At 63.4% G+C, this 56,147-nt stretch carries 50 protein-coding genes, 1 tRNA gene and 1 pseudogene (2 of these 52 only partly in view); 33 read left to right on the forward strand and 19 right to left on the reverse strand.

Translation table 11 applies throughout. The features are described 5' to 3' along the window. The 4 genes in view from ROSMUC_RS11820 to ROSMUC_RS11835 are tightly spaced (at most 17 nt apart) and all read left to right on the forward strand, a layout consistent with a single transcriptional unit that may run on beyond the window. Positions 1 to 707, forward strand: the final stretch of a protein-coding gene (locus ROSMUC_RS11820) for an extracellular solute-binding protein (protein ID WP_425442797.1). Its footprint begins 1,228 nt before the window's first position; 707 of the gene's 1,935 nt are visible here — the last part of the coding sequence; its start codon lies off the left edge, out of view; the stop codon is at positions 705 to 707. A gap of 17 nt (positions 708 to 724) precedes the next feature. Further along, positions 725 to 1,819, forward strand: a complete 1,095-nt coding sequence (locus ROSMUC_RS11825) for a microcin C ABC transporter permease YejB (protein WP_037273273.1) — start codon at positions 725 to 727, stop codon at positions 1,817 to 1,819. 7 nt (positions 1,820 to 1,826) lie between these two features. Further along, a complete protein-coding gene (locus ROSMUC_RS11830; RefSeq protein ID WP_037274039.1) occupies positions 1,827 to 2,933 on the forward strand; it encodes an ABC transporter permease in 1,107 nt (368 codons plus the stop codon). Next, the gene (locus ROSMUC_RS11835) at positions 2,930 to 4,525 is read left to right on the forward strand and encodes an ABC transporter ATP-binding protein (RefSeq protein WP_037273276.1); all 1,596 of its coding nucleotides are present in this window, start codon (positions 2,930 to 2,932) and stop codon (positions 4,523 to 4,525) included. Before ROSMUC_RS11830 ends, ROSMUC_RS11835 begins: the two co-directional genes overlap by 4 nt. Positions 4,526 to 4,530: 5 nt before the next feature. On the opposite strand, the gene hemN is transcribed toward ROSMUC_RS11835, so the two are convergent. After that, on the reverse strand, positions 4,531 to 5,886 hold the full coding sequence (gene hemN / locus ROSMUC_RS11840; protein WP_037273278.1) for an oxygen-independent coproporphyrinogen III oxidase: 1,356 nt from the start codon (positions 5,884 to 5,886) through the stop codon (positions 4,531 to 4,533). Between the two features lie 84 nt (positions 5,887 to 5,970). On the opposite strand from hemN, the gene fnrL reads away from it, so the two are divergent. Continuing rightward, entirely contained in the window at positions 5,971 to 6,717 is a 747-nt protein-coding gene (gene fnrL, locus ROSMUC_RS11845; protein ID WP_037273281.1) for a transcriptional regulator FnrL, read from the forward strand. A gap of 85 nt (positions 6,718 to 6,802) precedes the next feature. Here fnrL and ROSMUC_RS11850 read toward each other — a convergent pair whose 3' ends face one another. Next, entirely contained in the window at positions 6,803 to 7,642 is an 840-nt protein-coding gene (locus ROSMUC_RS11850; protein ID WP_037273283.1) for a universal stress protein, read from the reverse strand. A 202-nt stretch (positions 7,643 to 7,844) separates the two neighbouring features. Between ROSMUC_RS11850 and ccoN the strand changes: the two genes are divergently transcribed. Genes ccoN through ccoP form a run of 4 tightly spaced genes read left to right on the forward strand, consistent with a single transcriptional unit; the run spans position 7,845 to position 11,266 of the window. Continuing rightward, entirely contained in the window at positions 7,845 to 9,449 is a 1,605-nt protein-coding gene (ccoN, locus tag ROSMUC_RS11855) for a cytochrome-c oxidase, cbb3-type subunit I (RefSeq protein ID WP_037273286.1), read from the forward strand. A 14-nt stretch (positions 9,450 to 9,463) separates the two neighbouring features. Beyond that, positions 9,464 to 10,189 carry a cytochrome-c oxidase, cbb3-type subunit II gene (gene ccoO / locus ROSMUC_RS11860; RefSeq protein WP_037273289.1) on the forward strand — a complete coding sequence of 242 codons (726 nt, stop codon included), beginning with the start codon at positions 9,464 to 9,466 and terminating at the stop codon, positions 10,187 to 10,189. Positions 10,190 to 10,201: 12 nt separating this feature from the next. Further along, positions 10,202 to 10,396 (forward strand): cbb3-type cytochrome c oxidase subunit 3, encoded by a 195-nt coding sequence (locus ROSMUC_RS11865; protein WP_037273291.1) that lies wholly within the window; start codon positions 10,202 to 10,204, stop codon positions 10,394 to 10,396. Between the two features lie 3 nt (positions 10,397 to 10,399). Beyond that, a complete protein-coding gene (gene ccoP / locus ROSMUC_RS11870) occupies positions 10,400 to 11,266 on the forward strand; it encodes a cytochrome-c oxidase, cbb3-type subunit III (protein ID WP_037273293.1) in 867 nt (288 codons plus the stop codon). Between the two features lie 216 nt (positions 11,267 to 11,482). Here the strand turns inward: ccoP and ROSMUC_RS21025 are convergent, their stop codons facing one another. Next, a complete protein-coding gene (locus ROSMUC_RS21025; protein WP_170062565.1) occupies positions 11,483 to 11,650 on the reverse strand; it encodes a hypothetical protein in 168 nt (55 codons plus the stop codon). Positions 11,651 to 11,752: 102 nt separating this feature from the next. Between ROSMUC_RS21025 and ROSMUC_RS11875 the strand changes: the two genes are divergently transcribed. From ROSMUC_RS11875 to ccoS, 5 genes are all read left to right on the forward strand, one after another. Continuing rightward, positions 11,753 to 12,637, forward strand: a complete 885-nt coding sequence (locus tag ROSMUC_RS11875; protein WP_037273295.1) for a LysR family transcriptional regulator — start codon at positions 11,753 to 11,755, stop codon at positions 12,635 to 12,637. A 93-nt stretch (positions 12,638 to 12,730) separates the two neighbouring features. After that, on the forward strand, positions 12,731 to 14,173 hold the full coding sequence (gene ccoG, locus ROSMUC_RS11880; RefSeq protein WP_425442798.1) for a cytochrome c oxidase accessory protein CcoG: 1,443 nt from the start codon (positions 12,731 to 12,733) through the stop codon (positions 14,171 to 14,173). After that, positions 14,173 to 14,628 (forward strand): FixH family protein, encoded by a 456-nt coding sequence (locus ROSMUC_RS11885; RefSeq protein WP_206018449.1) that lies wholly within the window; start codon positions 14,173 to 14,175, stop codon positions 14,626 to 14,628. The genes ccoG and ROSMUC_RS11885 overlap by 1 nt, the downstream gene beginning before the upstream one ends. 3 nt (positions 14,629 to 14,631) lie before the next feature. Next, positions 14,632 to 16,815, forward strand: coding sequence for a heavy metal translocating P-type ATPase (locus ROSMUC_RS11890; RefSeq protein WP_037273302.1), 2,184 nt, complete (start codon positions 14,632 to 14,634; stop codon positions 16,813 to 16,815). A 3-nt stretch (positions 16,816 to 16,818) separates the two neighbouring features. After that, positions 16,819 to 16,977 (forward strand): cbb3-type cytochrome oxidase assembly protein CcoS, encoded by a 159-nt coding sequence (gene ccoS / locus ROSMUC_RS11895; protein WP_037273304.1) that lies wholly within the window; start codon positions 16,819 to 16,821, stop codon positions 16,975 to 16,977. Between the two features lie 66 nt (positions 16,978 to 17,043). Here ccoS and ROSMUC_RS11900 read toward each other — a convergent pair whose 3' ends face one another. The 7 genes from ROSMUC_RS11900 to ROSMUC_RS11930 all read right to left on the reverse strand — a co-directional run bounded on the left by ROSMUC_RS11900 (position 17,044) and on the right by ROSMUC_RS11930 (position 22,326). Next, positions 17,044 to 18,501: a D-alanyl-D-alanine carboxypeptidase family protein gene (locus tag ROSMUC_RS11900; RefSeq protein WP_037273306.1), complete on the reverse strand. Its 1,458-nt coding sequence runs from the start codon at positions 18,499 to 18,501 to the stop codon at positions 17,044 to 17,046. 692 nt (positions 18,502 to 19,193) lie between these two features. Beyond that, positions 19,194 to 19,268, reverse strand: a tRNA-Phe gene (locus ROSMUC_RS11905). 77 nt (positions 19,269 to 19,345) lie between these two features. Beyond that, positions 19,346 to 19,528 carry a DNA gyrase inhibitor YacG gene (locus ROSMUC_RS11910; RefSeq protein WP_037273309.1) on the reverse strand — a complete coding sequence of 61 codons (183 nt, stop codon included), beginning with the start codon at positions 19,526 to 19,528 and terminating at the stop codon, positions 19,346 to 19,348. Next, on the reverse strand, positions 19,525 to 20,550 hold the full coding sequence (locus ROSMUC_RS11915) for a ribonuclease E/G (protein ID WP_037273311.1): 1,026 nt from the start codon (positions 20,548 to 20,550) through the stop codon (positions 19,525 to 19,527). Before ROSMUC_RS11915 ends, ROSMUC_RS11910 begins: the two co-directional genes overlap by 4 nt. Further along, positions 20,547 to 21,125, reverse strand: a complete 579-nt coding sequence (locus tag ROSMUC_RS11920; RefSeq protein ID WP_037273312.1) for a Maf family protein — start codon at positions 21,123 to 21,125, stop codon at positions 20,547 to 20,549. Before ROSMUC_RS11920 ends, ROSMUC_RS11915 begins: the two co-directional genes overlap by 4 nt. A gap of 14 nt (positions 21,126 to 21,139) precedes the next feature. Next, positions 21,140 to 21,358, reverse strand: a complete 219-nt coding sequence (gene infA / locus ROSMUC_RS11925; RefSeq protein WP_005978431.1) for a translation initiation factor IF-1 — start codon at positions 21,356 to 21,358, stop codon at positions 21,140 to 21,142. 83 nt (positions 21,359 to 21,441) lie between these two features. Next, positions 21,442 to 22,326 carry a carbon-nitrogen hydrolase family protein gene (locus tag ROSMUC_RS11930; RefSeq protein ID WP_037273314.1) on the reverse strand — a complete coding sequence of 295 codons (885 nt, stop codon included), beginning with the start codon at positions 22,324 to 22,326 and terminating at the stop codon, positions 21,442 to 21,444. Positions 22,327 to 22,486: 160 nt separating this feature from the next. Here ROSMUC_RS11930 and ROSMUC_RS11935 point away from each other — a divergent pair, with 160 nt between their 5' ends. Continuing rightward, complete coding sequence (locus ROSMUC_RS11935) at positions 22,487 to 22,777, forward strand: type II toxin-antitoxin system Phd/YefM family antitoxin (protein WP_037273317.1); 291 nt, start codon at positions 22,487 to 22,489, stop codon at positions 22,775 to 22,777. Here the strand turns inward: ROSMUC_RS11935 and ROSMUC_RS11940 are convergent. Next, positions 22,740 to 23,975: a urate hydroxylase PuuD gene (locus tag ROSMUC_RS11940; protein WP_037273319.1), complete on the reverse strand. Its 1,236-nt coding sequence runs from the start codon at positions 23,973 to 23,975 to the stop codon at positions 22,740 to 22,742. The genes ROSMUC_RS11935 and ROSMUC_RS11940 overlap by 38 nt on opposite strands. 148 nt (positions 23,976 to 24,123) lie before the next feature. Between ROSMUC_RS11940 and ROSMUC_RS11945 the strand changes: the two genes are divergently transcribed. Next, positions 24,124 to 25,521: a helix-turn-helix domain-containing protein gene (locus tag ROSMUC_RS11945; RefSeq protein ID WP_037273322.1), complete on the forward strand. Its 1,398-nt coding sequence runs from the start codon at positions 24,124 to 24,126 to the stop codon at positions 25,519 to 25,521. Positions 25,522 to 25,526: 5 nt separating this feature from the next. Here ROSMUC_RS11945 and ROSMUC_RS11950 read toward each other — a convergent pair whose 3' ends face one another. Together ROSMUC_RS11950 and torT are read right to left on the reverse strand one after the other, a co-directional pair. Further along, positions 25,527 to 27,554: a glycosyltransferase gene (locus ROSMUC_RS11950; protein ID WP_037273324.1), complete on the reverse strand. Its 2,028-nt coding sequence runs from the start codon at positions 27,552 to 27,554 to the stop codon at positions 25,527 to 25,529. Between the two features lie 162 nt (positions 27,555 to 27,716). Further along, positions 27,717 to 28,763, reverse strand: a complete 1,047-nt coding sequence (torT, locus tag ROSMUC_RS11955) for a TMAO reductase system periplasmic protein TorT (RefSeq protein WP_037273326.1) — start codon at positions 28,761 to 28,763, stop codon at positions 27,717 to 27,719. Positions 28,764 to 28,841: 78 nt separating this feature from the next. Between torT and ROSMUC_RS21370 the strand changes: the two genes are divergently transcribed. Both ROSMUC_RS21370 and ROSMUC_RS21375 read left to right on the forward strand, forming a co-directional pair. Then, entirely contained in the window at positions 28,842 to 29,993 is a 1,152-nt protein-coding gene (locus ROSMUC_RS21370) for a hypothetical protein (RefSeq protein ID WP_245875170.1), read from the forward strand. Beyond that, positions 29,965 to 31,758, forward strand: a complete 1,794-nt coding sequence (locus ROSMUC_RS21375) for an ATP-binding protein (RefSeq protein ID WP_245875183.1) — start codon at positions 29,965 to 29,967, stop codon at positions 31,756 to 31,758. Before ROSMUC_RS21370 ends, ROSMUC_RS21375 begins: the two co-directional genes overlap by 29 nt. Here the strand turns inward: ROSMUC_RS21375 and ROSMUC_RS11965 are convergent. Next, the gene (locus ROSMUC_RS11965) at positions 31,731 to 32,432 is read right to left on the reverse strand and encodes a response regulator (RefSeq protein ID WP_037273327.1); all 702 of its coding nucleotides are present in this window, start codon (positions 32,430 to 32,432) and stop codon (positions 31,731 to 31,733) included. The two genes, ROSMUC_RS21375 and ROSMUC_RS11965, sit on opposite strands and share 28 nt — an antisense overlap. A 160-nt stretch (positions 32,433 to 32,592) precedes the next feature. On the opposite strand from ROSMUC_RS11965, the gene ROSMUC_RS11970 reads away from it, so the two are divergent. The 4 genes from ROSMUC_RS11970 (at position 32,593) to ROSMUC_RS11985 (ending at position 39,058) form a co-directional block, all read left to right on the forward strand. Continuing rightward, positions 32,593 to 33,534, forward strand: coding sequence for an ABC transporter substrate-binding protein (locus ROSMUC_RS11970; RefSeq protein ID WP_037273329.1), 942 nt, complete (start codon positions 32,593 to 32,595; stop codon positions 33,532 to 33,534). Positions 33,535 to 33,607: 73 nt separating this feature from the next. Further along, positions 33,608 to 34,639 carry a quaternary amine ABC transporter ATP-binding protein gene (locus ROSMUC_RS11975; protein ID WP_037273332.1) on the forward strand — a complete coding sequence of 344 codons (1,032 nt, stop codon included), beginning with the start codon at positions 33,608 to 33,610 and terminating at the stop codon, positions 34,637 to 34,639. Then, positions 34,636 to 36,591: an ABC transporter permease gene (locus tag ROSMUC_RS11980; RefSeq protein WP_037273333.1), complete on the forward strand. Its 1,956-nt coding sequence runs from the start codon at positions 34,636 to 34,638 to the stop codon at positions 36,589 to 36,591. Before ROSMUC_RS11975 ends, ROSMUC_RS11980 begins: the two co-directional genes overlap by 4 nt. Before the next feature lie 175 nt (positions 36,592 to 36,766). Then, positions 36,767 to 39,058, forward strand: a complete 2,292-nt coding sequence (locus tag ROSMUC_RS11985; protein ID WP_037273336.1) for an arginine/lysine/ornithine decarboxylase — start codon at positions 36,767 to 36,769, stop codon at positions 39,056 to 39,058. 9 nt (positions 39,059 to 39,067) lie between these two features. Here ROSMUC_RS11985 and ROSMUC_RS11990 read toward each other — a convergent pair whose 3' ends face one another. Continuing rightward, entirely contained in the window at positions 39,068 to 40,414 is a 1,347-nt protein-coding gene (locus ROSMUC_RS11990; protein WP_037273337.1) for a glutamine synthetase family protein, read from the reverse strand. Between the two features lie 195 nt (positions 40,415 to 40,609). On the opposite strand from ROSMUC_RS11990, the gene murJ reads away from it, so the two are divergent. Then, on the forward strand, positions 40,610 to 42,148 hold the full coding sequence (gene murJ / locus ROSMUC_RS11995; RefSeq protein ID WP_037273339.1) for a murein biosynthesis integral membrane protein MurJ: 1,539 nt from the start codon (positions 40,610 to 40,612) through the stop codon (positions 42,146 to 42,148). A gap of 194 nt (positions 42,149 to 42,342) precedes the next feature. Here murJ and ROSMUC_RS12000 read toward each other — a convergent pair whose 3' ends face one another. Continuing rightward, positions 42,343 to 43,029 (reverse strand): rhomboid family intramembrane serine protease, encoded by a 687-nt coding sequence (locus ROSMUC_RS12000; protein ID WP_037273341.1) that lies wholly within the window; start codon positions 43,027 to 43,029, stop codon positions 42,343 to 42,345. 74 nt (positions 43,030 to 43,103) lie between these two features. On the opposite strand from ROSMUC_RS12000, the gene trpS reads away from it, so the two are divergent. After that, complete coding sequence (gene trpS, locus ROSMUC_RS12005; RefSeq protein ID WP_037273343.1) at positions 43,104 to 44,132, forward strand: tryptophan--tRNA ligase; 1,029 nt, start codon at positions 43,104 to 43,106, stop codon at positions 44,130 to 44,132. A 56-nt stretch (positions 44,133 to 44,188) separates the two neighbouring features. Here the strand turns inward: trpS and ROSMUC_RS12010 are convergent, their stop codons facing one another. Next, positions 44,189 to 44,824, reverse strand: a complete 636-nt coding sequence (locus tag ROSMUC_RS12010; RefSeq protein ID WP_037273345.1) for a glutathione S-transferase family protein — start codon at positions 44,822 to 44,824, stop codon at positions 44,189 to 44,191. A 137-nt stretch (positions 44,825 to 44,961) separates the two neighbouring features. On the opposite strand from ROSMUC_RS12010, the gene ROSMUC_RS12015 reads away from it, so the two are divergent. From ROSMUC_RS12015 to ROSMUC_RS21570, 3 genes and pseudogenes are all read left to right on the forward strand, one after another. Next, positions 44,962 to 45,444 (forward strand): RNA pyrophosphohydrolase, encoded by a 483-nt coding sequence (locus tag ROSMUC_RS12015; protein WP_037274044.1) that lies wholly within the window; start codon positions 44,962 to 44,964, stop codon positions 45,442 to 45,444. Next, entirely contained in the window at positions 45,441 to 45,926 is a 486-nt protein-coding gene (locus ROSMUC_RS12020; protein ID WP_037273346.1) for a hypothetical protein, read from the forward strand. The genes ROSMUC_RS12015 and ROSMUC_RS12020 overlap by 4 nt, the downstream gene beginning before the upstream one ends. A 73-nt stretch (positions 45,927 to 45,999) precedes the next feature. Further along, positions 46,000 to 48,871, forward strand: a pseudogene (locus ROSMUC_RS21570) (error-prone DNA polymerase). Positions 48,872 to 48,937: 66 nt separating this feature from the next. On the opposite strand, the gene ROSMUC_RS12030 reads toward ROSMUC_RS21570, so the two are convergent. Beyond that, positions 48,938 to 49,426 carry a peroxiredoxin gene (locus ROSMUC_RS12030; RefSeq protein WP_037273348.1) on the reverse strand — a complete coding sequence of 163 codons (489 nt, stop codon included), beginning with the start codon at positions 49,424 to 49,426 and terminating at the stop codon, positions 48,938 to 48,940. Between the two features lie 90 nt (positions 49,427 to 49,516). Between ROSMUC_RS12030 and ROSMUC_RS12035 the strand changes: the two genes are divergently transcribed. Both ROSMUC_RS12035 and rsmD read left to right on the forward strand, forming a co-directional pair. Continuing rightward, a complete protein-coding gene (locus tag ROSMUC_RS12035) occupies positions 49,517 to 50,719 on the forward strand; it encodes an NAD(P)/FAD-dependent oxidoreductase (protein WP_037273351.1) in 1,203 nt (400 codons plus the stop codon). After that, positions 50,716 to 51,273: a 16S rRNA (guanine(966)-N(2))-methyltransferase RsmD gene (gene rsmD, locus ROSMUC_RS12040; RefSeq protein ID WP_037273354.1), complete on the forward strand. Its 558-nt coding sequence runs from the start codon at positions 50,716 to 50,718 to the stop codon at positions 51,271 to 51,273. Before ROSMUC_RS12035 ends, rsmD begins: the two co-directional genes overlap by 4 nt. Before the next feature lie 227 nt (positions 51,274 to 51,500). On the opposite strand, the gene ROSMUC_RS12045 is transcribed toward rsmD, so the two are convergent. Next, positions 51,501 to 52,718 carry an FAD-dependent monooxygenase gene (locus ROSMUC_RS12045; protein WP_037273357.1) on the reverse strand — a complete coding sequence of 406 codons (1,218 nt, stop codon included), beginning with the start codon at positions 52,716 to 52,718 and terminating at the stop codon, positions 51,501 to 51,503. 84 nt (positions 52,719 to 52,802) lie between these two features. Here ROSMUC_RS12045 and ROSMUC_RS12050 point away from each other — a divergent pair, with 84 nt between their 5' ends. The 4 genes from ROSMUC_RS12050 to petA all read left to right on the forward strand — a co-directional run. Continuing rightward, complete coding sequence (locus tag ROSMUC_RS12050; protein ID WP_037273359.1) at positions 52,803 to 54,146, forward strand: amidase; 1,344 nt, start codon at positions 52,803 to 52,805, stop codon at positions 54,144 to 54,146. A 4-nt stretch (positions 54,147 to 54,150) separates the two neighbouring features. Beyond that, positions 54,151 to 54,771, forward strand: coding sequence for an FMN-binding negative transcriptional regulator (locus ROSMUC_RS12055; protein ID WP_037273361.1), 621 nt, complete (start codon positions 54,151 to 54,153; stop codon positions 54,769 to 54,771). Positions 54,772 to 54,831: 60 nt separating this feature from the next. Beyond that, positions 54,832 to 55,434, forward strand: a complete 603-nt coding sequence (locus ROSMUC_RS12060; protein WP_037273363.1) for a glutathione S-transferase — start codon at positions 54,832 to 54,834, stop codon at positions 55,432 to 55,434. A gap of 220 nt (positions 55,435 to 55,654) precedes the next feature. Then, a protein-coding gene (gene petA / locus ROSMUC_RS12065) for a ubiquinol-cytochrome c reductase iron-sulfur subunit (RefSeq protein ID WP_037273366.1) crosses the window boundary here: on the forward strand, positions 55,655 to 56,147 show its 5' portion. Its footprint extends 71 nt past the window's final position; only the first 493 of its 564 coding nucleotides appear in the window; the start codon lies at positions 55,655 to 55,657; the stop codon falls past the right edge of the window.

Below are 56,147 nucleotides of genomic sequence, written 5' to 3' on the forward strand. Positions count from 1 at the left end.
CCTTGGGGGATGTGGTGCCCGAAGAGATGCTGACGGCACCTGCGGTGATGGCGCATTCGTCCAATGGCGAGCGCCTGAATGATCGGCGCAATCTGCGCGCGGCGATGAAGCTGTTGGATGAGGCGGGTTGGGCCGTGGGAGACGACGGCAAGCGGCGCAACGCCGCCGGAGAGGTTCTCAAGATTGAGATCCCGATTTCCGCCTCTGGCTCTGCCACCATGTCGGCAGTGGTCGAAAGCTTTGTCAGCAATCTGCAACTGATGGGCATTGATGCCAAGTTCGACAAGATCGACGCCGCGCAATACACGGCGCGCGAGCGGGATCGCGATTATGACCTGATCTTTGACAGCTACGTGTCGTTTCTGGAGGCGGGCACCGGCCTGCATCAGCGTTATGGCAGCAAGGAGGCGGCCTTTAGCCTGTTCAACCCGGCGGGACTGGCAAGTCCGATGGTCGACGCGATCATCGACCGCGCGTTGGAATCCGGCAGCAAGGAGGAACAGGATGTGGCATTGACCGCGCTCGACCGTGCCTTGCGCTATGAGTTTTTCATGATCCCGACCTGGTATCTCGACAAGAGCTGGGTCGCCTACTGGGATATGTATGCCCATCCCGAGCCGCTGCCGCCCTATGCAACCGGCGTGCTGGATTTCTGGTGGTATGACGCCGACAAGGCTCAGGCGTTGAAAGACGCGGGCGCGCTGTGATCCGGGGGAGCCGCTAAATGGGCGCCTATATCCTGCGGCGGCTTTTGCTGATCGTGCCCACGCTCTTTGGGATCATGGTCATCAACTTCGCTCTGGTCCAGTTCGTGCCCGGTGGGCCGGTCGAGCAGATGATTGCCAACATGCAGGGGCAGGGTAACGTGTTCGAGAGCTTTTCCGGCTCTGGCTCGGATACCGGGCAAGAGATGGTTGGGGCCGCAGGGGGCAGTGATCAGTATCTCGGGGCGCGGGGCCTGCCGCCGGAGCTGATCAAGGAGCTGGAAGAGCAATTCGGTCTGGACAAGCCGCCGCTCGAGCGGTTCTTCAACATGATGTGGAATTACATGCGGTTCGACTTCGGTGAGAGTTATTTCCGCAAGATCGAGGTGCTGGATCTGGTTCTGGAAAAGATGCCTGTTTCGATCACGCTCGGCCTTTGGTCGACGCTCATTGCCTATATCGTGTCGATCCCGTTGGGGGTGGCCAAGGCGGTGCGCGATGGCACCAAGTTCGACACATGGACCAGCGGTATCATCATCGTGGCCTATGCGATCCCGGCGTTTCTCTTTGCGATCATGCTGTTGGTCCTGTTCGCGGGGGGCAGTTATTTCCAGATATTCCCGTTGCGCGGCCTCACCTCGGACAATTTCGAGCAGCTGAGCCTCTTGGGCAAGATCGGCGATTACCTCTGGCATATCGCCTTGCCGGTCATCGCCTCGACCATTTCGGCCTTTGCCACGCTGACGCTGCTGACCAAGAACAGCTTTCTGGACGAGATCAAGAAACACTATGTGATGACCGCGCGGGCCAAGGGGCTGAGCGAGCGGAGGGTGCTTTATGGGCATGTGTTCCGCAATGCGATGCTTATTGTCATCGCGGGCTTTCCGGCGGTGTTCATTGGCGTGTTCTTTGGTGGATCGGTGCTGATCGAGACGATTTTCAGCCTCGATGGGCTGGGGCGTCTGGGCTTTGAGGCTGCGGTGGGGCGCGACTATCCGGTGATGTTCGGAACGCTCTTTTTGTTCGGCCTCATCGGTCTTGTGGTCGGCATCCTGTCGGACCTGATGTATGTGCTGGTCGATCCACGGATTGATTTTGAAAAGCGGGAGGGGTGAGACTGTGATCCGCCTCTCGCCGCTCAATCAACGCCGCTGGCGCAATTTTCGGCGCAATAACAGGGCCTACTGGTCGCTTATTCTGTTCTCGGTGATCTTTACGATCACGCTCTTTGCCGAGTTCGTGGCCAATGACAAACCGATCCTCGTGCAATATCGCGGCGATTTCTACATGCCGATTTTTCGGTTTTACCCGGAAACCGCCTTTGGTGGCGATTTCGAGACCGAGGCGATTTATCGCGACCCCGAAGTGCGTTGCCTGATCGCGTCGGGGGGGCTCGACATCTGTTTTGACGACCCTGAAGGCGTGATTGCGGATGCCGAGGACGGTGTGGTTGAGGGCGAAGACATTGCCAAGGGTTGGGCCATCTGGCCGCCCATTCCCTATAGCTACAACACCACCGTGGACCGCCCCGGTGCCGCCCCCCTGCCGCCGAATGGGCAGAACCTGTTGGGCACGGATGACACCAAGCGCGACGTGCTGGCGCGGGTGATCTATGGCTTCCGGCTCTCGGTTCTGTTTACGCTGATCGTGACGGCGCTATCGTCCGTGATCGGAATCGCGGCGGGGGCGGTGCAGGGCTATTTCGGCGGGCGCACCGATCTGATTTTCCAGCGGATCATCGAAATCTGGGCTTCGACCCCGCAACTCTATGTGATCATCATTCTCTTTGCGATCCTGCCGCGCAGTTTCTGGCTGCTGGTCGTGATCACGGTGCTCTTTGGCTGGATGGCCCTGGTTGGCGTGGTGCGGGCCGAATTCCTGCGGGCGCGCAATCTTGAATACGTGCGGGCCGCCAAGGCCTTGGGCGTATCGAACCTGACGATCATGTTCCGCCACATGCTGCCCAATGCGATGGTGGCGACGCTGACGATGCTGCCCTTTGTCATCACCGGGACGATCTCGCTCCTGGCGGGGCTCGATTTCCTCGGTTTCGGCCTGCCGTCCTCGGCGCCCAGCCTCGGAGAGCTGACATTGCAGGCCAAACAGAACCTGCAAGCGCCGTGGCTCGCGTTTACGGCCTTCTTTGCTTTTGCCATCATGCTGTCGCTGCTTGTGTTCATTTTTGAAGGTGTGCGCGACGCCTTTGACCCCAGAAAGACCTTTGAATGAGTGTGCTGGAGGTCAAGGACCTGCGGATCAGTTTCCGGCAGGACGGGCAGGTGATCCCGGCGGTCAAGGGCGTGAGCTTTAGCGTTGACCGGGGCGAGACCGTGGCGCTGGTGGGTGAATCCGGCTCGGGCAAGTCGGTGACCGCGCTCTCGACCGTGTCTCTGTTGGGATCGTCGGCGCAGGTCACGGGCTCTGTCACCTATGCGGGTCAGGAGATGATCGGCGCGGACGAACGGCGGCTACGGCAGGTGCGCGGCAATGACATCAGCTTTATCTTTCAAGAGCCGATGACATCGCTCAACCCGCTGCATACGCTGGAAAAGCAATTGCGCGAGAGCCTCGAACTGCATCAGGGGCTGACGGGGGATGCCGCGCGCGCGCGCATCGTGGAGCTCTTGGAGCGGGTGGGCATTCGTGACGCGGCCAGCCGTCTGGGGGCCTATCCGCATCAGTTGTCGGGCGGGCAGCGGCAGCGGGTGATGATCGCGATGGCCTTGGCCAACAAGCCCGACATCCTGATTGCCGATGAGCCGACGACCGCGCTCGACGTGACCATTCAGGCGCAGATTCTGGAACTCCTGGCGGAGTTGAAGCGCGAAGAGGGGATGGGTCTCTTGTTCATCACGCATGATCTGGGGATCGTGCAGCGCATCGCCGACCGTGTCTACGTGATGAAGGATGGTGAGATTGTCGAGGCTGGGCCGGTGGCCGATGTCTTTGCCGCACCCCGGCATGAATATACCCGCAAGCTGCTGAGCGCGCGGGCGGTGGGCCTACCGTCGCCGGTGCCAGAGGGCGCGCCGATGGTGGCCGAGACCGAAGGCTTACGTGTGTGGTTCCCGATCCAGAAAGGATTCCTGAAACGTACCGTGGGGCATGTGAAGGCGGTCAATGCCGCCACGCTCCGCGTGCGCGCAGGCGAGACGTTGGGCATCGTGGGCGAGAGCGGGTCGGGCAAGACCACGCTGGCGCTGGCAATCATGCGGCTGATTGCGTCTGAAGGCGGCATCCGCTTTGCGGGTGAAGATGTGAATGGTTGGTCCACGCGGGAGTTGCGGCGGCGACGGGCGGAGATGCAGATCGTCTTTCAAGACCCGTTCGGAAGCCTGAGCCCGCGCATGACCTGCGCACAGATCATCGCCGAGGGGCTGGGCGTGCATGGCAATCCGGGTGGCCGACCAGAGCGTGATCTGGTGGCCGAGGTGATGGACGAGGTGGGGCTGAACCCCGCCATGATGGACCGCTATCCGCATGAATTCTCTGGCGGGCAACGGCAGCGTATCGCAATCGCCCGCGCCATGATCCTGCGTCCCAAGCTGGTGGTGCTGGACGAGCCGACAAGCGCCCTGGATATGACGGTGCAGGTGCAGATCGTCGATCTCTTGCGCGAATTGCAGCGGAAATATGCGCTGGCCTATCTTTTCATCAGCCACGATCTGCATGTGGTGCGCGCCATGAGCCATCGGGTGATGGTGATGAAGGATGGCGATGTGGTCGAGGCGGGCGACGCCGAGACGATCTTTTCCGCGCCGCAGACGGCCTATGCGCGCAAGCTCTTGGCGGCGGCGCTCGAGGGGCGGGCCGAGGTCTGATCCCCTCAGATTGCAGAGGAATGGCCGTCGGCGTTCATCTCGTAGGCGTCGAACTGACGCGCGATCATGCGGGTCAGCGGTCGCGCCTCAAGCGGGATCGAAAGGCCGGTGGCGTCAAGCGCCAGATGCCCGTCAAAGCGGCGTTCCACGGCAGAGAGCATCGCCTGCAATTCTGCGGCGGGAATGTCGAACTCGCGGAATATCTCGGCGCTATCAATGCGGAAATCGCACATCAGCATCTCGATCATGCGGCCGCGCAGCTTGTCTTCAGCGGAAAAGACATGGCCGCGTGAGGTTGAAAACCGCCCTTCACGGATGGCGCCGGTATGGGCCCCGGTGGCAGGGGCATTCTGCGCATAGCCTTGTGGAAAGCGCGAGATGGACGAGGCGCCCAGACCGATCAGCACCTCGGCGGTGTCGTCGGTGTAACCTTGAAAATTGCGGCGCAGTAGCCCGGTTTTTTGCGCCACGCTCAGCCCGTCAGAGGCGGTTGCGAAATGGTCGATGCCGATCTCATCGTAGTTGTCCCAGAGAAACAGGCGGCGCGCGGTCTCGAAGAGCGCCAGACGTTCCTGCGGTGTGGGCAGGGCATCCGAGGGAATCATCTGTTGGCGTTTTGCCATCCATGGCACATGCGCATAGCCATAGAGCGCGACCCGGTCGGGATTGAGCGAGAGAAGTTTCTGCACGCTTTCGGTAATGCGGGCGCGGTTCTGATGCGGAAGGCCATAGAGGATATCGGCATTGAGGCTCTTGACCCCGCGGGCGCGGATTTCATCGACCGCGTCGCGGGTGATGTCATAGCCCTGCATCCGGCCGATGCTTTTCTGAATTTGCTCGTCAAAATCTTGCACGCCAATCGAGGCGCGGTTCATGCCGACACCAGCAAGCGCATCAAGGCGCGCGGCGTCGATTTCATTGGGGTCGATCTCGACCGAAAATTCAGTGGTGTCGGTAAAGGGGGCAATGGCGCGAATGGCACCCGCCAATTCGCTCATCATGCCGGGCGAAAGCAGCGTGGGCGTGCCGCCACCCCAATGCAGGCGCGATAGGCGCACCCCACGTGGCAGATTCTGACCTAGCATCGCGATTTCGGTCTTGAGAGTCTCGAGATAGGCCGCTACGGGGGCATCCGTCTGGGTTCCTTGGGTCCGGCAGGCGCAGAACCAGCAGAGCCGTCGACAGAACGGCACATGCACATAGAGAGAAATCTCTGCACCCTCTGGTATCGCGTTGATCCAACTGGTAAATTGGGCCTGTCCCACATCGCGGTTGAAGTGGGGTGCGGTCGGGTAGCTGGTGTAGCGCGGCACTTTGGCGTCAAAGAGACCCAGTTTGCCTAGTTGAGTTTTTGTGTCCATAGCCCTAGGATTGTGCAGAACTGGCCGACCCGCATTGATTTAAATCAACCAACCCTGACAGCGCCCTCGAATAGTGGATAATCCATGCTGAAAGAGAAAGCCTCGATCATACCTCACGAGTGTGGGGATTGTCCGATCCGGCATCGGGCTGTCTGTGCGCGGTGCGAATCCGACGAGTTGGAGGTGCTTGATCAGATCAAATACTACCGCAGCTACGAATCCGGGCAGACCTTGATCTGGTCCGGCGATCCGATGGATTTCGTGGGCTCGGTCGTCTCTGGGATTGCGACGCTGACGCAGACGATGGAGGACGGGCGCACGCAGATGGTGGGGCTGCTCTTGCCCAGCGATTTCGTGGGCCGCCCCGGGCGCAACAGCGCCGCCTATGACGTTGTGGCGGTGACGGATATGGTGATGTGCTGTTTCCGCAAGAAGCCGTTTGAAGAGATGATGGCGCGGACCCCTCATATCGCGCAACGCCTGCTTGAAATGACGCTGGACGAGCTTGATGCCGCGCGCGAATGGATGCTGGTTCTTGGCCGCAAGACCGCACGCGAAAAAATCGCCTCGTTGATGGCGATCATTGCGCGGCGCGATGCCACGCTGAACATGAACGGCACGCGCGGGCCGCTGGTCTTTGATCTGCCACTGACGCGTGAGGCGATGGCGGATTATCTCGGCCTGACGCTTGAAACGGTAAGCCGTCAGGTTTCTGCGCTGAAAAAAGACGGGGTGATCGAGCTTGAGGGCAAGCGTCGCGTCACCGTGCCGGATTTCAACCGGCTGCTGGAAGAGGCGGGCGATGACAGCGACGGCGGGATGCTGATCTGATTCATCCCGCCCCAGGGTTCATCTGGTCATAAATACCTCGGGGGTTTGGGGGCTGGCCCCCAATCCGCCCGAGAGGCCACCGGTCTCAATGCGCCATGAAGACCGGCACGCTGGCCTGTTCCAGCATGTAGCGGGTGGCGCCGCCAAAGATCGCCTCGCGGAAGCGCGAGTGGCCGTAGGCCCCCATCACGACCATATCGGCATCCATGTCGCGCACATGCCGCAAGAGCACGTCCGAAACCCGCGGCAGTGTCTTGGACAGGACGTCAATCTCGACCTTGACGCCGTGGCGGGAGAGGTATTGCGACAAGAGCCCGCCAGGGTCGGAGCGGTTGGGCCCATGGGTGGGCGGGTCGATCACCACCACATGCACCACCTCCGCGCCCTTCAGCAAAGGCAGGGCCGCGCGCACCGCGCCCAGCGCCTCGCTGCTTTCGTTCCAGCCGATCATTATCCGGCCCGGATTGGGTACCGGGGCGACAGCGGCGGGGGCGATGATGACCGGGGTTCGCGCCTCGAAAAGGGCCGATTCGGTTGCTGGCTCCAATTCAGAACCGCGTCCCTTTCCGTAGGGCTGCGGGAGAATCACCAGATCCGAGAACCGCGCCCGCGCAGCGACATGGCGCCCCAGATCAGCCAATTGGCTGACACCTGCCTCGATCCCCCAGCGAAGCGATGAATTCTTGAGCAGGCTGCGTGCCTTGGCTTCGATGGCGGTGGCCTCTTCTTGGGCGCGGGCGATGGTTTCCTGAAGCACGATGGCGCTGGCACCGGAATAGTAATAGCCCGATTGGCTACGATCCACGCCCAGGCAGAGCACATCAAGATGGGCGTCATGGCGGGCGGCCATGCTGATGGCGTGGGTCAGGGTTTCCTCAACAAGGGACTCATCGGTCAAAACGGAAAACAGGCTGTTGTATGTCATGTCGCATTCCTTTGACTGTGTCGCACGTTATGTCACCCTAAGAGTGTATTGCCGGGGCTGCCTTGACGCGGATCAATTGATCAAAGTCAGTGTTTTGACACAGATCAAGGATAGTTGAGTCCGACCCTAGCATTACGGTCACAGTCTAACGCGCCTGCGCGGGTCACGGCGACTCGGGCAGAAAGAGACGAAGGGACGCAACATGACGAATTATATCAAGCTGATCGTGCTTGGTCTGGTCACGCTTCTGGCGTTGATCGCGGCCAATTATGCGCGCGATCTGGCCTATCTGGTCAACGCGCTGACAGTGGCGCTTGTGGGCGGTGGGCTTTTCCTGTGGACCCTGCGCCACACGGACGAACCGAGATCCCGAGTGGACATGTCGGGGGAATACATGGACGGCGTCGTGCGCGCCGGGGTGATCGCAACCTGCTTGTGGGGTGTTGTCGGTTTCCTCGCGGGCACGTTCATCGCCTTTCAACTTGCCTTTCCGGGGCTCAATTTCGATTGGGCGCAGGGATATGCGAATTTTGGTCGGCTGCGTCCGCTGCATACCTCGGCGGTGATTTTCGCCTTTGGTGGCAACGCGTTGATCGCCACGTCCTTTTACGTCGTGCAGCGCACGTCTGCGGCGCGGCTCTGGGGCGGGAACCTCGCGTGGTTCGTGTTCTGGGGCTATCAGCTTGTGATCGTGCTGGCCGCCACTGGCTATTTGCTGGGGGCCACGCAGTCCAAGGAATATGCAGAGCCCGAGTGGTATGTTGACCTGTGGCTGACGGTGGTCTGGCTGGCCTATCTGGCGGTGTTTCTGGGAACCATCGTCAAGCGTAAAGAGCCGCATATCTACGTAGCCAACTGGTTTTACCTGTCCTTCATCATCACGGTGGCGATGCTGCATGTGGTCAACAACCTGAGCATTCCGGTATCGATCTTCGGTTCCAAGTCGGTGCAGGTCTTTTCCGGCGTGCAGGACGCAATGACACAGTGGTGGTATGGCCATAACGCCGTGGGTTTCTTCCTCACTGCCGGGTTTCTGGGCATGATGTATTACTTTGTGCCGAAACAGGCGGAGCGTCCGGTCTATTCCTACAAGCTGTCGATCATCCACTTCTGGGCGCTGATCTTCATCTACATCTGGGCCGGTCCGCACCACCTGCACTACACGGCGCTGCCCGACTGGGCCTCGACGTTGGGCATGGTGTTCTCGATCATCCTCTGGATGCCGTCCTGGGGTGGGATGATCAACGGTCTGATGACGCTCTCGGGCGCGTGGGACAAGCTGCGCACCGATCCGGTGATCCGGATGATGGTGATTTCCATCGGGTTCTACGGCATGTCGACCTTTGAAGGGCCGATGATGTCGATCCGCGCGGTCAACTCGTTGAGCCACTATACCGACTGGACCATTGGGCACGTGCATTCGGGCGCTCTGGGCTGGAACGGCATGATCACCTTTGGCGCGCTCTACTTCCTTGTGCCGAAGCTGTGGAACCGTGAGCGGCTTTACTCGCTGAGCCTTGTGAGCTGGCATTTCTGGCTCGCCACCATCGGCATCATTCTCTACGCCGCCGCCATGTGGGTGACGGGGATCATGGAGGGGCTGATGTGGCGCGAAGTCGATGCAAACGGTTTCCTGGTGAACTCGTTCGCCGATACCGTCGCCGCAAAATTCCCGATGTATGTGGTGCGGGGGCTTGGTGGGGTCATGTATGTCACCGGCGCGCTGATCATGTGCTACAACCTCTGGATGACTGTGAAGCGTTCGCCGGCTGTCGAAGCCACGAATTCCGCAGTCCCGGCTGAATAAGGAGGGCCGGAGAGATGGCAATTCTGGACAAACACGCAATCCTGGAAAAGAACGTCACGCTTTTGGCGATCTTTGCCTTCCTTGTGGTCACGGTCGGGGGGATCGTGCAGATCGCCCCGCTGTTCTGGCTTGAGAACACCATCGAGGATGTAGAGGGCATGCGCCCCTACTCCCCGCTGGAACTGACCGGGCGCGACATTTACATCCGCGAGGGCTGTTACGTCTGTCATAGCCAGATGATCCGCCCGATGCGCGATGAGGTAGAGCGCTATGGGCATTACTCGCTGGCCGCGGAGTCGAAATACGACCATCCGTTCCAGTGGGGGTCCAAACGGACCGGACCGGATCTGGCCCGCGTCGGTGGCCGCTATTCGGATGACTGGCACGTGGACCACCTGCGCAATCCGCAGTCGGTGGTGCCGGAATCGGTGATGCCCAAGTATGGCTTTCTCGAAAACCGGATGATCGAGCCCAAGCATATCGAGGATCTGCTCAAGACACATCGTCTGGTAGGTGTGCCCTATTCCGACGAGATGATCGAGAACGCCAAGGCCGATTTCACGGTTCAGGTTGATCCGGATGGCGATACCGAGGGGCTCTTGGCGCGGTATCCCAAGGCACAGGTGCGTAATTTCGACGGGCAGCCGGGAATTTCCGAGGCAGATGCGCTGATTGCTTATCTGCAGATGCTGGGGACGCTGGTCGATTTCTCGACCTTCACCCCGGTGGCAAGCCGGTAAGGGAGTGGAGTGATGGAAACCTATTCCCTGTTGCGAGAATTTGCCGATAGCTGGATGTTGCTGGCACTCTTTGCATTCTTCGTTGGCGTCGTGTTCTGGGTGTTCCGCCCCGGCGCCACCAAGAGCTATGAGAACCCGTCAACCATCCCGTTCCGGCACGAAGACAAACCGGCCCGCGCCCATGGCGCCCGGCACGAGGAGGCATGAGACATGGCCAAACAACCGATTAAGAAGAACCAAGAGGTCGAAACCACCGGCCATCAATGGGACGGGATTGAAGAGTTTAACAATCCCCTGCCGCGCTGGTGGCTGTGGACCTTCTATGCCTGTATCGTCTGGGGCTTGTGGTATGTGATCGCCTACCCGGCGTGGCCGCTGGTTCAGGGGGCGACAGCCGGTTACAAAGGCTGGTCGACCCGCGCCAACGTCGCGGTCGAACTGGCCGAGGCCGAGGCCGCCAATGCCGCAATCAACGCCAAGCTGGAAACGGTCGAACTGACCGAGATTGCAGGCGATCCCGAATTGCAGGGCTATGCCACATCGGCGGGCAATGCCGTGTTCAAGACATGGTGCGCGCAGTGCCATGGTTCGGGGGCGGCGGGGGCCAAAGGCTATCCCAACTTGCTGGACAATGACTGGCTCTGGGGGGGGACGATCGAGGATATTCACACCACGATCGCCCATGGTATCCGCAACACCGAAGATCCAGATGCGCGCTATTCGCAGATGCCGGCCTTTGGGGATATTCTGGAAACCGCGCAGATTGATCAGGTGGTCAACTACGTGATGTCGATGTCGGGTGAGCCGCAGGATGCCTCGATGGTGGCCGAAGGTCAGACCGTGTTCATGGACAATTGCGCCGCTTGCCATGGCGAGGCCGGAGAGGGTGACATCTATCAAGGGGCGCCCAACCTCGCCGATGCCATCTGGCTCTATGGTGGATCGTTCGACACGATCAAGGAAACGGTCACGTATTCGCGCTTTGGCGTGATGCCGCCGATGGGCGGGGCCGATCTGAGCGAGGCCGAGATTCGCGCCGTGGCGATCTATGTCCACCAGCTTGGCGGGGGCGAGTAAGCCCTAAACGAATACCCCGAGCCGCAAGGCTCGGGGTCAGGTGCCGGTCCTTCCGTTCTGTTCGCGCGTTTCCTGGAGGGGCCGGCACCGATTACCGCATTGATCAAGGTGATCTGTCAATCCGAAGGTCCCAAGGCGGGGCCTTTTCTCATTCCGCCGGATGACCCGGCCCACCGACCGCCGCGCCATGGCCAGCGGGTGTGAGGGGCGCGGAGCCTAGAAGCGGCGGCGGGCATGGAGATGCGCCTCGATTTCCGCACCTGTGCGCGCGTCAAAGCGCTCGGCGGGCTGCCAATGGGCGCGGCCGCGGTGCCGCACCGTTCTGTCCTCGGGCGCGCCGAGCCGAGTAGCGGTTCTGAAAGTACTGGCTAAAATTCCAAACATCGGTCAATCCTTTCCTGTTCGGGGATCATGCTCTCAGGATGGCGTTTCTCGCCGCGAAAGACGACTCTGGAAAAATCACGACTTGTAAGATAGGCTTACGTCATGGATTGGTTGTCACTCCCTCCTCTGACCGCTTTGCGGGCCTTTGCAGCCTTGGCCGAAACTGGCGGCACGGCGGCAGCGGGTGCGCGGCTCAACGTCAGTCATGCGGCGGTCAGCCAACAGATCAAGCAGCTTGAGGCGCATATGGGCCTTGTGCTGGTGGATCGTTCGGGGCGGAACTTGCGCCTGACGGCGGAAGGGCAGGAGCTGGCGGACGCTCTGGCGTTGGGCTTTGGTGCGATTGCGCGTGCGGTTGATACCTTGTCCCAGCAGAGTTCCGAGCGCCCCTTGCAGATCTCGACTACGCCGAGCTTTGCGGCGCACTGGCTGATGCCTTGCTTGGGGGATTTCCGTCACCGACATCCCGAGATTGACCTGATGATCGACCCGACCCCCCGCTTGGTGTCACTCGAGCCGGGCGGTATCGACATTGCGGTCCGTTACGGGGCCGGAGATTGGCCGGGGCTTGAGGCAGAGTTGCTGTTCTCCTCACCCATCGTTGCCGTGGCCGCCCCGCGCCTGGTCGAGGGGCGCCGGATCGAAAGCCCCGCTGATCTGGCAGATCTGCCTTGGCTTCAGGAATTCGGCACCAATGAAGCGAGTGACTGGTTGCGCCGTCGAGGTGTGACCCGAGAGCGGGGAGCCGGGCAAATTCAGGTGCCGGGCAACCTGTTGCTAGACGGATTGCGCGACGGCCAAGGGGTTGCCGTGACGGTTCTGGATTGGGTGCGTCAGGATATCGCGGCGGGCCGTCTACGGCTCTTGTTTCAGGACCATGAGGACAGCGGCTATCATGTGGTGACGCGTCCGGGAGTGCTACGCCCCGCAGCGCGGACCTTTTTGGTCTGGCTGCGTCGCATGGCTCGACAACATGGCGCTTCGTAATAGATCGATTCAAAAGTCAGAATTTGATGCAGGTCAAAGCTGTGACACCTGCATCCTGACAGAAGACGATCAAGAAAATGATCATACCGGAGTATGTCCGTGGCCGATTCCCATCCAACCGAACCGCAATCCCTCTATGCTGCGCGCGAACCGGTCTTTCCCAAGAAGGTTTATGGCAAGTTTCGCAACCTGAAATGGGTGATCATGATTGTCACCTTGGGCATCTACTATATCACGCCCTGGATTCGCTGGGACCGGGGCGCAGCGCTGCCGGATCAGGCGGTTTTGCTCGATCTGGCGAACCGGCGATTTTTCTTTTTCTGGATCGAGATTTGGCCGCACGAGTTCTATTTCGTGGCCGGTTTGTTGGTCATGGCGGGCTTGGGTCTATTTCTGTTCACCTCGGCGTTGGGTCGCGTGTGGTGCGGCTATGCCTGTCCGCAGACGGTGTGGACCGATCTTTTCATTCTTGTTGAGCGTTGGATCGAGGGGGATCGCAATGCGCGGCTGCGCCTGCATCGGCAAAAGAAATGGGATCTGCGCAAGGCGCGGCTGCGTCTGACCAAGTGGATCACTTGGGCTTTGATCGCGGTGGCCACCGGCGGGGCTTGGGTATTCTATTTCACCGATGCACCGACCCTGTTGGTCGATCTCTTTACCCTCAATGCCCATCCCATCGCCTATACGACGATTGCGGTGTTGACCGGCACGACGTTCTTCTTCGGCGGCTTTGCCCGCGAGCAGATCTGTATTTATGCCTGCCCTTGGCCGCGTATTCAGGCGGCGATGATGGATGAGGATACGCTGACCGTCGGCTATCGTGAATGGCGGGGCGAGCCGCGAAAGAATTCAGAAGCGGTCAAGGCGGGTGAGCCGCAAGGCGATTGCATCGACTGCATGGCTTGCGTCAATGTTTGCCCGGTGGGGATCGACATTCGCGATGGTCAACAACTGGAGTGCATCACCTGCGCGCTCTGTATCGACGCGTGCGACGACATCATGGCCAAGATCGGCAAGCCGCGCGGCCTGATCGACTATATGGCCTTTACCGATGAAGAGGCAGAGCGGGCGGGCGGCAAGCCAAAGCCGATCTTTAAACATATCCTGCGCCCACGCACGATTCTTTATACCGCACTCTGGTCCCTGGTTGGGATCGGGCTTGTCTTTGCGCTGTTCATCCGGTCGGATATCGACCTGACCGTGGCACCGGTGCGCAACCCGACCTATGTCACTCTGTCTGATGGTTCGATCCGCAATACCTATGAGGTGCGCATCCGGAACATGCAGCACGAGACGCGCGAATTCGAGATCACGGTCAAGGGCGATCCGGCAATTTCGCTCCAACTGGAAGGCGTGACCGATAACAAGATCAGCGTGAACGCTGATGAAATGTTCCTGCAGCGCGTCTATCTGGTGGCCCCGCCAGAGTCCGAACCTGCCGAGGAAGAGCGGAGCGAGATTCGCATCTGGATCGAGGACATGACCAACGGTGAGCGGGCCTATAAGGACACGGTCTTTAACGGAAAGGATAACTGATGGCTGAGCGTCAGATCACCGGCAGGCATGTGTTGATCGGCTTTGTCGGGGCTTTTTCCGTGATCATCGGCGTCAATCTGGTTCTGGCATGGTCGGCGGTGCGAACCTTTCCGGGGCTTGAGGTCAAGAACTCGTATGTTGCCAGTCAGGAATTCAACGAGCGAAAGGCCGCTCAAGAGGGGCTGGGTTGGACCGTGGAGGCGGATCACGCAGGCGGGCTCTTGATGCTGCACATCACCGATGTCGCGGGCAATCCTGTCGAGGTGGCACGGCTTGAGGCGACTGTGGGGCGGGCCACCCATGTGCAGGACGACCAGACGCCCGAATTCCGCTATGATGGGCAGGCCTATGTTGCGCCAGTGGATTTGGGCGATGGCAACTGGAATATCCGCATGAAGGCTTGGGATAATGATGGGACCCTCTTTCAACAGCGCGTCGTTCTGCACAAGGAATAGACCATGACCGCCACGATGCGTCCTTCGCCCTCGGCCTGTCCGGCCTGTGCTGCCGCCCCGGCGGCTGAGGCCTTGGCCGCAAGCGCGCTGCCACGGGCCCAGATTGCGCTGTCACTGCCCACGATCCATTGTTCGGCCTGTATTTCCAAGATCGAGCGGGCGCTCAATGCGGATAACCGGGTGAACTCTGCACGTGTCAACCTGACCCTGAAACGGGCCAGCATTGACGCCGCCCCAGACGTGACCGCCGAAGAGATGCGCGCGCTGGTCGAGGGGTTGGGATACGAGGCCCATGAGCTGGATCAGGGCACGCTGAATGCCACCGCCAACGATCGCGCCGGGCGCGACCTCCTGATGCGGCTGGCCGTTGCCGGATTCGCCAGCATGAATGTCATGCTCTTGTCGGTGTCGGTCTGGTCCGGTGCCGAGGATGCGACGCGCGATATGTTCCACTGGATTTCGGCCGCGATCACCTTGCCGGCGATTGCCTTTTCCGGGGTGCCGTTCTTTCGCAACGCCTGGACTGCGCTGCGCAACGGGCGGCTCAACATGGATGTGCCGATTGTGTTGGCCATTGTGCTGGCGATCTTCACCTCGCTCTGGGAAACGATGCTATCGGGGCATCATGCCTATTTCGATGCCGCCATGGCGCTCACGTTTTTCCTCTTGGCGGGGCGCTACCTTGATCACCGGACCCGGGCGATTGCGCGCTCTGCGGCGCAAGAATTGACAGCGCTAGAGGTGCCCCGCGCGACGCGCTTGCTGGATGGCGCAGAAGAGGTTGTAAACGTTGCACAATTGGCTGTTGGCGATCACATCCTGGTGCGGCCCGGTGGGCGCATGCCGGTGGACGGTGAGATTGTGCAGGGCACGTCCGAGATTGACCGTTCGCTTCTGACGGGCGAGACGCTGCCGGTCTTTGCGGGGGTGGGGCAGGCGGTCAGTGCGGGCGAGGTCAACCTGACCGGGCCGTTGACCATTCGTGCAACGGCGGTGGGGGCGGAAACCTCGCTGCATCGCATGGCCGATCTTGTGGCCATCGCGGAATCCGGACGCTCGCGCTATACCTCGCTCGCCGATAGCGCCGCCAAGCTCTATGCGCCGGGGGTGCATATCCTTGCAGGGCTCAGTTTCATGGGCTGGTATCTCTATACATGGGATGTGCGCACGGCGCTGAATATTGCTGCTGCGGTTTTGATCATCACCTGCCCTTGTGCGCTTGGCCTTGCGGTGCCTGCGGTCACGACGGCGGCCTCGGGGCGGCTTTTCCGGCGGGGGATGCTGATCAAGCACGAAACCGCGCTGGAACGGCTGGCGCAGGTCGATACCGTCGTGTTCGACAAGACAGGCACGCTGACCACAGGCGCTCCGCAGGCGACGAACCTTGAAACATTGCCGCGCCCGGTCGTGGAATTGGCGCTGGCGCTGGCGCAGGGGTCTTCGCATCCTCTGGCGCAGTCGATCACGCGCACTGCGCGCGCGGCGGGGATTGTGGCGGCTGACCTTACAGATCTTACAGAAGTGCCGGGATATGGTACAAAGGCCCGCTATCAGAACCAAGAGGTGCGTTTGGGGCGTGCCAGCTGGACCGGGGCACAGGGTCTGTCCGAGACAGCGACCTTTCTCAGAATCGGAGAGGAGCCGCCGGTCGCCATCACCTTTGCCGATGCGCTGCGGCCCGGTGCCGCCGAAGCGGTGCAGGGATTGATGGATCAGGGCAAGCGCGTGATCCTGATGTCCGGTGATACCACCCCGGCAGTCGAGGCGCTGGCCACGCGCCTGGGCATTCCGCAGTGGATGGCCGAGGCACTGCCCGCCGACAAGGCGGCACGCGTGGCGGCATTGACCGCGGAGGGCGCGCATGTGCTGATGGTGGGGGACGGGCTCAATGACACCGCCGCTTTGGCCGGCGCGCATGTCTCCATTTCACCGGCAACGGCGCTGGATGCCGCGCGGGTTGCCTCGGATATCGTGCTTTTGGGCAATGACCTCTCGCCGATTGCGGCGGCCTGTGTGACGGCGCAATCCGCGACGCGCCGCATTCGCGAGAATTTCCAGATCGCGACGATCTATAACATCATTGCCGTGCCCTTGGCGGTGGCGGGGCTTTGCTCGCCGTTGATCGCCGCCTTGGCCATGTCGCTCAGTTCGATTACCGTCTCTCTCAACGCGCTGCGACTGAGGTAGCCTATGAATATTCTCACCTACCTGATCCCGATTTCCCTGATCCTTGGGGGCGTGGGGCTTGTGGCGTTTGTCTATACCGTGCGTTCGAACCAGTATGACGATCCCGAAGGGGACGCGCGCCGCATCCTGTCAAACGATTGGGACGACCGCCCCAAGCCCTGACGTCGATTTCATCTGGCCGAAAATACCTCGGGGGTTTGGGGGCAGCGCCCCCAATCCGTCGCGTGCTCAGCTTGGCCCAATCATGAAACAGGTGATCTTCTTGGCCTGAAGGCGGCGACACGCGAGATCGGCACTTTCACGGGTCATCCCCATGAAATTGGCGTCGAATCCGGCGGGGCGCTGCACCACTTTGCGCAGGCTGCCATCAAGCGTGGCCATTTCGTTCAACGCGGTCTGCAAGAGCATCTGGCGTGCCTTGTACTCGCTTGCATAGCGGCCCACGTTGATACCCCAATGCCGCCCGCCAGAGGTCGAGACGCGAGTCACGACCTCGGGTTGTGGCTCTGGGGCCGGGGCACTGGCCAGCACGATATCGGTCGGGCGTTGTTCCGGGCGAATGTCAGGTGTGACTGTGACGCTACCTTGGGGAATGGGCGCAGTTTCGGCGCTGGCCGTCGCGACCTGTTGGGCGGCCAGAAGTGCGCGTTCGATATCATCCCGCGCGGCGATAACGGGGGCCGGGGCCGCGGGCAGGGGACGCGATTGCGGCCGTAGGCTCTTGGCGACCGCAGCGGCGGAGGTCAGGCGTACGGTCTTGGCGGCAAGGGCGGGGCGCTCTTCGCCTTTGGCGATCATCACGGGTGCGGTGCCCAGTTTGCCCATATAGGGCGGGCGCGCGGGGCGGTGGACCGCGACGCGCGTCGGAGCCTTGCTAAAGCCGAGGTCGAGAAGTTCCGCCACCTTGGCATTGCGCGATGCCGTGGATTGCCCGCCAAACACGGTGGCGATGATCCGTTCGCCACCCCGTTCGGCGCTGGCTGTGAGGTTGAAGCCTGCTGCACGGGTATAGCCTGTCTTGATCCCGTCGGCACCGCGATAGGCTTCGAGAAGGCGGCGGTTGGTGTGGCTGACCGAGGTCACGCCGGCATCGGTGGTGATGCGCGAGAAAAGGTTGTAATATTGCGGATAGTCATAAAACAGGTGCCGCCCGAGAATGGACATGTCGCGGGCGGTGGACAGATGGCCATTCTCGGTCAGGCCATGGGCGTTCTTGAAGGTGGTGCGCGTCATTCCAAGCGCTTGGGCTGTGCGGTTCATGCGGCGGGCGAATTGTGCCTCGGAGCCTTCGATGGCTTCGCCAAGGGCGGTTGCGGCATCATTGGCAGATTTGACCGCGGCGGCGCGGATGAGATAGCGCAGCGCAATCGAGCTGCCCGCGCGCACGCCCAGCTTGCTGGGGGGCTCGGAGGCGGCATGTTTGGAAATCACGACCTTGTCGTCAAGTCCGATTTCGCCATTCTCGATGGCCTCAAAGACCACATAGAGCGTCATCATCTTGGTCAATGACGCAGGATGCAACCGCGCGTCGGCGTTGTTGGAGTATAGGACTTCGCCATTGCGCGCATCCATTACAAAAGCTGCATAGGGTGCCGCTGCCGCGCTCAGCGGCACAATCACCAGCATCCAGAAAGTTGCGAACGCCACCAAGCCCCAACGGACCGGCTGTCTGCCCCGTGTTTTCATAGAACCGCTCTTTTACTGCCTCGCGCCGCCGGTTTTCCGGCTGGCATTGATTTATAAACTTTAGTCTATCACAGCCCTGTTTTTGATTAAAGTATTCATTTGCATAGATTTTTGAGACCTGACGACAAGATGTGGTGGAGGGGTGGCAACAAATCCCTAGATCAATGAGGTGGTCATCAGAGGTGGTCTTGCCGTGTCGACCAGAACACAGCCCGGTCTAGATGGATCGGGGTTTCCTATCTGCTTGCCACTCTCACGGATTCTGCTTGATCGGCATGGGCTTCCGCCAAGGTCAAGATGTGGCGGGCCGAGTGGGCCCCTCGGCATCGTAGTAGACCAGCCATCGTCCAATGCCGTCTCATGTCTGTGAGCCACGCTTGCCAGCAACGCAGGTAGAGGCACGACGTCATGCTGTCGCCCGTTGACTTCGAAGCCAGACAGCTGAAACTGAGCGAGGCAGGTGTCTAGAAGACTAGGGGCACCTCAGACCTCGGAAGGCCTTAGACGCACCAACGACCAAGTGACCAATGCCTAAGTCTGTTGCGAACATCGCAGGTCGTCGACAATGATCTCAAACAGACGAAGCGAAGAATGTGATACGAAATGTGATACACTTCTAAGAAGTCACGCGGTCCAGTTTGGAAATTTAAATAAAATTTCCAATATCTTAATATAATTTATAGTTTTGGAAGTGGTGCCCGGGGGCGGAATCGAACCACCGACACGAGGATTTTCAATCCACTGCTCTACCCCTGAGCTACCCGGGCATGGGAGAAGGCTGAGCCTTCGGGTGGATGCGTTCTAGGCGAGCGCGGGCGGGGTGTCCAGAGGGTATGAGTAAAAATCAATGGGGTTTTTTCAACTCTTGATCCAGAGCGTCGAGAGCCTCTTCGAGATCAGCGGGATCGGTGGAGGGCACGGCGTAATCGCCGCCAAACCATTTGCCCAAATCCACATCAGCGCAACGCCGCGAGCAGAAGGGGCGATAGCTGGGATCGGTCTTTTTCTGGCAGATCGGGCAGGTCACTTGAGCAGGTCCGTAAGGGGCTGGCGATCACGTTTGCGTTGTAATTCAAAGTGGCCCAAGGGCGTCCAGCCCGCAAGGGTGGTTTCGGTCGTGTCCTGACGCAAGGCGGCGCGGAGTGCGGATTCGAAGGTGCGGCGGTCCTTCTTGGGCATGGGGGCGAGGTCGAGTGTAATCTGCCCGCCTAGACCGCGTAGGCGCAATTGGCGCGGCAGGTCACGGGCCATGTTGATATTTGCCTTGAGCCCGGCAGCAAGGCTGGCGTCGCCGCCGGTGTTGACATCCACGGCCACAAGCGCGCGGGTGGGTTCGATGTAAAAGGACGCACCACCGGGCAAGGGGACCAAGGGATCGCGCAAAGCGTCGAGTTGGTCGAGCACGCCGGTTTCGGAAAAGGAGCCCGGATCGGTCAGCACATCCGCCGGGTCCGCCCAATCGCGCCAGGCAAGGCTATGAGGGCCGTCGCCTTCGGTCAGAGTTTCGGGATCGGTTCCCGTGGCATCGGCCAGCACGGCCTCGGCCAGATCGCACATAGCGCGAATATCCTCTGCAATATCATAGGCCTCGGCGCTCTCGCAGGCGGAGCGGAGGATCAGGCCCATCGGGCTGTCGCCCATCTCGGCATGGGCGATTTCAAGGAGGGAATCGCGCAGGTTCTCATCCTTGATGGCACGAGAGATATTGAGGCCCGGCGCATCCGGGGTGACGATGGCATAGCGGCTCTTGAAGAGCAGAGTGCTTGTCACCGGCAGCGCCTTGCCCGGTTCAGCATAGCCCGTGACCTGCACCAGCAGCGGTTGACCGGGGGCCAAGCCCTTGACCTGGCGCAGAAAAGCGGAGCCGTCGGGTGTGCGCAGGAACATGCCGCCCTGTCCCTTGACGGGGCGATCGGCGATGGCGCGGTAGATGGCGCCGGGGCGCGGCTGATCCGAGTCGATCAGCAGATCTTCTAGCCGCCCACCCACGAGCAGGGCTGCGGCCTCGGCACCGTTCAGATGGTCGAGCGCGATAGTGCGCAGGGTCATGGGATGTCCTTCCAGAGAGGGTAACCTGCGGCCCGCAAGAGGTTTGCGGTCTCGGCCAGGGGCAGCCCGACGACAGCGGTGAAAGAGCCCTGAATCCAAGGGATTAGCGCGCCTGCGGGGCCTTGGATCGCGTAGCCGCCGGCCTTGCCCTGCCAGTCATTCGTGGCAAGGTAGGCATTGAGCTCCTCATCCGAGAGACGCTTCATCTGCACGGTGGTCACGACATCCCGCTCCCATATCCGCGCGCCGCGCCGGACCGCCACGGCGGTGATCACCCGGTGCCGCCGCCCAGACAGGGCGAGCAGGAATTGTGCTGCTTCGCCAATATCCTGCGGTTTGCCAAGGATGCGGCGGCCAAGCGCCACCGTGGTATCGGCACAAAGAACGATGTCATCGTCCTCGGCCTCAACCGCCCACGCCTTTTGCCGCGCCATGCGGGCGCAATAGGGGCGGGGCCATTCGGCCTTGGCGGGGGTTTCGTCGATCTCGGGTGGGCGGGTGTCATCCGCGACCACCCCGATCTGCGCCAGCAGATCGCGCCGGCGCGGGCTGCCGGATCCGAGGATCAAACGCATTTAAAATCAGTCGCTTACTTGAAGCGGTAATTGATCCGACCCTTGGTCAGATCATAGGGGGTCATTTCCACCTGAACCTTGTCGCCCGCGAGAACGCGGATGCGGTTCTTGCGCATTTTACCTGCCGTATGTGCGATGATCTCATGGCCGTTTTCAAGCTCGACCCTGAATGTCGCGTTGGGCAGGAGTTCCTTGACGACACCGGGAAATTCGAGCGTGTCTTCCTTGGCCATGGTCTCTCCTTGATATGGCGCCCCGCCGTTTTGCGGAACGCGCTAGTAAATGCGCCTGTTTTGCGCGGTTTTCAAGGGTCTAATCACCGCAGTCGTTCAGATGTGACCATGACGTCGCGCCCCTGTTGGTCATCCCAATGGCGGCGGTTGAGGACAACGCCATCGGCGCGGACGTGGGCGATGCGGTCCAGATCGACCTCGGCATAGGTCCAGCCGGGGCGGTTGAGCGTGCCCTCGGCAAGGACGCCCGTGGGCGGGAAGCCTGTATCTGGGGGTCCAAAGACGCCACCCATACCACAATTGGTATCGACCGCCGGGGACCAATCCGCGGTGCCCACGGTCGAGGCCATGACGGTCACGCATTGCATCTCGAGGGCGCGAGCCATGGCCCCGATCCGAACGCGGGAATAGCCGGTCAGCGCCTCGGTGCAGGAGGGCACGAGGATCAGGTCGGCATCGGCCAAAGCCTTGCCCAGCAAGGGAAATTCGCTGTCGTAACAGATCAGGACACCGATTTTTCCAAGGCTCGTATCAAAGAGGCGCAGCGGGCCGCCGGCGGCGACGTGCCAGTCTTCGCGCTCGAACCGGGTCATGATCTGCTTGTCCTGCGCGCCGCGCGCGCCGGTGGGGGTAAAGAGCATGGCGCGGTTGACGGGGCGGGGGCCAAGATCGGGGTCAAAGACCGGGGCGGAGGCCCCCAGGATATGCAGCTTGTGGCGCGTCGCAAGCTCGGCATGCAGATCGTAAGCCTCTGACATCACGTCGGAAACTGCGTGCAGCGAGCGTTCGAGATCGCCGGCTGCCTCAGCCCCGGCCAGCGTCGCCAATTCCATCGCGCCATATTCGGGAAAGACGGCGAGATCGGCCCCGTTGGCGGCGGCCTCGGCCACCCAATCGGAGAGTTTGCGGCGGTAGTCGGCCCAGGAAGCGAGCGCGTCGAGCGGATAGGCGGCGGTGGCGATTTTCATGGGCGCGCTCCGGGCTGAGGTCTGATGTAAGCTTTGTAAGGTCTTGCAGGTGATTTTGTAAGGTCTCGGATCGGGTTTGCGCGCAGCGCGCGCCGGGCGCAACGATTTCTTAACCCCCGTCTGGCAGGGTGGTCGGATCAGGCAAGGCATGAGGCGGGCGATGTATGACGAGATGCCGATCAACCGGGTGCGGACCCTGCTGCGCCGGGTGGTGGATCATCTGGCAACGGGTGGTCAGCGTGTGATGGTGCTGCGCAACGGGGTGCCGGTGGCGGGCCTTGTTTCGGTCAGCGATCTGAAGGCGCTGGAGACGGCGGATCAGGCACGGATGGAACATCATGCGCTGAGAGCGCAGGCGCGGTTGCGGGACATCGGCTGGTTGAAGGCCGGGCTTGATTCGGCGCGCTATGAGGTCAGGGCGCGGCACGGCCCGCCTGATACCAGGCGATGAGGGTGGCGCGCTCCGCAGGCTCCATTGCGGTGAGGTTGGCCGGCGGCATGGCGGTGCTGAGCCCGGCATGAAGATAGAGCGCGCGGGCCTGACGGGCGAGGTCGGCCGGGGTTTCGAGAATCACGCCCTTGGGGGCGTGAATCATGCCGGGCCAGAGCGGTTCGGCGGCATGGCACATGGCGCAGCGCAGGGCGACGATCTCTTGCACCGTGTCAAAGCCGGGGGCCTTGGTCAGGCGGAGCTGGGCTGGGCTGAGGCTTGCGGTTTTCGAAGGAGTGTCTGCGTTGGTTGAGGCGCCCAGTGTAGAGAGCCAGACGATCGCGGCGAAGATCAGCGCGGTCACGCCCCAGGCCCACCAGGGCCGTCCGCGCCGGGCGTGCAGCGTGTTGAAAAAATGCCGGATGGTGACGCCCATCAGGAACACGAGGGCGGCGATCAGCCAGTTGTACGGCGTGGCAAAGGCGAGCGGGTAATGGTTCGAGAGCATCAGGAAGATGACAGGCAGGGTGAGGTAGTTGTTATGGGTCGAGCGCAGCTTGGCGATCTGGCCATAGCGCGCCTCGGGGGTGCGCCCGGCGCGCAGATCGGCGACCACGATGCGCTGGTTGGGCATGATGACGAGAAAGACATTGGCGGTCATGATCGTGGCGGTGAAGGCCCCGAGATGCAGCATCATGGCGCGGCCGGTAAAGACCTGCGCATAGGCCCAGCCCATCGCGGTCAGCAGCGCGAAGAGCAGGAGCATGAGCAGGGTGGGCCGGGCGGCAAGCCGCGACTTGCAGAGGTGGTCGTAGATCAGCCAGCCGAGCCCCAGCGAGCCCGCCGAAAGGGTGATGCCCTGCGTCGGGCTGAGCGGGCTGTCGGCACTGAGCAGGAAGAGATCGGCGGAGGCCCAATAGACCAGCATCAGCAGGGCCGCGCCCGACAGCCAGGTGGCGTAACTCTCCCATTTGAACCAGGTCAGGTGGTCGGGCATCTGCGCGGGTGCCACGAGATACTTGCGGATGTGGTAAAATCCGCCGCCATGCACCTGCCATTCCTCGCCCTGCGTGCCCGGGGGAAGGTCGGGCGCGCGGCGCAGCCCGAGATCGAGGGCGATGAAGTAAAAGGAGGTTCCGATCCAGGCCATGGCGGTGACGACATGCAGCCAGCGGGCGGCAAACCCGGCCCATTCGAGAAGGATCGCCGGGTCCGGCATCTGCGCGCGCTCCTCTTGGTGCTGTGTGTCAGGGTCAGCTTAGCGGTTGTGGCGGCGCTGTCCATGGGGCTGCGCGCGGCGGGGGATTGCCCGCGCGTCTTTGCAAATGTAGTCTGGCGCGCATGCGAAGTTGCAAAGGGTGCGCGCCATGGCAATCCAGAAACTCTATGCCGGGGCCAAGCTGCGCGAGACGCGGCAGAGACTGGGCCTGACGCAAAAGGATTTCGCGGGCAAGCTGGGCGTGTCGCTGCCCTATCTCAACCAGATGGAGAACAACAACCGGCCCGTGAGCACGACGGTGGTTCTGGCGCTGGCGCAGGAATTCGGCTTCGACGTCACCGAATTGAGCACGGGCGATGCCGAGCGGATGGTGAGCGACATGCGCGAGGCGCTGGCCGATCCGGTGTTTGGCGACGATCCGCCGCCGCTGGCCGATCTGCGGCTGACGGCCTCCAATGCGCCGGCGCTGGCGCGGGCGTTTCTGGAGTTGCACAGCGCCTATCGCCAGACCCACGAGCGATTGGCGAGTCTGGACGAGGCGCTGGGGCGCGAGGATGCGCGCAACCAGACAAGCCCCTGGGACGAGGTGCGCGATTTCTTTCATTATTGCGACAATTACATAGATGCGGTGGATCATGCCGCAGAGCGATTTGCCGAAGCGGGCGGCGGGCAGGGGATTTCGGATCTGGCCTGCGCGCGCCTTGCGGGGCTGGGCATCACGGTGGTCGAGGCGGACACGGCGCGATTGCGCCATTACGACCGCACCGCCGGGGTTTTGACGCTGTCGTCGCGCGCGGCCCCCGAGAGCCGGCGGTTTCAGCTCTTGTTGCAACTGGCGCTGGTGACGCAGGATCAATTGCTGGAGGCGACGCTGGATTTCGCGCGGTTTCAGTCGGAGGCGGCGCGGTCGATCGCCAAGATCGGGCTGGCCAATTATTTCGCGGGGGCGGCGATGATGCCCTATGGCCGGTTTCTGGCGGCGGCACAGGAGGTGCGGCACGATCTGGAGGTTTTGGCGCATCGGTTCGGGGCCTCTATCGAACAGGTCTGTCACCGCCTCTCGACCTTGCAGCGGCCGGGGGCCAAGGGGATTCCGTTTTTCTTCGTGCGGGTCGATCAGGCGGGCACGATCACCAAGCGGCATTCGGCGACGCGGTTGCAATTCGCGCGGTTCGGGGGGGCCTGCCCGCTCTGGAATGTGCATCGCGCCTTCGAGACGCCGGGGCGGTTTTTGCGGCAACTGGCCGAGACGCCGGACGGGGTGCGCTACATCAGCCTTGCGCGCGATGTGTCGAAACCGGGGGGCAGTTTTGGCGCGCCGGTGCGGCGGTTTGCCATTGCGCTGGGCTGCGAGGTGAAGCACGCGGGCGAATTGGTCTATGCCGACGATCTGGATGTGAGCCACGCGCGGGCGTTCGAGCCGATCGGCATTTCCTGCCGGATTTGCGAGCGGGCGGAGTGTCATCAACGCTCGGTGCCGCCGCTGGAGCGGCGGCTACAGGTGACACCGGACGAGCGCGGCGTGCTGCCCTATCGTGTGGGCTAGCGCGCTCAGAGGCTGTCGATGAAGCGTTCGGCGACGCGCGGCTTGATCTCGCCTCGGTCGACCAGAAGTTCGAGGCAGCGCAGGGTGACGTCGGTGAAGCCGTAACAGGTATCGCAAAGCAGCGCGATCTTGCGCAGGGCGTCGTTGTCGAGCGTATCGGGGCGGGAGAGATCACGCAGGTAGAGGATGTCGCCGTCGAGCATCTGCTGCGGTGTGGCATCCTCGATCCGGCCCAGCCAGCGAGAGCGCAGGAGACGTTTCTCGATATGCAGGAAGGAGTGGGGCACCAGCCCGTGCGCCTGAAGCAGGCGGTCTATCTCGCCGAAGGAGGGCTGGTTGTCGTAGAGGGGAAAGAAATTGACCTCGCTCTGCACGGCCAGCGTTTGCGAGAGCGCGGTTTGGGCGTGGGTGAAGATCATCGCTTCGGCACCCTGCACGTCGATCTTGAGGAAATCGACATGGCCGATGCCGTCGATCTCGTCGAGTTTGCGGCTGGGAAGGTCGACATGGCCTGTGGGGCGTGCGGCGCGGCGCAGGCCGAGCAGGTGGTCGAGCGTCGGCTGGCGGATTTCGAGGAGCGAGGCCAGGCCGGAGCCGCGGTAGAGGTTGAGGCGATGGGTCTCTCCGTCGCCCACGACATCGGGGAAATAGGTCTCGTGCGGGGATTTGCGGGCGTTGAGGGCGGCGAGCGCTTCGGGCTGGGGTTCAAATCCGGTGACATGGGCGTGACCGGCGGCCAGAAGCTCTTTGTAGGGGGCGTCGTGGTTCATCGGGTTGGCCCCGATGTCGAGGATGCGCAGGGGATCAGTGAGACCCAGAGTGCGCGTGAGGTCGGCAAGGCGCTGCTGCGCGCGCACCTCAGGCGAGGGGGTGTTGCGGGGCGGGGCGATGGGGGTGGGCTGTACCGCGTGCAGGCTGGCCCCGGTGCCGTCGCGCAGGTCGGCAAGCACCTGCATCATCTGGGCGGCGACGCGCGCCGGGGCGCGGTCCTCGGCGAGGGCAAAGGCCGCCGCGCGGCGGGTGCGCAATTCGTCATCAGGCATCTCGACCAGCCGGGTCATCATCCGCAAGAGGGCGCGCGGCGCGCCAGGATCATAGAGCAGGTCGTGGTTTTCCGGGGCGACATGCGCGCGCAGCGCCTCGGTATCGGGACCGATCACCGGCAGGCCAAAACCCTGCGCCAGCATCACCGAGCCGGAGGTGAAGAGATTGTTGAAAGGGGCCACGAAGACCTGCGCGCGGGCAAAGATGCCGGCCACGTCCTCATCCGGCACGGCCTCGTCGGTGATCTCGACCGCGGGTGCATCGGTGAGGCCGCGAAAGAGCTTTTGATGGCTGCGCGCCGCGCGGCCGCAGAGATGCAGGTGAAACGGCACCTCGCGCCGGATCAGCACGCGGGCGGTATCGACGAGCGTATCCAACCCCTTGTTGGCGCGAAAGGCCCCGAAGAAGAGAAAGGCGCGCGCGTCGCAGTCTGGCAGGTCGCGGGCAAGACTGGTGGCGGCGGGTTCGTATTGGCCCAGATAACTGGGGTGGGGAATGATGCGCAGGCGGGTGGGGTCGATCCCCCAGTCGCTTTGCATGTGCAGGGCGGCATCGGGGGTGTGAACATGCACCAGATCGGCGAGGTCCACGACGCGGGCGCGCGCGGCGCGAAAGGTCTCGGGGTCCATGTCGCGATGCGGGCTGCGGTTGTGCACGGTCCAGAGGATGCGGCCCCCCCCGGCCTTGAACGCCGCGAGCGCCGCCAAGTCGCGCTCGGCCTCGCTGGCATTGGCGGCGCTGTCGCGGGAGCGGCCAAAGATCAGGTCATCCCAGTGCAGGTGCAAGAGGCGGTGCCCCTCGGCGAGCAGGCGGGGCAGATCGGTGATCTCGGTCTTGGCCAGAGGTTCTGGGCGAAAACCGGCCTCGTCTGCGGCGTAGATCAGGTGCTGGTAGGGATTGCCGCGCGACATCGGAAGATTGAGGACGGCGGCCGGTTCTGCCGCGACCGGTCGGGCGGCAGCTTTCTTGATCGTTGCGCTTTTTGCCATGCTCTGCCTCTTGCCCAAGACGTACCAATTACGACGGCGGCGCCGGGATCAGCTGGATCTGGCGGGTCAAGAGACGGCGCGTTTTGCGCCGCGCTGCCCGCTTTGGTCCCTGCTTTGGCCCCGTCGTCCGACCCTGTCGCCATGATGACTGCAAGTCGCGTGCTAGTCCAGTTCGAACACGGGGATAAAGCTGGCGGGGGCCAGTGTTTCGGCGAGGTCGGTATTGCCGACCATGTCGGGGGTCACAAGCTGAATCCGGGGGCCGGCGTGGCGTGTATCAAGCGTGCCCTCGATGGCGCGCACGGCCATTTCGATGGCGAGTTTGCCCTGCATGATCGGGAAATCGGTGGGCGCGGCGAGAATGCGGCCCCGGCGGATGCCGCGAAAGACCGCGTGGCTCATGTAATCCGAGACGATGTTGATCCGGCCTTCGAGTCCGCGCGCGCGCAGGATCGACACGGCAACTTCGGCGGTGGGGGCGCTGCCGACGATGTAGTCGATCTCGATCCCGCTATCGAGCGTTTCCTCGACCAGCGTCACCTGAATTTCGCGGCCCGTGTCGCCGAATTTGGTCAGCACGATTTCTGCCGCGCTGTTGGCGATGGCGTCGCGAAAGCCTGCCTCGACAAAGCCGACCCAACCGGCGCCCTCGGGGCCGGGAAACCATGCGAGCCGCACCGGGGCGCTGCCCTTTGGGTGGCGGTCTGCGATGAAGCGGCCGGTGATGGCACCCATGTCATACCACGACACCGCCGCCTTGGCGGCGATGCCGGGGTCGGCGATGTCATTGACGGCGGCGATGACCGGCACCTCTTGCGAGAGCGCCTGAACCGTGGGGGTCAGCCCCTCGAAGGACACGGTGCCCACCACGAGGGCGTCGGCCCCTTGGGTCACGCAATCGCTGATCTGTTCGATCTGGCGGTCGAGATTGGGATAACCGCCCGCCTCGACCAGACGAAAGCCCACGCCGAGGCGCTGGGCCTCTTCGACCATGCCGTAATTGACCGAGAGCCAATAGGCGTCCTTGAGATGGGGATAGGAGACGCAGATCGTCCAGGGCGAGGCGGCACGGTCGAGCGGTTGATAGGTGAGCGGGCGCGCCGGGCTGGTATAGTCGAAAGGCACGGTATGGGTTTGCAGCGCCCATGGATCTGCGGCGAGGGGCAGGGGGGCCAGAAGCGCCAGCATACAGGCGATTATTCTTTGCATGAAACGCTCACTCCTCTGCGGAAATTACTATAGACTGTCGCGGATGGACTGCAACATGGGCGGAGCGGGAAGGGCCGGATGAAGAGCAGAACCGGATTGGGCGCGCGCCTGTTGGCGGCGTTTCTCGTGATTGCCGGGCTGCCTGCGCTGGCGGGGTTTTTTGGCTGGTTCGAGCTGCGCGATGTGACGCGGGCGCAACAGCAGCTTTATGATAGGTCGATCCCGGTTCTGTCGGATATGCGGCGCTTTACCGAGGAAAGTTCGGCGATCATCACGGTGGCACCGGAACTGGCGGCGGTGGATGACGAGGCGGCGCGGCGCGACCGGGCGGCCTATCTGGGCGCGCGGGTGGCGGCGCTTTCGGATCATCTGAGCCGGTTTCAGGCGGAGCATGGTGGCGGCAGCGGCGGCGAGTTGACCCGTGCCGTGGTGGCGATGGAGGCGGGGATTGCCGAGCTTGACCGGCTGGTCAAGCAACGCCTGTCACTGGTGCAGGCGCGGCGCGAAGGGCTGGACCGCGCGCTTGGGGCGACGCAGGCCTTGCTCAATATGGCCGATACATTGGTGGCCAATGCCGAGATGAGCACGGCGGCGGTGATCTCGAACCTCTATGACGACGAACCGGGGCAGGCGCAGCATCTGACGACGCTGGACAAGCTGATCGAGGTCGATCTCTTCGAGTTGGGGTTGATGTTCGAATTGCGTTCGCGCACGGCGGAAATCGGGCTCTTGTTCAACCGGATTGCCGGGCTGAGCGATGCGGGCGATCTGGCCCCGATCCGCGCCACGCTGGGGGAGCGGACCGAGATTGTCGCGCGGCGCGTGGCGGCGATCCGCGATCCGGGGCGCGCGGCGCAGGCGCAGACCCTGCTGGCCACGATCCTCACGCTGAGCGATCCGGCGGGGCCGGGGGGGCTGTTGGGATTGACCGAGGGCATTCTGGGGGCTCGATGGCCGGATCGAGAGCGCGCAGGCGGCGCTGCGGGTGTCGGCGGACGGGTTGCATGTGGCGGTGACGGATCTGGCGAGCCGGGTGCAGGCGGAGGCGCAGCGCGCCGGGGCGGCCTCGCTCGAGGTGATCCGGGCGACGCGGTGGCGCAGCGCGGGTGCGGCGGGTGTCGCGCTCTTGCTGTCGCTGGCGGTGCTGTGGTTCTACGTGCGCGGCAATATCTCGCGGCGGTTGGACAATCTGTCGGATATGATGACGCGGCTGGCGGCGGGGCAGCTTGATATGCGCGTGGCCCCGCGCGGCAGTGACGAGATTGCGGGCATGGAGCGCGCCGTCGAGGTGTTTCGCCAGCAGGCCATCGCCAACCGCAGTCTGGAGGAGGCGCGGCGGCGCAACGAGGAGGAACTGGCGCGGCATCGCAATGCCTTGCAGGAGCTGGTGGCGGAAAAGACCGAGGCGTTGCGCGGCGAGGTCGAGGCGCATGCGGTGGCGCGGCAAAAGGCAGAGGCGGCGGATCGGGCGAAATCGGAATTCCTGGCCATGATGAGCCACGAGATACGCACGCCGATGAACGGGGTTCTGGGGATGCTGCGCAACCTGTCGGCAGAGGGGTTGGCGGAGGCGCAGTTGGAGCAATTGCGCGCGGCGCGCGCCTCGGGCGAGAGCCTGCTTACGATCCTCAACGACATCCTGAGCTATTCCAAGACGGAATTGAGCGGCGCGCATCTGGAGCGGGTGGTGTTTTCGGTGGCGGAGGTGATGCATGTAATCGTGACCCTGCTGGAGCCGGGCGCGCGGGAGAAGGGGATCGTGCTGTGCCTTGATCTGCCCGAGGATGCGCCTGCGGCGGTGATGGGCGACATGGCCAAGCTGCGGCAGATCCTGTTCAACCTTGTCTCGAACGCGGTCAAGTTCACCGAAGAGGGCGAGGTGGTCTTGCGGCTGCGGGTGCGGTCCGCGGGGGCGGGACGGGTCACGCTGATCCTTGAGGTGAGCGATACCGGCAAGGGGATTTCGGCGCAGGCGCGGCAGCGTATTTTCGAGGCCTTCGAGCAGGAGGACGGGCTGACGGCGCGGCGCTATGGCGGCACCGGGCTTGGCCTTGCGATCTGTCGCAAGTTCGCGGAGGTGATGGGTGGCGCGCTGAGTGTCGAGAGCACGCCGCATGTGGGGTCGGTGTTTACCTTCATGGCGGATTTCGATCTGGCCGATCCGGCGCTCTTGGCCGAGAGCGTGCCGGAATGGGTGCCGGAGCGGGGGGGACGCAGTCTGCATGCGCTGATTGTCGAGGATCACAGCGTCAACCAGATGGTCGCGCGCAGCTATCTGGAGCGGATGGGGCATACGGCGGTCTGTGTGGGCAGCGCCGAGGAGGCGTTGGACCTGCTGACACGCGAGCGGTTCGATCTGGTGCTGATGGATGTGAACCTGCCGGGCCTGTCAGGGACCGAGGCCACGCGGCGGCTGCGAGCGCGGCCCGAGGGGCGGGACCTGCCGGTGATCGGCATTTCCGCGCATGTGCAGGAGGAAGAGGTGGCGGAGCAACTGGATGCGGGCATGGATTGTTTCGTGGCCAAGCCGGTATCGCCTGAGCGCCTGGCAGCAGCGATTGCGCAGGTGACGGGCGGGCAGCGGCGCGGCGTGTTCCTGTCGCCGCGGTCGGCCGCGCGGGTCACGGCGCGCGCGCGCGATGTGCTGGGCGGGATGCTGGCCGATCTGGGGCCGGAGCAGACGGTGGCGGCGATCCGGCTTTATCTTGATGGGCTGGCAGAAGAGGCGCAGGGGCTGGCGGCGGCGGTTGCGGCAGAGGATGCCGCGCGCGTGGCCAAGGTGGCGCACCGGATGAAGGGCGCGGCGGGCAATTTCAGCCTGCCGGGCCTGAGTGCGGTGTTGCGCGCGGTGGAAGAGGCGGCGCGTGCTGGCGACGCGGCGGCGATCCGGGCGAACATGGCCGATCTGCCGGGCGAGATTGCAGCGGCGCGGGCCACGCTGTTGCGGGCTGTGGAGGGGCTGATGCCTCAGTCCAAGGTGGCGGTGAACACGTAGCCTTCGCCATGGGCGGTGGTGATGAGGCGCGGCGCGCCGGGGTCTTCTTCGAGCTTGGTGCGCAGGCGGCGGATGATCACATCGACCGTGCGGGCATCTGGATGCTCTTGGCGGTGGGTGATCATGGTCATCAAGCGCTCGCGGCTGAGCACCGCGCCGGGATGGCGCAAGAGTTCGGCCAGCACCTCGTATTCGGCGCGGGTGAGGCGGATGGGCTGGCCATCGGGGCCGGTCAACTGGCGCGTGGCAAAGGCAAAGGTGAAACCGTGAAAGCGCAGGGTCTGGCGCGAGAGGCGGCGCTGCACCTCTGTCCGGCGCAGGAGGTTCTTGATCCGCGCCAGCAATTCGCGGCGATTGAAGGGTTTGCAGACGTAATCATCTGCCCCCAGTTCCAGCCCGACGATGCGGTCCACGTCGTCACTGAGGCTGGTGGTGAGAATGATGCCGATATCCGAGCGCGCGCGCTGTTCGCGGGTGATCTGAAGCCCGTCCTTGCCATCGAGCGTGATGTCCACGAGCAAGAGATCGGCGCGGTCGCTGTCGAGCATCGTCTCGGCGCGTTCGGCGCTGTCAAAGGCGGTGACGGTATAGCCATGGGACGTCAGATACTCCGCCAGCGTGGTGCGGGTGACGGGCTCATCCTCGATGATGACGATATGGGCGGGTCTGGCCACCGTGGCACTCTCTGCGTGGTTTCCTCCTGTTAATATTTTTTCACAATTAAGTCCAGTTCGTTCATGCCGCCCCTCTGACGTGTTCATATCCGATCCGTAAGCTTCTCTCACCAAAGCCCGGGAAACGGGCGGGAACATGTAACACAGGGAGTTTTCTAGAATGACACGACGTTTGCGACTGATCGGTGGGGCCGCCGTGCTGGCTATGGCCGCGACCGGAGCCTTGGCGGATTCCGAAGATCCGATCGTTATCCCCATTCACAACTGGTCGAGCCAGATCGTGATGAGCCATGTGGTTGGCCAGATTTTCGAATCCATGGGCAACAATGTGGAATATGTCTCGACCGACAGCCAGTCGGTTTACGAGTCGGTGCGTCTGGGCGATGTGGCGCTGGAGCTTGAGGTCTGGGAAGGCGCATTTGGCGCGTCGTTCCGCGCCGCGCTGGAAAAGGGCGGCTTGCATGATGCGGGCGATCACAACGCGGTCACGCGCGAGGATTGGTGGTATCCGATGTGGACCAAGGAGGCCTGCCCCGGTCTGCCCGACTGGCAGGCTCTGAATGACTGCGCCGCAGCCTTTGCCACGCCCGAGACCGGCGATGCGGGGCGGTTCCTCGGGGGGCCGGTGGACTGGCTCAAGCATGACCAGGAGCGGGTTGACGGGCTGGGCATGAATTTCAAGGTGGTCAACGCCGGTTCTGCCGCAGCCCTCTGGGCGGAAATCGGCGCCGCTGAAAAGACCAAGAAGCCCATCGTTCTGTTCAACTGGACGCCGAATTTCGCCGAAGCCGTCTGGCCGGGCGAATTCGTCGAGTTCCCCGAGTGGGTGGACGGTTGCGACAAGGACCCGGCGGTCGGGCCGAACCCGGACAAGACCTATGATTGCGGCAATCCCGCGAATGGCTATCTGAAAAAGGCCGCTTGGGACGGGATGAAGGACAAATGGCCGGACGCCTATGAGATGCTGACCAAGATCAGCTTTACCAATCCGCAGATCGCGGAAATGGCCAAGCTGGTGGACATCGACGAGATGGAGCCGGAAGAAGCGGCCGCGCACTGGCTGGAAGAGAACGGCGATGTCTGGAAGGTCTGGATCAACTGATCGAGGCTTGAAATCTGCCCCGCCCGTGGTGCGCCACGGGTGGGGTTTTCCATAACAAACAAGGGGGTGTCGCGTGCCGGTGTCTGAACCCGTGATCTCATGCCGCAATGTCTGGAAACTGTTTGGCCCTTCGCCCGAGGCGTATCTGAGGGGGCTGACGGGCGATCCGGGGTTCGAGGTGATCCGCCAAGCGGGCTATATCTCGGCGGTGCGCGATGTGTCGCTCGATATTGCGCGCGGCGAGATGCTGGTGATCATGGGCCTGTCCGGTTCGGGCAAATCGACGCTGGTGCGGTGTCTCTCGCGGTTGATCGAGATTACCGGCGGCACGGTGTCGGTCGAGGGGCAGGATATTGGCGCGCTGAGCGAGACGCAGTTGATCGAGTTGCGGCGCAACAAGATGGGCATGGTGTTTCAGAGCTTTGGCCTGTTGCCGCATCGCACGGTGCTGGAAAATGTGGCCTTTCCGCTGGAAATGCGCGGTCAGGACCGGGCCACGCGGCGCAAAAGGGCGTTGGAGGTGATCGACCTTGTTGGCCTTGGCGGGCGTGAGGATTATTTCCCGCGCGAATTGTCGGGCGGCCAACAGCAGCGGGTAGGGATTGCCCGAAGCCTCGCCATTGAGCCGGATATCTGGTTTCTGGACGAGCCGTTTTCGGCGCTTGATCCGCTGATCCGGCGCGAGATGCAGGATGAGTTCCTGCGCCTGCAAGGGATGCTGGGCAAGACGATTGTCTTTATCACCCATGATTTCGACGAGGCGTTGCGGTTGGCGGATCGGATTGCCATCATGAAGGACGGCGCGGTCGAGCAATGCGACACGCCCGATCAGATCGTGCTGAACCCGGCCACGGATTATGTGCGCAAGTTCACCGAAGAGATCGAAAAGGCGCGGGTGGTACATGCGGCGGGCCTGGCGCGGCCCATCAACGGCGTGATGCCCGAGGGGCTGCCGGTGGCGGGCAAGAGCACGATCCGCGCGCTGGCGCGGCAGTTGATCGACGATCCGCGCGAGATGTTGCCGGTGGCCGATGAGGCGGGGCGCGTGACCGGTGTGCTGAGCCGCAAGGAGGCGCTCGATGTGCTGCTCGGGGGTCAGGCATGAGCGAGAGTGCCATTCCAAGTGCCCCCGCCACGCGGTTGCGGCTGAGCCCGGCGTGGATAGTTCTGTGTCTGGCGCTCTGTCTGATCCTTGCGCGGCCCTATTTGCCCGAGGGGTTGATGCGCCCGGCGGAGGGGCTGATCCTGCCCTTGGCGGATTGGATCAACGCGCTGTTTACATGGCTGCGCGACGATCTGGGGTTGATCCATGTAACCCGCGCCTTTGCCGACGGGATCGAGTGGCTGCTCGATGTGACGGCGAATATTCTTTATGGCAAGAACCGCTGGCCCCGGATTGGCCCGCTGCCATGGATCGTTGTGGCGCTGAGCGCGGGCTGTCTGGGCTATTGGCTGGGCGGGCTGCGATTGGCGCTGTTGGCGGGGGGCACCTTTGTGTGGATCGCGCTGATGGGGCAATGGAAATGGGCGATGGAGACCCTGTCGGTGATCGTCGTGGCCGCGCCGGTTTCGGTGCTGCTCGGTCTGGTGATGGGCGTGGCGACATGGCGCTGGCGCTGGGTCGAGGCGGTGATGAATCCGGTGCTCAACATCGCGCAATCGCTGCCGCATTTCGCCTATATGATCCCGGTCGTGGTGTTCATCGGGGTGGGCCCCAAGGCGGGGGCGATTGTCACGATCATCTTCTCGGTGCCGCCGATGATCCGCATGACGCTACTCGGGCTGCGCAAGGTGCCGCCCGAGGTGATCGAGAGCGGCAAGATGTGTGGCAGCACGGCTTGGCAGTTGATGACACGGGTGCGTATTCCCACGGCGCGGACCGAGATTCTGGTGGGGGTCAATCAGGTCATCATGCAATGTCTGGCGATGGTGGTGCTGGCCAGTTTCATCGGAATGCCGGGGCTGGGGCAGAAGCTGTTGCAACTGTTGCAGGCGCTCAAGATCGGGCGCTCAATCGAGATTGGCATCACGATCGTTCTCTTGGCCGTGGCGCTGGATCGCTGTTCCAAGGCCTGGGTCGCGTTACAGCCCGTGCATCACGAACCGGGGCTGGGATGGGTCGCGCGGCACCGGGTATTGAGCCTTTGGGCCGCGATGATGGTCGTGGGTTTTGCCCTTTCGGCGGTGGTGCCGTTCTTTGCCGAAGTCGGGCGGGATCAATCGCTGTCGGTGGCGGACCCGCTGGATGCGATGATGTCCTGGGTGATCGTGGCGCTTGATCCGGTCACACAATGGTTGCGGTGGTTCCTGATCACCTGGGTTCTCATTCCGGTGCGCGATACGCTCTTGTGGTTGCCCTATACGGCGGTGCTGGCGCTGGTGGCGGCGGCGGGACTGGCGGTGGGCGGCTGGCGGTCGGCGCTGATCTGCGTGGGCTTTATCGGCTATATCGCGATCACCGGCTGGTGGGATCGGGCGATGATCACGATTTACACCGTGTTGGTGGCGGTTGCGGTCGCGACGAGTTTCGGCTTTCCTCTGGGGATCTGGGCGGCGCGAACCGAGGCGCGGGCCAAGCGGGTCTTGCTGCTGTGTGACAGTCTCCAGACCTTTCCGAGTTTCATCTACCTCATTCCCGTGATCATGCTCTTTGGCGTCAATGACGTGGCGGTTGTGGGGGCGGTGGTGCTCTTTGCTGCTGTGCCGCTCATCCGGTATACGATCGAGGGGCTGCGGGGCGTGCCCGAGGCGCTGATCGAGGCGGCGGATATGTCGGGGGCGACGCGCGGTCAGAGCCTGTGGCATGTGCGCCTGCCGCTTGCCCTGCCCACCATCATGGTGGGGATCAATCAATCGCTGATGTTCTCGCTGTTCATGGTGATCATCGCGGCCTTTATCGGCACGCAGGATCTGGGTCAGGAAATGCAGCGCGCGCTGAGTTCCACGGATGTGGGCAAGGGCCTTGTTCTGGGGTTTGCCGTGGCCTTTATCGGGCTGGCGGCGGATCATCTGATCAAGAAGATGGCCGAGGGTCGGCGTCGCGCGCTGGGTCTCTGACCGGGCGGGCGGCAGGAGCGCGCGCAAAGCGGTCAAGGCGCGCGCGGCGGGGCTTGACCTTGGGGCGCACAGCAGAAACAACCTGCGCAGAGTCGGATTCCCCGGGCCTTTGGGGGGTCCTGTCGCTATGCTTGGCGTGACCGCCCCTCTGCTGGTCTCCTGAAAGGAGAAGTCCATGAAGTTCCACTTTCCCATTGTCATCATCGACGAAGATTTCCGGTCCGAAAACTCTTCGGGGCTGGGTATCCGGGCCATGGCCAAGGCCATGGAGGACGAGGGATTCGAGGTTCTGGGCGTCACGAGCTATGGGGATTTGTCGCAATTCGCGCAGCAGCAATCGCGCGCCAGCGCCTTTGTCCTGTCGATTGACGACGAGGAGTTCAGCCCCGGCCCCGATATTGATCCGGTGATCACCAACCTGCGCAATTTCGTGCAGGAGGTGCGGCGCAAGAATGCCGATGTGCCGATCTATGTCTATGGCGAGACCAAGACGAGCCGCCACCTGCCCAATGACATCCTGCGCGAATTGCACGGCTTTATTCATGCGTTCGAGGATACGCCGGAATTCGTCGCGCGTCATATCATCCGCGAGGCCAAGATCTATCTGGAGGGCATCCAGCCGCCGTTTTTCCGCGCCTTGCTGGATTACGCCGAGGACGGATCGTATTCGTGGCATTGCCCCGGTCATTCGGGGGGCGTGGCATTCCTCAAGAGCCCGATCGGCCAGATGTATCACCAGTTCTACGGCGAGAACATGCTGCGCGCCGATGTGTGCAATTCGGTCGAGGAACTGGGGCAGCTCTTGGATCACGACGGGGCGATTGGCGCGTCCGAGCGCAATGCCGCGCGGATTTTCAACGCCGATCACTGTTTTTTCGTGACCAACGGCACCAGCACGAGCAACAAGATGGTCTGGCATCACACCGTGGCCCCCGGTGACGTGGTGGTCGTGGACCGCAATTGCCACAAGTCGATCCTGCACAGCATCATCATGACCGGGGCAGTTCCGGTGTTCCTGCGCCCCACGCGCAACAATTTCGGCATCATCGGGCCGATTCCGCGCGGCGAGTTCGAGATTGACGCGATCAAGGCCAAGATCCGCGCCAACCCGCTGTTGGCGGGGGTCGATCCCGATACCGTGAAGCCACGGATCATGACGCTGACGCAATCGACCTATGACGGGGTGCTCTACAACACCGAGGTGATCAAGGATGTGCTCGATGGGTATGTGGACAACCTGCATTTCGACGAGGCGTGGCTACCGCATGCCAGTTTCCATCCGTTCTACAGCAATTTTCACGCGATGGGCCGGTCGCGGGAACGGCCACTGAATTCGGTGACATATGTCACCCAGTCCATTCACAAGCTGCTCGCGGGGATCAGTCAGGCCAGTCATGTTCTGGTGCAGGACAGCCAGACCACCAAGCTGGATCGGCACCTCTTTAACGAGGCCTATCTGATGCACACCAGCACCAGCCCGCAATACAGCATCATCGCGAGTTGCGATGTTGCTGCGGCCATGATGGAGCCGCCGGCGGGCACGGCGTTGGTCGAGGAGAGCATCGCCGAAGCGCTGGATTTCCGGCGGGCCATGCAAAAGGTCGATGCCGAGTTCGGCGAGGACGACTGGTGGTTCCAGGTCTGGGGACCGGATGTTGTGGAGGACGAGGGGATCGGTGCGGCCAAGGATTGGGTGCTCAAGCGCACCGATGCCCATGGCGTGCAGGCCTCGGATGGGGAAGAGTCGTGGCATGACTTCGGCGAGATGGCGCCGGGGTTCAACATGCTCGATCCGATCAAGGCCACGATCATCACCCCCGGCCTCAATCTAGACGGACGGTTCGAGAAGTCGGGGATTCCCGCCTCGATCGTCACGAAATATCTGGCCGAGCATGGGGTCGTGGTTGAAAAGACCGGGCTTTACAGTTTTTTCATCATGTTCACCATCGGCATCACCAAGGGCCGGTGGAACACGCTCTTGACCGCGCTGCAACAGTTCAAGGACGATTACGACAAGAACCAGCCGATGTGGCGCGCGATGCCGGAGTTTTGCGCCAAGCAGCCGCGCTACGAGGGCATGGGGCTAAGGGATCTGTGCCAGCATGTGCATACGCTCTATGCGAAATACGATGTGGCGATCCTGTCGACGGAAATGTACCTGAGCGACCTCACCCCGGCGATGACGCCGAGCGAGGCCTTTGCCCATATCGCGCGGCGCACCACGGAGCGGGTCGCCATCGACGATCTGGAAGGGCGCGTGACCACCAGCCTCGTGACGCCCTATCCGCCGGGTATCCCGCTCTTGATCCCCGGTGAGGTGTTCAACAAGACCATCGTGCAATATCTGCGGTTCAACCGCGAATTCGCCCGCGAATGCCCCGGTTTCGAGACCGACATTCACGGGCTGGTGCAGGAGGTGGGCGAGGATGGCGTGACGCGCTATTTCGCGGATTGCGTGGCGGTCTGAGCGCGGCCGTCACACACTTTCGAGATAGGCGTCATATTCGAAGTCGGTCACGTAGCGGGTGAAGCGCTTGAGTTCCTGCATCTTGCATTCCACCAGCATGGTTTGCAGGCGTCTGGAAAAGATGTCCTGCACGTGTTTGCCGCGGCGAAAGGCCTGAATCGCGGTTGCCCAGTCGAGCGGCAGATTGTCGAGTTTCTGGTTATAGGCGTCGCCGTCGATGGGCGGGTAGGGGGTGAGCCCCTGTTCGATCCCGATGAGCGCGCCGCCGAGGATACTGCCCAGCACGAGGTAAGGGTTGGCGTCGGCGCCCGCGACGCGGTGCTCGATGCGCCGCGCCTTGTGGCTGCCGCCGGGAATGCGGATCGCGGCGGTGCGGTTTTCATAGCCCCAGGAAATGCCGGTAGGCGCATGGGTGCCGGGCAGGAGGCGGCGATAGGAATTCTGGTGGGGCGCGAAGGTGAGCGTGTTTTCGTGCATCGTTTCCAGCAGGCCAGCGACGGCATTGAGCAAGAGCGGTGTGCCGCTATCGCCGCCATTGTCGAAGAGGTTGACGCCGTTTTCATCCACCAGGCTGAAATGCACGTGAAACCCGCTGCCCGAGCGGTCGCCATAAGGCTTGGCCATGAAGGTGGCGGCCATGCCGTGTTTGCGCGCAATGCCGCGCACGAGGCGTTTGAAAAGGACGGCATCGTCGGCGGCCTGTAGCGGGTCGGCGACATGGACCATGTTGATCTCGAACTGACCCGCGCCGTTTTCCGAAATGGCGGCATCGGCGGGGATGCCCTGTTCGTGGCAGGCGTCATAGACATCGTTGAGGAATTCGTCGAAATGTTCGAGCTCGTCGAGCGAGAGCGCGCCGTCGGAATCGAGCCGCTTGCCGGTGACGGGCGAGCACGGCGGGAGCGGCCGCGCCTCGCGCGGGTCGAAGAGATAGAATTCGAGTTCCGTGGCCACGACGGGGGTGAGGCCGCGCGCCTTGTAGCGCTGCACGATATTTGAGAGCGCATGGCGCGGATCGCCGGGAAAGGGCGTGCCATCTTCGGTGTGCATCCAGAACATCACCAGTGCCGAAGGCCGGCTGGTCCAGTTCACCATGACGATGGGGCGCCCGGTATGTTCGCAGATCCCGTCCGAGTCGCCGGTCTCGAACACCAGTTCGTTGTTCTCGATGTCCTCGCCCCAGATGTCGACGCTGAGCACCGAGAGCGGCAGGCGCAGACCGTCATCCATGATCGCCTTGGCCTTTTCGATGGGCAGGCGTTTGCCGCGCATCGCGCCGTTGAGATCGCAAACGCAGGCAAAGACGGATTCGATCTCGGGCCGGTCCTGGAGCCATTGGCGGATATTGGTGGTCATTTTGGGTCTCTTTCTGCCTGTCTGGGCGGGGCCGGGCCGCCGCCCTCTGGCCTCACCTTGTCGCGTCGTCGCGGGGCTGGGTAGTGAAATATGCGTCACAAGCGAAAATGGTGGCGGATTGCGCCGTTTGCGCCCTCTTTTCCCCGGCGGGCGGATGGTCTACTCCTCGGCCCTGATCCCGGCGAAAGGCCAAGCATGAAACCCGTCCGCCTGCTCTCTGGCATTCTCACCGTTGGCGGCTGGACCTTGCTCAGCCGTCTTTTGGGGTTTGTGCGCGATGTGCTGATCGCCAGCTATATCGGCCCCGGCGCGGTGATGGATGCCTTTGTCGCGGCGTTTCGCCTGCCCAACATGTTTCGCCGCTTCTTTGCCGAAGGGGCATTCAACGCGGCCTTTGTGCCGATGTTTTCCAAGCGGCTGGAGGCGGGCGATAACCCCTTGGGCTTTGCCGCGCTGGCCTGTTCGGGGCTGAGCCTTGTCCTGTTGGTGTTGACGGGGCTCTGCATGGTGTTCATGCCCGCGCTGGTCTGGGCCACGGCGGAGGGGTTTGTGGGCGATGCGCGGTTCGACCTGACGGTCGATTTCGGGCGGATCGTGTTCCCCTATATCTTTTTCATCTCGCTGGCGGCGTTGTTTTCCGGGATGCTCAATGCGGCGGGGCATTTCGCGGCGGCGGCTGCGGCACCGGTGCTGCTGAACGTGCTGCTGATCGGCACGATGAGTTTTGCGGCGGTCACGGGCGGGGCGGTGGCACAGGCGCTGGTCTGGACCATTCCGGTGGCCGGTGTCGCGCAACTGGCGCTCGTGTGGCATGCGTCGCGGCGCGCAGGGTTGCACCTGCCGATGGTGCGGCCCCGCTGGACGCCGGAGATGGCGCAACTGGTGCGCATCGCGGTGCCGGCGGCCTTGGCTGGCGGGGTGGTGCAGATCAACCTTGTGGTCGGGCAATTGGTCGCCTCGAACACCGAAAAGGCTGTGAGTTGGCTCTATTCTGCGGATCGTTTGTATCAACTGCCCTTGGGTGTTGTGGGGATCGCGGTGGGCATCGTGCTCTTGCCGGATCTGTCACGGCGGCTGAAGGCGCAGGATGATGTGGGCGCGCGTATGGCGTTGTCGCGCGCGGGTGAGATCGCACTGGCGCTGACCATTCCCTGTGCCGTGGCGTTGATCGTGATCCCCGTCCAGCTTGTGTCGGTGCTGTTCGAGCGCGGGGCGTTCGGGGCGGATGACAGTGCGGCGACAGCGCTTGCGGTGGCGATCTACGGATTGGGCCTGCCGGCCTTCGTGTTGCAAAAGATCCTGCAACCGGTGTTTTTTGCGCGAGAAGATACGCGCAGCCCGTTCCGCTATGCGGTTTGGGCGATGGTGGTCAATGCGGTTCTGGCGGTGGGGTTGGCGATGGTCATCGGCTGGATTGCGGCGGCGATTGCCGCGACAATCGCGGCGTGGATCATGGTGGTGCAACTTGCCGCCGGGGCGCGGCAGTTTGGCGAGGTGGCGCGGTTTGACGCTCAATTCCGGCGTCGGTTGTGGCGGATCTGTCTCGCCTCGGTGCTGATGGGGGCCGTGCTCTGGGGGGCGGGGGCGGTGATGGGGCCGCTTTTCGGCATGGGCGGCGTGCGGTGGCTTGCGCTGTTGGTGCTGATCGCGGTGGGCACGCTTGCCTATGCCCTCTTTGGGCAAGGGTTGGGGGCGTTTCGGATGCAGGAAATCCGGAGCAGGTTGAGGCGGTAGGGGGTCGTCTTCACGCGCGGAATCAAGGTGCCGCAGGCACCGCCGCGCGGATCGCTGGGCCGTCCCGCGGCCTAGCGATTTTGAGAAGGCGCGTCTCGCTGGGAGATTATACGGACTTGGCAGGCATAAAGTGGCAGTCACGCCTGTTGTTTCGCTAGTCCCCGGCCCAGCAATCCGCGCGGGCGCTTGCCCCTTCAGTCGTGGCGCAGTTTGGAACGCAGGCGCGACCAGCCGCCGGGGCTGAGCACGAAAGAGGCGAGAAAGCCCGTGGCAAAGCCGCTGACATCGGCGATCCAGGTGGCATTGCCGCCAAACAAAAGCCCAAACACCAGTTGCAGCCCCATCAGCACCCCGATGAGCGTGAAGGCGCGGGTCTGATTGCTGCCCAGCTGCCCCAGCCTGAGCCACATGATATAGGTAAAGCCGCCAATCAGGCCGTAAACGCCGGGAAAGGCCCCGATGAGCCACGTCCCGCCGGGGGCCACGAGGCCAAAGATCGCCGCGCCCGCAACCGTGCTGACCAGAAACAGAACCAGAACCGCCCAGTGGCGAAAGACATCCGAGACGAATTTGCCCATGGCCAGAAGCAGCACGCCCGCAAAAAGCGCGTGGGTGAAGCTGCCGTGGACAAAGGCGTAGCTGAGCAGGCGGCGCAGGTGCTCGACCGGATAGGTGCCGTGTTCCAGCATCCAGCGCAGGATTTCCCCGTTGAACCCGTAATCCTGAATCGCCGCCGACCGCCAGCCCACCGCATCGGGACCGCCAATGAACCCACGCGCGCCAAGGGTAAAGGCGGCCTCGATCCCGATCAGCACCAGAAAGAGGGCAATGAGGAAGGGCGGCAGGGGGTTGACGGGGGCGGGTGGTCTCTGCTCGGACATGGCACCTCTCCTTGACGGGGCTTTGGCGCATGGGTAAGCGAGGCGGGCAGAGAAATCCACCACGGAGTTGTGCCATGACCGAGGCGGCCTTTATCCCCCGCGTGTTTTCGGGAATCCAGCCTTCGGGCAACTTGCACCTGGGCAATTACCTGGGCGCGTTGAAGCGGTTTGCCGAAGCGCAGAACAAGGGAATCCAGACGCTCTATTGCATGGTGGACCTGCATGCGATCACGGTCTGGCAGGACCCGGCCGATCTGGCCCGTGCCACGCGGGAGCTGGCGGCGGGGTTCATCGCCTCTGGCCTCGATCCGGCGCGGTCGATCCTGTTCAACCAGAGCCAGGTGGCGGAGCACACGCAGATGGCGTGGGTGTTCAACTGCGTGGCGCGGATGGGCTGGATGCAGCGGATGACGCAATTCAAGGACAAGGCGGGCAAGAATGCGCAGAACGCGTCGCTGGGTCTCTTCGCCTATCCGGCGCTGATGGCGGCGGATATCCTGACCTATCACGCGACGCATGTGCCGGTGGGCGAGGACCAAAAGCAGCATCTGGAATTGACGCGCGACATTGCGATCAAGTTCAACCACGATTACGGCGTGGAGTTCTTCCCGATCCCCGAACCGGTGATCGAGGGGGCGGCAACGCGGGTGATGTCGCTGCGCGATGGTTCCAGCAAGATGTCGAAATCCGATCCGTCGGACATGAGCCGTATCAACCTGACCGATGATGCCGAGACCATCGCCAAGAAGATCCGCAAGGCCAAGACCGACCCCGAGCCGCTGCCTTCGGAGGTTGCCGGGCTGGAAGGGCGGCCCGAGGCACGCAATCTGGTAAATATCTATGCGGCGCTGGCCGATATGTCGGTGGATCAGGTGATGGCGGAGGTGGGCGGCAGGCCGTTTTCCGAGTTCAAGCCGATGCTGGCCGATCTGGCGGTGGATCGCATCGCCCCGATTTCGACCGAAATGGCGCGGCTGATGCAGGATCTGTCCGAGATTGACCGAATTCTGGCGGATGGTGCGGCGCGGGCGCGCGCCATTGCCGCGCCGATCCTGCGCCAGACTTACGAGATCATGGGCATGGTGGGCGCGCGCGAGGTGTAACGGGGCTGGTTGCCCGCAATCGCCATTTCCGCTCGCGCGCTCGGCTGCAAATCCCCTCAGCCCAGATCGGGCTCGGTCTTGGCGAAGGTGTCATGCGCCTTCATCGCCTCCCACCAGTCGGCCACGCCGGGGGTGGAGAGCACCTGATCGGCATCGGGTGTGAGCGAGACATAGAACATGATCGGCGCAAGGAAGTAATCCGCCAGCGTGGGGCTGTCCCCGGCCAGCCATTTGGCACCGTTGCGATTTTCCATGAGCAGCGTCAGCAGGGTTGCCGATGCGTCGATCGCCGCCTTGCGCGCGTCTTCGTTCTGTCCGCCGATCAGGTCGGGAAAGAGGTGATAGCCCGCAACCCCGACAAGCGCCCCATAGCCGTAGCTGTCGATGAGGCCGATGGCCTCGTTCATGCGGGCGCGGCCCTTGGCATCGGCGGGAGAGAGCGCAGGCTCTGGCGCAATGTCCTCGAGATAGCGGCAGATGGCGTCGGTCTCGCGGATGCGCAGCCCGTCGATGTCGAGCACCGGCACCTTGCCGAAGGGATGGCGGGCCAGATGCTCGGGCGTGCGGGTCTCGCCCGCCAGTACATTCACGGGCACCTGATCATAGGCGATGCCCTTGTCGGCCAGCACCATGCGCACGGTGCGCACATAGGTCGAGGCATCAAAGCCGTATAGCACGGGTTTTTCAGTCATGTTCGGGTCTCTCTGTTGGCGTTGTCCTGTGGCTCACACTGGGTGAGCCACGGGAAAAGTCAAATGATCTGTTGCGGTCTTGACGCCTCTGGCGTCTCGCCGCACTCTGCCCGTGACCCTAGCTGAAAGTCCTGATGATGACGCCGGAAGAGATTGCGAAACTGCCCTATCGCCGCTGTGTAGGGGTGATGCTGGTCAATGCGGAGGGCCATGTTTTTGTCGGCCAGCGGATCGACAATGAGGTCCCCGCCTGGCAGATGCCGCAGGGCGGGATCGACAAGGGCGAGAGCGTGACCGAGGCCGCGCTGCGCGAGCTCTGGGAGGAAACCGGCGTGACCTCTGACAAGGTGCGCGTCGAGGCCCAAACGCCAGGCTGGCTGACCTATGATCTGCCGCATGACATCGTCCCGCGCATCTGGAAGGGGCGGTATCGGGGGCAAGAGCAGAAGTGGGTTCTGATGCGGTTTCTGGGCCGCGACGGGGATGTGAACATCGCCACCGAACACCCGGAATTCTCGGAATGGCGCTGGTTGCCGCCCCATGACCTCGAGGCCAATATTGTCCCCTTCAAACGGGCGGTTTATTCGCGCGTGCTGGATGAATTCGGGGCCTTGCTGTGATCCGGGCGGCGGTTCTGGCGCTGGGATGTGCGCTTGGAGGACCGGCCCTGGCCTTGAGTTGCCTGCCACCGGATGTGGCCGAGACCTATCGGCGCGCGGCCGAGGCGGAGGAGACCTATATCGTGGCGCAGGGGCGGCTGACGTTTGATCCGGCGCGTCTGCCCAGCACCGATATGATCCCGCAGCAAAAGCCCGCGCATACGCTGATCCCGGCGCGGCTGACGGGGCAGGCGCTGACAAAGAGCGGCTTCGATCAGGCGTTCGACCGCGCCATCACACTCGACGTGCAATGTTTTGGCCCGTGGTGCGCCTCGGCGGTGCCGGGGACGGAGTATCTGGGATTTCTGGAGCGGCGGGACGGCGGCTATGTGCTGACGGTGGACCCCTGCGGCGGTATGGGCCATCCCGATCCGACACCTGCCATGCTGGACAAGGCGCTGGAGTGTTTGCAAGGGGGGTCTTGCATGCGCACGCGCCGCTGAGCGCGCGCAAGCGCGGGGTGGAAATAGGAACAAAAAGTGAACATACTGGGCGGGTCTGGGAATCAGTGCTGCCATGCCCTTTGCCGAGCTTTCTGCCACGTCGAATTTCACCTTTCTCACCGGGGCGTCGCATCCCGAGGAATATATCCGCCATGCCGCGGCGCTGGGCCTCTCGGGCGTGGCGATTGCCGATATGAATTCGGTGGCGGGGATCGTGCGCGCCCATGCGGCGGCGCGCGAGATTGCCCGCGAGGTGGCGGCGCGGCAGGCGCTGGAGGCGCGGCAGGGGCCCATCGGGCCGCCTGCGCCCCGTCCTTCACCGCCCGATTGGGCCAATTGCCCGCGTCTTATTCCCGCCGCGCGGCTGGTGCTGCGCGAAGGGATCGAGATCACCGCCCTGCCGATGGATCGTGGCGGCTGGGCCAGCCTTTGCCGTCTGATCAGCCTGGGGCGGCAGCGGGCGGTCAAGGGGACCTGTGATCTGGGGCTGGCGGATGTATTGGCGGGGGCGGCGGGGCTCTCTCTCTTGCTGCATCCCGGCCCCGGGCGCGCGTGGCAGGCGCAGGCGAGGCAATTGGCGCAACGCTGGGGGGGCTCTGTCGCGCTCTTGCTCAGCCCGCGCTATGACGGGCGTGATCCGGCACGGTTCGCGCGGCTGGCGGGGCAGGCGGCGCGGCTGGGCCTGCCGACGGTGGCGGCGGCGGCACCGATCCTGCATCGCGGTTATCGCCGCCGTCTGGCCGATGTGCTGAGCGCGATCCGGCTGGGGGTGACGGTGGACCGGCTGGGGCGTCATGCGCTGCGCAATGCCGAACAGCGCCTGCGGTCAGAGGAGGAGATGCGCCGTCTTTTCGCGGGGTATGAAGGGGCGATTGACCGCGCGGCGGCGCTGGCCGCGCGGCTGAGATTTTCGCTGGAAGAGCTGCGGTATGAATACCCCAGCGAGGTTGCCGAGAACGATACCCCTACCCAGAGGCTGCGGCGTCTGGCCGAGGCGGGGCTGGACTGGCGCTATCCGGGCGGTGCGCCCGCGCGGGTGCGTGGCATGATGGAGCATGAATTAGCGTTGATCGCCAAGCTGCGCTACGAGCCCTATTTCCTGACCGTGCATGACGTGGTGGATTTTGCCCGGTCGCGCGGGATCCTGTGTCAGGGGCGCGGATCGGCGGCCAATTCGGTGGTGTGCTACTGTCTTGGTGTCACCTCTGTCAGCCCCGAGATCGGCACGATGGTGTTCGAACGCTTTGTCTCCGAGGCGCGCGACGAGCCGCCCGATATTGATGTGGATTTTGAGCATGAGCGCCGCGAAGAGGTGATCCAGTGGATCTATGAGCGCTATGGGCGGCATCGCGCCGGGCTCTGCGCCACGGTGATCCATTACCGCACCAAGCGCGCCATCCGCGAGGTGGGCCGCGCCATGGGGCTCTCAGAGGATTTGCTGGGGGCGATGGCCTCGCAAATCTGGGGGCATGGCGGCGAGGGGGGCGCTGGAGCCGGCGCGTCTGGCCGAGATCGGGCTTGATCCGCGCGATCCGCGTCTGGCGCGGACGCTGGCGCTGATCCGCGAGATCATCGGTTTTCCCCGGCATCTGAGTCAGCATGTCGGCGGGTTCGTCATCACCGAGGGGCGGCTGGATGAATTGGTGCCCATCGAGAATGCCAGCATGGAGGGACGCACGGTCATTTGCTGGGACAAGGATGACATCGACACGCTGGGGATTCTCAAGGTCGATGTGCTGGCGCTGGGGATGCTGACCTGTATCCGCAAGGCCTTTGACCTCTTGGTGCAGCATCGCGGGCAGGGCTATAGCCTGGCCACGCTGCCGCCCGAGGATGCCCAAGTCTATGAGATGCTGAGCCGTGCCGACAGTCTGGGTGTCTTTCAGGTCGAGAGCCGGGCGCAGATGAACTTTCTGCCGCGCATGCGCCCGCGCTGCTTTTACGATCTGGTGATTCAGGTGGCGATCATTCGCCCCGGTCCCATTCAGGGCGATATGGTGCATCCCTTCATCCGCCGTCGGAATGGCGAAGAGGCGGTGAGTTTCCCGTCTGATGAACTGGGGCGGGTGCTGGGCAAGACGCTGGGCGTGCCGCTCTTTCAGGAACAGGCGATGCAGATTGCCATCATCGGCGCGGGGTTCACGCCCGAAGAGGCGGACCGTTTGCGCCGGTCGCTGGCCACGTTCAAGAAACATGGCAATGTCTCTGAGTTTCGCGCGCGGTTTCTGCGCGGGATGCAGGCCAACGGGTATGACAATGATTTCGCCGAGCGCTGTTTTTCCCAGATCGAGGGCTTTGGCAGCTATGGCTTTCCCGAGAGCCATGCCGCCAGTTTCGCGCATCTGGTCTATGCGAGCGCCTGGCTCAAATGCCATCACCCGGCGATCTTTGCCTGTGCGCTGCTGAATTCCCAGCCGATGGGGTTCTATGCCCCGGCGCAGATCGTGCGCGATGCGCGCGAGCATGGCGTCACCGTGCGCCCGGTCTGCATCAACGCCTCGTATTGGGACAATACCATCGAGCCGGACAGCCGAGGGCGGCTGGCGCTGCGTCTGGGGTTTCGCCAGATCAAGGGCGTGGCGCAGGACGAGGCCGACTGGATCGCGGCGGCGCGGGGCAATGGCTATGTGGGCCCCGAGGATGTCTGGCGGCGGGCGGGGGTGACGCCTGCGGCGCTGGCCCGTCTGGCCGAGGCGGATGTGTTTGCCGCGCTTGGTCTTACGCGGCGCGACGCACTCTGGCAGGCGCGGGCAATCGGGGGTGAGCAGCCCTTGCCATTATTCGCGCGGGATATTGACGGCGAGGGGATTGTCGAGCCTGCCGCGCATCTGCCCGCGATGACGCTGGGCGAGGAGGTGGTCGAGGATTATACTGCCCTGCGCCTCAGCCTGCGGGCGCATCCCTTGGCGCTCTTGCGTCACATCCTGACACCACCGGGGGTGTGAGGTTTCTTTATGGTGCAAATACTCCGGGGAGCGCGAGGAGCTGGCCCCTCGCACCCCTGGTCCGGTTCAGAGCGCCGCGAGCAGCGATTCGCCGGCTGTCGCTTCGCAGGTGCCGGGGCTTTCCTCGACATGCAGCACGGTGACGGTGCCATCCTCGACCGCCATCGCATAGCGCTTGGAGCGCGCGAGCAGGCCCGCGGGCGGCGCATCGAAATCAAGGCCGATGGCCTTGGTAAAGGCGCTTCCGGCGTCGGCGAGCATGGTGATGCCGGCCTCTGTGGCCCCCGTGGCCTCGCCCCAGGCCTTCATCACGAAGGGGTCATTGACCGAAACGCAGATGATTTCATCCACGCCCGCCGCGTCGAATTGCGCCTTGGTGCGGATAAAGCTGGGGACATGCGCCGAGGAACAGGTGGGCGTGTACGCCCCCGGCACGGCAAAGATCACCACCTTGCGGCCCGCGGTCAGGCTCTTGAGATCGACCGCTTCGGGGCCCTTGTCGCCCAGTTTCAGCAGGGTCGCGTCGGGAAGTTTGTCGCCGGAAGAAAGGGTCATGGTCGTTCCTTGTCTGTCGAGGGTTTCGGGATGGAAGTAGATATAGGCCGGTGATAGGCAAGTGACCATGCCAAAGAAGGAGAGAGCGGGATGTCGGGTGTCGTGGTGATCGGAGCGGGGCAGGCGGGGGCGTCGCTGGTGGCGAAGCTGCGGAGCGAGGGCTATGAGGGCCCCATCACGCTGATCGGCGAAGAGCCGGTGCCGCCCTATCAGCGCCCGCCCCTGTCCAAGAAATACCTGCTAGGCGAGATGGCTCTGGAGCGGCTCTATCTGCGGCCCGAGAGCTATTATGCCGAAACGGGCATTGACCTGCGGTTGGGCCTGCGCGTCACCGGGATTGACCGCGCGGCGCGCGAGGTGGTGATGGGCGAGGCGCGGCTCAGCTATGAGCATCTGGTGCTGACCACCGGATCGCGCCCCCGCCACCTGCCTGCGGCGATTGGCGGTGACTTGGGCGGTGTGCATGTCGTGCGCACGCTGGCCGATGTCGATGCGATGGCGCCGGGGTTTCGCCCCGGCGCGCGCGTGCTGATCGTGGGCGGCGGCTATATCGGGCTTGAGGCGGCGGCGGTCGCGGCCAGCCGGGGGATGCAGGTGGTTCTGGTCGAGATGGCGCCGCGTATCCTGCAGCGGGTGGCAGCCAAGGAGACCTCGGATTATTTCCGCGCGCTGCATGGGCGGCACGGCGTCGATATTCGCGAGGGCGTGGGATTGGAGCGTTTGCTGGGTGACGACCAGGTCAGCGGCGCGCGCCTGTCGGATGGGACGGAGTTGGCCGTGGACATGGTGATCGTTGGCGTTGGCATCGTGCCGGATACCGCCCTCGCCGAGGCGGCGGGGCTGGCGATTGACAATGGAATCGCGGTGGATGCGCAGGGGCGCACCTCTGATCCCGCGATCTGGGCCGCGGGCGATTGTGCGTCCTTCCCCCACGGCGAGGGGCGTTTGCGGCTGGAGAGCGTGCCCAATGCCATCGACATGGCCGACTGTGTGGCGGGCAATATCCTGGGGCGTGGCGTGGATTATGTGCCAAAGCCGTGGTTCTGGTCGGATCAATACGATGTGAAGTTGCAGATCACGGGGCTGAGCACCGGCTATGACCGGATCGTGACGCGCGACGGCGGAGCGGCGGTGTCGTTCTGGTACTACCGGGGCGATCAGTTGCTGGCGGTGGACGCGATGAACGATCCGCGTGCCTATATGGTGGGCAAGAGGTTGATTGATGCCGGGAAATCCGCCGATCCGGCGGTGGTGGCGGATGCGGGGGCCGATCTCAAGGTCTTGCTCGGGTGAGGATCATCGGCGGGGCGCATCGCGGGCGGGCGCTGGCCAGTGTCGGCAAGGGCGATGTGGCGGCGCATCTGCGGCCCACGTCGGACCGGGTGCGCGAGGCGCTCTTTAACGTGCTGGCCGGGGGCTATGGCGATCCGGTGACAGGCGCGCGGGTGCTCGATATGTTCGCGGGCACCGGCGCGCTGGGGCTTGAGGCCTTGTCGCGCGGGGCGGAGGCCGTAAGCTTCATCGAGAGCGGGCGCAAGGCGCTGTCGCTTTTACGGCAAAACATTGCGCTCTGCCGGGCAGAGGAGGAGACGCGCGTGTTCCCTCTGGATGCGCGCAGGCCGGGGAATAATCCCACGGCGGCGCATGAGCTGGTCTTTCTCGATCCGCCCTATGGCAAGGGCCTGGGCGAAGAGGCGCTCGCGGCGGCGCTGGCGGGGGGCTGGATTTCTGACGAGGCGCTGATCGTCTGGGAGGAAAGTGCCGCAATCACCCCGCCCGAGGGGCTGCGCCTGCTGGAAGAGCGGCGTTATGGCGATACGGTGATTAGGTTTCTGGAGCGGGGGTAGGGTTAGTTTACGCCGACTTTTGCCCCAAGTGCCCCCGCGCGGAATCAAGGCGCGTAGCGCCGCCGCGCGGATCGCTGGGCCGTCCCGCGGCCTGGCGATTTGGAGGTGTGGCGCTGGTCTGAGGGGTCATACGGACTTTGCTGCTATAAAGTGGCAGCCATGACCGTTGCTTCGCTAGTCCCCGGCCCAGCGACGGCGCGGCTCAGTGCAAATATGGGCAGCCTCCCTTATCCTTTCATCAACTCGGGCAAATCCCCTGTCAGCCCTGCGGCCTCGCGGATGAAGCCCCGGCGTAGGCGGGGCATGTGGCCAAGCGCGCCCATGCCAAGATCGCGGGCGGCGCGCAGGAGCGGGTTGTCGTTGGAGAAGAGCCGGTTGGTGAGGTCGGTTGCCATGGCGAGCGTCGCGGTGTCGAACCGCCGCCATTGCTGGTAGCGGGCGAGCACATCGGGTGCTGCGATATCCTCGCCCCGGCGCGCGGCCTCGGTCATCACCTGTGCCAGCGCGGCGACATCGCGCAGGCCCGCGTTGAGCCCCTGTCCGGCAATCGGATGCATGCCGTGGGCGGCGTCACCGATCAGCGCAAGGCGGTCGGCGACAAAGCTGTTGGCCACGGTCAGGCTTAGCGGATAGGTGTAGCGCGCGCCGCGCAGTTTGATGGCACCGAGGAAATCGCCAAAGCGCGGGCGCAGAACCTCCATGAATTCGTCGTCGGGAAGGGCGGCGAAGCGGGCGGCGGTGGCGTCGGTCTCGGACCAGACGATCGAGCTGACATTGCCGGGCAGCGGCAGGATCGCGAGCGGGCCGGGGGGCATGAAGAACTGATGCGCGATGCCGTGATGCGGCAATTCGTGTTCGATGGCGGCGACGAGTGCGGTTTGGCCATAGCCCCAGCCGGTGCGCCGGATACCCGCGCGCCCGGCGGTGCTTGAGCTGCGCCCATCGGCCCCGATGAGAAGGCGGCCCGTGAGGGTCTTGCCCGAGGCGAGCGTGACGGTGACGCCAGTGGCGTCGCTTTCTTGTGCTGTGACCGTGTCGTTGGAAACCTGGGTGATCAGGGGTTGCTCTGCCATGGCTTCGATCAGGGCGCGGCGGAGGTAGCGATCCTCAAGCATATGGCCCATCGGGCCTTCTTCGATCTCGGCATGGTCGAAATGCAGGAAGAAAGGTGACGGGCCTTCGCCCGCGCGCCCGTCCGAAACCTTGATTTCCAGCATCGGCTGGGCATGTTCGGCCACGCGGTCCCAGATCCCGAGGTTCTGCAAGAGCCGCACCGAGGCGAGAGCCAAGGCATAGGCGCGCCCGTCGAAGGCCGCATTCTTGCGGGTGGGTTCGGGCAGGGCGTCGATCACCGTGCTGGAAAGCCCCGCCTGGGCGGCGGCAAGGGCGAGGGTGGGGCCGTTGAGGCCGCCACCGACGATGAGAAGGTCGCTGTCATGTGTCATGCGCCCAATATGTGCGTGCGCGCGGGATTGTCCATGCGCCGCTCTGCCGCTAGCAATGGTTTTTGAACGCAAGAGGGGGACGCGATGCAGGACTGGCTGAAGATGACGGCGGGCGATCTGGGGCGCGGCATTGGGCGCGGCGAGATCGACCCCGAGGCGCTGTGTGAGACCTATCTGGGGGCAATCCAGGCCCATCCGTTGCGGAGCCGCATTTACAGCGCGGTGACCGAAGAGCGCGCGCGCGCCGAGGCGGGGGCGGCATCGGCGCGGGCCAAGGCGGGGCAGCGTCTGGGTCTGCTGGACGGCGTGCCGGTCAGTTGGAAAGACCTCTTTGACAGCGCGGGTGTTGCGACCGAGGCGGGATCGGCGCTGTTGCAAGGCCGGGTGCCGGATCGCGATGCCGAAGTCTTGCGCAATGGCACGGCGGCGGGGCTGGTGTGCCTTGGCAAGACGCATATGAGCGAATTAGCGTTTTCGGGTCTGGGCCTCAATCCGGTGACGGCGACGCCACCCTGTGTGAACAATCCCGACGCTGTGCCCGGCGGATCGTCGTCGGGGGCGGCGGCGAGTGTGGCCTTTGATCTGGCCCCCTGCGGGATCGGGTCGGACACGGGCGGGTCGGTGCGCATCCCGTCGGCGTGGAATGATCTGGTCGGGCTCAAGACCACTTCGGGGCGGGTTTCGTTGCAGGGGGTGGTGCCGCTTTGCCTGCGGTTCGACACGGTGGGGCCGCTGGCCCGCTCGGTCGAGGATTGCGCGCTGTTGCTGGCGGCATTGGAAGGGGGCAAGGCGGCGGATTTGCGCGGGGCGACCTTGGCGGGGCTGCGGTTTGCGGTGCTGCGGACGTCGGTGATGGAGGATATTCGACCCGAGCCGGCGCGCGCCCATGCGCTCGCGCTGGAGGTGCTGCGAGAGGCGGGCGCGGTGATCGACGAGATAGAGGCACCCGAGGTGGCCGAGGCGCTGCCGCTCTCGCCGGTGCTGTTCACGGGCGAGGCCTATGGGCTCTGGCGCGAGGTGATCGAGGCGGCGCCGGACAAGATGTTCGCGCCGATTCTCGAGCGGTTCCGCAGCGGCAAGGACATCAGTGCCGCGGATTACGTGGCGGGGTGGCGCAAGCTCGAGGCGCTGCGCGCCGCGTGGAATGTGCGGGTGGCGGGCTATGATGCGGTGCTCATGCCCTCGGCCCCCAATCTGCCGCCCGATCAGGCGCGGCTCTTGGCCGATCCCGACTATTACGTAACCGAGAACCTGCTGACCTTGCGCAATACGCGGGTGGGCAATCTCTTGGGGCTCTGTGCCGTGACGCTGCCCACGGGGGTGCCGAGTTGCGGTCTGATGCTCTGCGGGCAGCCCTATGGCGAGGAGCGGCTGTTGCGGGTGGCAAAGGCAGTCGAGGATGTTCTCTGTCCCCGGCGCGGGGAATAGGGCAATGCATCCCAATCCCGCCTTTCGTCAGGCCACCGCCGCGCGCAATCTGGAATTTGCCCGCGCGCGCGGGTTCGGGATACTGGTCGTTTGCAGCCCCGAGGGGCCATTGATGAGCCATATTCCGTTTCTCTTGAATGCGGATGGGACGCGGGCCGAGTTTCATCTGGTACGTTCCAATCCGATTGCGCGGCTTTTGACTGGGCCGCTCAAGGCGCGGTTGGCGATCGAGGGGCCGCATTCCTATGTCTCGCCCGATTGGTATGGGGTCGAGGATCAGGTGCCGACGTGGAACTATGTCGCTGTGCATCTGGTGGGAGAGGTCATGTTGCAGCCGCAAGAGGGCATGCGCGACCTTCTGGACCGGCAATCGGCGGAGTTCGAGGCGCGGCTTGCGCCCAAGCCGGAATGGCGGACCGAAAAGATGACGCCCGAGGTGCTGGAGCGGATGATGCGGCAGATCGTGCCCTGCGCGATGCGGGTGGACGAGATCGCGGGCACCTGGAAGCTGGGCCAGAACAAGCCCGAGGAGGTGCGTCTGCGTGCCGCCGATCATCTGGCCCCGGCGGGGCAGGGGCAGGAGAGTGAATTGTTGGCGGATTGGATGCGCGCGCCGCCCGGCTGAGCGGCTTTACAGCGCCGGGGGCTGGGCCTAGGGTCGCGCCAAAACCTCAAGGAGCGCGTCATGAAACTCATTTCCTCGCCTTTGTCCCCCTTTGTGCGCAAGGTGCGTGTGCTCTTGCTGGAAAGCGGACTGGCCGATCAGGTCGAGGTGGTCGATGTGACCACCACGCCGCTGGAGACCGATCCACAGGCGGCGGCGGCCAATCCGCTGGGCAAGATCCCGGCCTTGGTGCGGCTCGACGGTCCGGCGATCCATGACAGCCGGGTGATCACCCGCTATCTGGATCAGCAGGCGGGCGGGCGGTTTTATCCCGAGGCGCGGCTCTGGGAGGTGCTGACGCTGGAGGCGATTGCCGAAGGGATCATGGAGGCGGCGCTGGCGATGACCTATGAGGCGCGGTTCCGTCCCGAGGACATGCGCTATGCGCCTTGGGTCGAGGGGCAGTGGGCCAAGGCGGCGCGGGCGCTGGATGCCGTTGAGGCGCGCTGGATGAGCCATCTCGCAGGGCCGCTCGACATGAGCCATATCGCGCTGGGCTGTGCGCTGGGCTATCTCGATTTCCGCCATGACGCGCGCGGCTGGCGGGTGGGGCATCCGGCGTTGGAGGCGTGGTATGCCAAGATGAGCGCGCGCGAGAGCATGGTAAAAACGGCCCCTCTCTGAATCGGATGGGCGGATCAGGTCGCACCATTGGTGCCGCTTGGTCCAGCACCTGACCACCGTCAAGCGCGACAGATGCGCGCTCTGACGAAATCTAGGGCTAATGCAGGCTGGACGGCCCCCCAAAGCCCCGCTAAATAGCCGCACATGCTGGCTTTGGGAATCCCGAGGCCTATCATCGTATGAGGCCGATTGCGGCACTGATATATAGGGAGTATTTCTCGTGTCCCACGCAGAAGATCACGAAGGCACCCGGAGGGATTTCCTCTATTATGCGACCGCGGGCGCGGGTGCTGTGACCGCAGGCGCAGCCATCTGGCCGCTGATCAACCAGATGAACCCCTCGGCGGATGTTCAGGCTCTGTCCTCGATCCGCGTGGATGTGTCCGGGATTGAACCTGGGACGCAATTGACGGTGAAATGGCTGGGCAAGCCTGTGTTCATCCGTCGCCGGACCGCGAAAGATATCGAGGCGGCGCGCAGCGTTGATGTCGCCACGCTGCCCGACGGTCTGGCACGCAATGCAAATATCGAAGAGACCGCACCCGCAACGGACGAGAACCGTACGCTCGATGAAGCGGGTGAATGGCTGGTCGAAATGGGCGTATGCACCCATCTCGGTTGCGTTCCCATCGGTGATGGTGCCGGTGATTTCGGTGGTTGGTTCTGCCCCTGTCACGGGTCGCACTATGACAGCGCGGGCCGTATCCGCAAAG

Source organism: Roseovarius mucosus DSM 17069 (assembly GCF_000768555.3).
Taxonomy (GTDB): domain Bacteria; phylum Pseudomonadota; class Alphaproteobacteria; order Rhodobacterales; family Rhodobacteraceae; genus Roseovarius; species Roseovarius mucosus.

Excerpts from the sequence above, each read along its gene's own strand:
- ROSMUC_RS11920 (WP_037273312.1), bottom strand. The coding sequence starts at position 21,125 with ATGCGTTTGATCCTCGGATCCGGCAGCCCGCGCCGGCGCGATCTGCTG.
- ROSMUC_RS11940 (WP_037273319.1), bottom strand. The coding sequence starts at position 23,975 with ATGCCGGACCCGGCGATCCTTCTCGAATGGGCCGGGTTTGCCGCCCGC.
- ROSMUC_RS11900 (WP_037273306.1), bottom strand. The coding sequence starts at position 18,501 with ATGAAAACACGGGGCAGACAGCCGGTCCGTTGGGGCTTGGTGGCGTTC.
- ROSMUC_RS12015 (WP_037274044.1), top strand. The coding sequence starts at position 44,962 with ATGACGCCGGAAGAGATTGCGAAACTGCCCTATCGCCGCTGTGTAGGG.
- ROSMUC_RS11970 (WP_037273329.1), top strand. The coding sequence starts at position 32,593 with ATGACACGACGTTTGCGACTGATCGGTGGGGCCGCCGTGCTGGCTATG.
- ccoN (WP_037273286.1), top strand. The coding sequence starts at position 7,845 with ATGACGAATTATATCAAGCTGATCGTGCTTGGTCTGGTCACGCTTCTG.
- ROSMUC_RS11990 (WP_037273337.1), bottom strand. The coding sequence starts at position 40,414 with ATGACCACCAATATCCGCCAATGGCTCCAGGACCGGCCCGAGATCGAA.
- ROSMUC_RS12000 (WP_037273341.1), bottom strand. The coding sequence starts at position 43,029 with ATGTCCGAGCAGAGACCACCCGCCCCCGTCAACCCCCTGCCGCCCTTC.
- ROSMUC_RS11835 (WP_037273276.1), top strand. The coding sequence starts at position 2,930 with ATGAGTGTGCTGGAGGTCAAGGACCTGCGGATCAGTTTCCGGCAGGAC.
- ROSMUC_RS11875 (WP_037273295.1), top strand. The coding sequence starts at position 11,753 with ATGGATTGGTTGTCACTCCCTCCTCTGACCGCTTTGCGGGCCTTTGCA.
- ROSMUC_RS11930 (WP_037273314.1), bottom strand. The coding sequence starts at position 22,326 with ATGAAAATCGCCACCGCCGCCTATCCGCTCGACGCGCTCGCTTCCTGG.
- ROSMUC_RS11985 (WP_037273336.1), top strand. The coding sequence starts at position 36,767 with ATGAAGTTCCACTTTCCCATTGTCATCATCGACGAAGATTTCCGGTCC.
- trpS (WP_037273343.1), top strand. The coding sequence starts at position 43,104 with ATGACCGAGGCGGCCTTTATCCCCCGCGTGTTTTCGGGAATCCAGCCT.
- ROSMUC_RS11890 (WP_037273302.1), top strand. The coding sequence starts at position 14,632 with ATGACCGCCACGATGCGTCCTTCGCCCTCGGCCTGTCCGGCCTGTGCT.
- ccoP (WP_037273293.1), top strand. The coding sequence starts at position 10,400 with ATGGCCAAACAACCGATTAAGAAGAACCAAGAGGTCGAAACCACCGGC.
- hemN (WP_037273278.1), bottom strand. The coding sequence starts at position 5,886 with ATGGACACAAAAACTCAACTAGGCAAACTGGGTCTCTTTGACGCCAAA.
- ROSMUC_RS11935 (WP_037273317.1), top strand. The coding sequence starts at position 22,487 with ATGTATGACGAGATGCCGATCAACCGGGTGCGGACCCTGCTGCGCCGG.
- ROSMUC_RS12030 (WP_037273348.1), bottom strand. The coding sequence starts at position 49,426 with ATGACCCTTTCTTCCGGCGACAAACTTCCCGACGCGACCCTGCTGAAA.
- ROSMUC_RS12050 (WP_037273359.1), top strand. The coding sequence starts at position 52,803 with ATGCAGGACTGGCTGAAGATGACGGCGGGCGATCTGGGGCGCGGCATT.
- torT (WP_037273326.1), bottom strand. The coding sequence starts at position 28,763 with ATGCAAAGAATAATCGCCTGTATGCTGGCGCTTCTGGCCCCCCTGCCC.
- ROSMUC_RS11865 (WP_037273291.1), top strand. The coding sequence starts at position 10,202 with ATGGAAACCTATTCCCTGTTGCGAGAATTTGCCGATAGCTGGATGTTG.
- ccoS (WP_037273304.1), top strand. The coding sequence starts at position 16,819 with ATGAATATTCTCACCTACCTGATCCCGATTTCCCTGATCCTTGGGGGC.
- ROSMUC_RS12035 (WP_037273351.1), top strand. The coding sequence starts at position 49,517 with ATGTCGGGTGTCGTGGTGATCGGAGCGGGGCAGGCGGGGGCGTCGCTG.
- ROSMUC_RS11980 (WP_037273333.1), top strand. The coding sequence starts at position 34,636 with ATGAGCGAGAGTGCCATTCCAAGTGCCCCCGCCACGCGGTTGCGGCTG.
- ROSMUC_RS11850 (WP_037273283.1), bottom strand. The coding sequence starts at position 7,642 with ATGACATACAACAGCCTGTTTTCCGTTTTGACCGATGAGTCCCTTGTT.
- infA (WP_005978431.1), bottom strand. The coding sequence starts at position 21,358 with ATGGCCAAGGAAGACACGCTCGAATTTCCCGGTGTCGTCAAGGAACTC.
- ROSMUC_RS21375 (WP_245875183.1), top strand. The coding sequence starts at position 29,965 with ATGACGCGGCTGGCGGCGGGGCAGCTTGATATGCGCGTGGCCCCGCGC.
- fnrL (WP_037273281.1), top strand. The coding sequence starts at position 5,971 with ATGCTGAAAGAGAAAGCCTCGATCATACCTCACGAGTGTGGGGATTGT.
- murJ (WP_037273339.1), top strand. The coding sequence starts at position 40,610 with ATGAAACCCGTCCGCCTGCTCTCTGGCATTCTCACCGTTGGCGGCTGG.
- ccoG (WP_425442798.1), top strand. The coding sequence starts at position 12,731 with ATGTCCGTGGCCGATTCCCATCCAACCGAACCGCAATCCCTCTATGCT.
- ROSMUC_RS11945 (WP_037273322.1), top strand. The coding sequence starts at position 24,124 with ATGGCAATCCAGAAACTCTATGCCGGGGCCAAGCTGCGCGAGACGCGG.
- ROSMUC_RS11915 (WP_037273311.1), bottom strand. The coding sequence starts at position 20,550 with ATGACCCTGCGCACTATCGCGCTCGACCATCTGAACGGTGCCGAGGCC.
- ccoO (WP_037273289.1), top strand. The coding sequence starts at position 9,464 with ATGGCAATTCTGGACAAACACGCAATCCTGGAAAAGAACGTCACGCTT.
- ROSMUC_RS11885 (WP_206018449.1), top strand. The coding sequence starts at position 14,173 with ATGGCTGAGCGTCAGATCACCGGCAGGCATGTGTTGATCGGCTTTGTC.
- ROSMUC_RS11950 (WP_037273324.1), bottom strand. The coding sequence starts at position 27,554 with ATGGCAAAAAGCGCAACGATCAAGAAAGCTGCCGCCCGACCGGTCGCG.
- ROSMUC_RS12055 (WP_037273361.1), top strand. The coding sequence starts at position 54,151 with ATGCATCCCAATCCCGCCTTTCGTCAGGCCACCGCCGCGCGCAATCTG.
- ROSMUC_RS21025 (WP_170062565.1), bottom strand. The coding sequence starts at position 11,650 with ATGTTTGGAATTTTAGCCAGTACTTTCAGAACCGCTACTCGGCTCGGC.
- ROSMUC_RS21370 (WP_245875170.1), top strand. The coding sequence starts at position 28,842 with ATGAAGAGCAGAACCGGATTGGGCGCGCGCCTGTTGGCGGCGTTTCTC.
- ROSMUC_RS12060 (WP_037273363.1), top strand. The coding sequence starts at position 54,832 with ATGAAACTCATTTCCTCGCCTTTGTCCCCCTTTGTGCGCAAGGTGCGT.
- ROSMUC_RS11825 (WP_037273273.1), top strand. The coding sequence starts at position 725 with ATGGGCGCCTATATCCTGCGGCGGCTTTTGCTGATCGTGCCCACGCTC.
- ROSMUC_RS12010 (WP_037273345.1), bottom strand. The coding sequence starts at position 44,824 with ATGACTGAAAAACCCGTGCTATACGGCTTTGATGCCTCGACCTATGTG.
- ROSMUC_RS12045 (WP_037273357.1), bottom strand. The coding sequence starts at position 52,718 with ATGACACATGACAGCGACCTTCTCATCGTCGGTGGCGGCCTCAACGGC.